At 45.2% G+C, this 56,988-nt stretch carries 58 protein-coding genes (2 of these 58 cut by a window edge); 21 read left to right on the top strand and 37 right to left on the bottom strand.

Annotation, left to right across the window (positions count from 1 at the left end; translation table 11 throughout):
• Positions 1–285, top strand: the end of a protein-coding gene (locus OO016_RS12630; protein WP_266014611.1) for a phosphatase PAP2 family protein. 285 nt of this gene lie to the left of the window's left edge; only the last 285 of its 570 coding nucleotides appear in the window; its start codon lies beyond the left edge, outside the window; its stop codon occupies positions 283–285.
• Complete coding sequence (locus tag OO016_RS12625; protein WP_266014608.1) at positions 282–1,940, top strand: ArnT family glycosyltransferase; 1,659 nt, start codon at positions 282–284, stop codon at positions 1,938–1,940. Before OO016_RS12630 ends, OO016_RS12625 begins: the two co-directional genes overlap by 4 nt.
• A gap of 12 nt (positions 1,941–1,952) precedes the next feature.
• Here OO016_RS12625 and OO016_RS12620 read toward each other — a convergent pair whose 3' ends face one another.
• From OO016_RS12620 to OO016_RS12600, 5 genes are read right to left on the bottom strand one after another with little or no spacing between them, the layout of a single operon-like run.
• On the bottom strand, positions 1,953–2,825 hold the full coding sequence (locus tag OO016_RS12620; protein ID WP_266014605.1) for a lysylphosphatidylglycerol synthase transmembrane domain-containing protein: 873 nt from the start codon (positions 2,823–2,825) through the stop codon (positions 1,953–1,955).
• Positions 2,806–3,765 (bottom strand): glycosyltransferase family 2 protein, encoded by a 960-nt coding sequence (locus OO016_RS12615; RefSeq protein ID WP_266014602.1) that lies wholly within the window; start codon positions 3,763–3,765, stop codon positions 2,806–2,808. The genes OO016_RS12620 and OO016_RS12615 overlap by 20 nt, the downstream gene beginning before the upstream one ends.
• A 40-nt stretch (positions 3,766–3,805) precedes the next feature.
• Entirely contained in the window at positions 3,806–4,846 is a 1,041-nt protein-coding gene (gene meaB, locus OO016_RS12610) for a methylmalonyl Co-A mutase-associated GTPase MeaB (protein ID WP_439649334.1), read from the bottom strand.
• Positions 4,843–5,409, bottom strand: a complete 567-nt coding sequence (locus OO016_RS12605) for a DUF2911 domain-containing protein (RefSeq protein WP_266014599.1) — start codon at positions 5,407–5,409, stop codon at positions 4,843–4,845. Before OO016_RS12605 ends, meaB begins: the two co-directional genes overlap by 4 nt.
• Before the next feature lie 27 nt (positions 5,410–5,436).
• Entirely contained in the window at positions 5,437–6,339 is a 903-nt protein-coding gene (locus OO016_RS12600) for an aldose epimerase family protein (RefSeq protein ID WP_266014597.1), read from the bottom strand.
• 107 nt (positions 6,340–6,446) lie between these two features.
• Here OO016_RS12600 and OO016_RS12595 point away from each other — a divergent pair, with 107 nt between their 5' ends.
• Genes OO016_RS12595 through OO016_RS12585 form a run of 3 tightly spaced genes read left to right on the top strand, consistent with a single transcriptional unit; the run spans position 6,447 to position 8,986 of the window.
• Complete coding sequence (locus tag OO016_RS12595; RefSeq protein ID WP_266015504.1) at positions 6,447–6,989, top strand: RNA polymerase sigma factor; 543 nt, start codon at positions 6,447–6,449, stop codon at positions 6,987–6,989.
• Positions 6,973–7,557, top strand: a complete 585-nt coding sequence (locus OO016_RS12590) for a hypothetical protein (RefSeq protein ID WP_266014594.1) — start codon at positions 6,973–6,975, stop codon at positions 7,555–7,557. Before OO016_RS12595 ends, OO016_RS12590 begins: the two co-directional genes overlap by 17 nt.
• The gene (locus tag OO016_RS12585; protein ID WP_266014591.1) at positions 7,529–8,986 is read left to right on the top strand and encodes a hypothetical protein; all 1,458 of its coding nucleotides are present in this window, start codon (positions 7,529–7,531) and stop codon (positions 8,984–8,986) included. Before OO016_RS12590 ends, OO016_RS12585 begins: the two co-directional genes overlap by 29 nt.
• Before the next feature lie 63 nt (positions 8,987–9,049).
• Here OO016_RS12585 and msrA read toward each other — a convergent pair whose 3' ends face one another.
• The gene (gene msrA, locus OO016_RS12580) at positions 9,050–9,745 is read right to left on the bottom strand and encodes a peptide-methionine (S)-S-oxide reductase MsrA (RefSeq protein ID WP_266014589.1); all 696 of its coding nucleotides are present in this window, start codon (positions 9,743–9,745) and stop codon (positions 9,050–9,052) included.
• A 109-nt stretch (positions 9,746–9,854) separates the two neighbouring features.
• Here msrA and OO016_RS12575 point away from each other — a divergent pair, with 109 nt between their 5' ends.
• Positions 9,855–10,532 (top strand): peptidoglycan DD-metalloendopeptidase family protein, encoded by a 678-nt coding sequence (locus tag OO016_RS12575; RefSeq protein WP_266014585.1) that lies wholly within the window; start codon positions 9,855–9,857, stop codon positions 10,530–10,532.
• A 195-nt stretch (positions 10,533–10,727) separates the two neighbouring features.
• Positions 10,728–10,961: a hypothetical protein gene (locus tag OO016_RS12570; RefSeq protein ID WP_266014582.1), complete on the top strand. Its 234-nt coding sequence runs from the start codon at positions 10,728–10,730 to the stop codon at positions 10,959–10,961.
• 10 nt (positions 10,962–10,971) lie between these two features.
• Here OO016_RS12570 and OO016_RS12565 read toward each other — a convergent pair whose 3' ends face one another.
• The 13 genes from OO016_RS12565 to OO016_RS12505 form a co-directional block, all read right to left on the bottom strand.
• The gene (locus tag OO016_RS12565; protein WP_266014580.1) at positions 10,972–12,957 is read right to left on the bottom strand and encodes a DUF349 domain-containing protein; all 1,986 of its coding nucleotides are present in this window, start codon (positions 12,955–12,957) and stop codon (positions 10,972–10,974) included.
• A gap of 131 nt (positions 12,958–13,088) precedes the next feature.
• A complete protein-coding gene (locus OO016_RS12560; protein ID WP_266014577.1) occupies positions 13,089–13,841 on the bottom strand; it encodes a shikimate dehydrogenase family protein in 753 nt (250 codons plus the stop codon).
• Positions 13,813–14,832: a DUF368 domain-containing protein gene (locus tag OO016_RS12555; RefSeq protein WP_266014574.1), complete on the bottom strand. Its 1,020-nt coding sequence runs from the start codon at positions 14,830–14,832 to the stop codon at positions 13,813–13,815. Before OO016_RS12555 ends, OO016_RS12560 begins: the two co-directional genes overlap by 29 nt.
• A 10-nt stretch (positions 14,833–14,842) precedes the next feature.
• Positions 14,843–15,760 carry a polyprenyl-phosphate transporter gene (locus tag OO016_RS12550; RefSeq protein WP_266014571.1) on the bottom strand — a complete coding sequence of 306 codons (918 nt, stop codon included), beginning with the start codon at positions 15,758–15,760 and terminating at the stop codon, positions 14,843–14,845.
• A gap of 26 nt (positions 15,761–15,786) precedes the next feature.
• A complete protein-coding gene (locus OO016_RS12545) occupies positions 15,787–17,187 on the bottom strand; it encodes a tetratricopeptide repeat protein (protein ID WP_266014568.1) in 1,401 nt (466 codons plus the stop codon).
• 88 nt (positions 17,188–17,275) lie between these two features.
• Entirely contained in the window at positions 17,276–18,469 is a 1,194-nt protein-coding gene (locus OO016_RS12540) for an aspartate aminotransferase family protein (RefSeq protein WP_266015501.1), read from the bottom strand.
• A 5-nt stretch (positions 18,470–18,474) separates the two neighbouring features.
• Positions 18,475–20,163, bottom strand: coding sequence for an OstA-like protein (locus OO016_RS12535; RefSeq protein ID WP_266014565.1), 1,689 nt, complete (start codon positions 20,161–20,163; stop codon positions 18,475–18,477).
• Positions 20,164–20,261: 98 nt separating this feature from the next.
• Positions 20,262–21,533, bottom strand: a complete 1,272-nt coding sequence (locus OO016_RS12530; RefSeq protein WP_266014562.1) for an adenylosuccinate synthase — start codon at positions 21,531–21,533, stop codon at positions 20,262–20,264.
• A gap of 6 nt (positions 21,534–21,539) precedes the next feature.
• Positions 21,540–22,001 (bottom strand): Fur family transcriptional regulator, encoded by a 462-nt coding sequence (locus OO016_RS12525; RefSeq protein ID WP_266014560.1) that lies wholly within the window; start codon positions 21,999–22,001, stop codon positions 21,540–21,542.
• 90 nt (positions 22,002–22,091) lie between these two features.
• A complete protein-coding gene (locus OO016_RS12520; protein WP_266014557.1) occupies positions 22,092–24,299 on the bottom strand; it encodes a RelA/SpoT family protein in 2,208 nt (735 codons plus the stop codon).
• A gap of 41 nt (positions 24,300–24,340) precedes the next feature.
• A complete protein-coding gene (locus OO016_RS12515; protein ID WP_266014554.1) occupies positions 24,341–25,573 on the bottom strand; it encodes a M48 family metallopeptidase in 1,233 nt (410 codons plus the stop codon).
• 25 nt (positions 25,574–25,598) lie between these two features.
• Positions 25,599–26,411 carry a TrmH family RNA methyltransferase gene (locus tag OO016_RS12510; protein ID WP_266014551.1) on the bottom strand — a complete coding sequence of 271 codons (813 nt, stop codon included), beginning with the start codon at positions 26,409–26,411 and terminating at the stop codon, positions 25,599–25,601.
• Positions 26,412–26,448: 37 nt separating this feature from the next.
• Complete coding sequence (locus OO016_RS12505; RefSeq protein ID WP_266014548.1) at positions 26,449–27,525, bottom strand: DUF3810 domain-containing protein; 1,077 nt, start codon at positions 27,523–27,525, stop codon at positions 26,449–26,451.
• Between the two features lie 71 nt (positions 27,526–27,596).
• On the opposite strand from OO016_RS12505, the gene OO016_RS12500 reads away from it, so the two are divergent.
• The gene (locus OO016_RS12500) at positions 27,597–29,060 is read left to right on the top strand and encodes an aminoacyl-histidine dipeptidase (RefSeq protein WP_266014545.1); all 1,464 of its coding nucleotides are present in this window, start codon (positions 27,597–27,599) and stop codon (positions 29,058–29,060) included.
• Positions 29,061–29,093: 33 nt separating this feature from the next.
• Here OO016_RS12500 and OO016_RS12495 read toward each other — a convergent pair whose 3' ends face one another.
• Genes OO016_RS12495 through OO016_RS12485 form a run of 3 tightly spaced genes read right to left on the bottom strand, consistent with a single transcriptional unit; the run spans position 29,094 to position 31,778 of the window.
• Positions 29,094–30,212: a peptidylprolyl isomerase gene (locus OO016_RS12495; protein ID WP_266014542.1), complete on the bottom strand. Its 1,119-nt coding sequence runs from the start codon at positions 30,210–30,212 to the stop codon at positions 29,094–29,096.
• 4 nt (positions 30,213–30,216) lie between these two features.
• A complete protein-coding gene (gene gldI / locus OO016_RS12490) occupies positions 30,217–30,765 on the bottom strand; it encodes a gliding motility-associated peptidyl-prolyl isomerase GldI (RefSeq protein ID WP_266014538.1) in 549 nt (182 codons plus the stop codon).
• The gene (locus OO016_RS12485; protein ID WP_266014535.1) at positions 30,762–31,778 is read right to left on the bottom strand and encodes a DHH family phosphoesterase; all 1,017 of its coding nucleotides are present in this window, start codon (positions 31,776–31,778) and stop codon (positions 30,762–30,764) included. The genes gldI and OO016_RS12485 overlap by 4 nt, the downstream gene beginning before the upstream one ends.
• Before the next feature lie 76 nt (positions 31,779–31,854).
• Between OO016_RS12485 and OO016_RS12480 the strand changes: the two genes are divergently transcribed.
• Both OO016_RS12480 and OO016_RS12475 read left to right on the top strand, forming a co-directional pair.
• Positions 31,855–32,883 carry an alkaline phosphatase D family protein gene (locus tag OO016_RS12480; protein WP_266014532.1) on the top strand — a complete coding sequence of 343 codons (1,029 nt, stop codon included), beginning with the start codon at positions 31,855–31,857 and terminating at the stop codon, positions 32,881–32,883.
• 48 nt (positions 32,884–32,931) lie between these two features.
• Positions 32,932–33,351: a nucleoside-diphosphate kinase gene (locus OO016_RS12475; protein ID WP_266014529.1), complete on the top strand. Its 420-nt coding sequence runs from the start codon at positions 32,932–32,934 to the stop codon at positions 33,349–33,351.
• 33 nt (positions 33,352–33,384) lie between these two features.
• Here the strand turns inward: OO016_RS12475 and OO016_RS12470 are convergent, their stop codons facing one another.
• From OO016_RS12470 to recF, 3 genes are read right to left on the bottom strand one after another with little or no spacing between them, the layout of a single operon-like run.
• Positions 33,385–33,678 carry a DciA family protein gene (locus tag OO016_RS12470; protein WP_266014527.1) on the bottom strand — a complete coding sequence of 98 codons (294 nt, stop codon included), beginning with the start codon at positions 33,676–33,678 and terminating at the stop codon, positions 33,385–33,387.
• A 2-nt stretch (positions 33,679–33,680) separates the two neighbouring features.
• Complete coding sequence (locus OO016_RS12465; protein WP_266014526.1) at positions 33,681–34,097, bottom strand: lipocalin family protein; 417 nt, start codon at positions 34,095–34,097, stop codon at positions 33,681–33,683.
• A 1-nt stretch (position 34,098) separates the two neighbouring features.
• Positions 34,099–35,178, bottom strand: coding sequence for a DNA replication/repair protein RecF (gene recF / locus OO016_RS12460; protein ID WP_266014524.1), 1,080 nt, complete (start codon positions 35,176–35,178; stop codon positions 34,099–34,101).
• A gap of 115 nt (positions 35,179–35,293) precedes the next feature.
• On the opposite strand from recF, the gene OO016_RS12455 reads away from it, so the two are divergent.
• The 7 genes from OO016_RS12455 to OO016_RS12425 all read left to right on the top strand — a co-directional run bounded on the left by OO016_RS12455 (position 35,294) and on the right by OO016_RS12425 (position 41,444).
• Positions 35,294–36,061 (top strand): tetratricopeptide repeat protein, encoded by a 768-nt coding sequence (locus OO016_RS12455; RefSeq protein ID WP_266014522.1) that lies wholly within the window; start codon positions 35,294–35,296, stop codon positions 36,059–36,061.
• Positions 36,061–36,540 (top strand): 6,7-dimethyl-8-ribityllumazine synthase, encoded by a 480-nt coding sequence (gene ribH, locus OO016_RS12450; protein WP_266014520.1) that lies wholly within the window; start codon positions 36,061–36,063, stop codon positions 36,538–36,540. Before OO016_RS12455 ends, ribH begins: the two co-directional genes overlap by 1 nt.
• A gap of 110 nt (positions 36,541–36,650) precedes the next feature.
• Complete coding sequence (locus tag OO016_RS12445) at positions 36,651–36,932, top strand: riboflavin synthase subunit beta (RefSeq protein WP_266014518.1); 282 nt, start codon at positions 36,651–36,653, stop codon at positions 36,930–36,932.
• 6 nt (positions 36,933–36,938) lie between these two features.
• Positions 36,939–38,789 carry a DNA mismatch repair endonuclease MutL gene (mutL, locus tag OO016_RS12440; RefSeq protein ID WP_266014517.1) on the top strand — a complete coding sequence of 617 codons (1,851 nt, stop codon included), beginning with the start codon at positions 36,939–36,941 and terminating at the stop codon, positions 38,787–38,789.
• The gene (locus OO016_RS12435; protein ID WP_266014515.1) at positions 38,790–39,533 is read left to right on the top strand and encodes a rhomboid family intramembrane serine protease; all 744 of its coding nucleotides are present in this window, start codon (positions 38,790–38,792) and stop codon (positions 39,531–39,533) included. It begins immediately after the preceding gene.
• The gene (locus tag OO016_RS12430; protein WP_266014513.1) at positions 39,534–40,409 is read left to right on the top strand and encodes a rhomboid family protein; all 876 of its coding nucleotides are present in this window, start codon (positions 39,534–39,536) and stop codon (positions 40,407–40,409) included.
• A gap of 3 nt (positions 40,410–40,412) precedes the next feature.
• Positions 40,413–41,444, top strand: a complete 1,032-nt coding sequence (locus OO016_RS12425; protein ID WP_266014511.1) for an endonuclease/exonuclease/phosphatase family protein — start codon at positions 40,413–40,415, stop codon at positions 41,442–41,444.
• Here the strand turns inward: OO016_RS12425 and OO016_RS12420 are convergent.
• From OO016_RS12420 to udk, 11 genes are all read right to left on the bottom strand, one after another.
• Positions 41,436–41,744 (bottom strand): DUF6122 family protein, encoded by a 309-nt coding sequence (locus OO016_RS12420; protein WP_266014509.1) that lies wholly within the window; start codon positions 41,742–41,744, stop codon positions 41,436–41,438. The two genes, OO016_RS12425 and OO016_RS12420, sit on opposite strands and share 9 nt — an antisense overlap.
• A complete protein-coding gene (locus OO016_RS12415) occupies positions 41,737–42,366 on the bottom strand; it encodes a WbqC family protein (RefSeq protein ID WP_266014507.1) in 630 nt (209 codons plus the stop codon). The genes OO016_RS12420 and OO016_RS12415 overlap by 8 nt, the downstream gene beginning before the upstream one ends.
• A 5-nt stretch (positions 42,367–42,371) precedes the next feature.
• Positions 42,372–44,081, bottom strand: coding sequence for a signal peptidase I (gene lepB / locus OO016_RS12410; RefSeq protein ID WP_266014505.1), 1,710 nt, complete (start codon positions 44,079–44,081; stop codon positions 42,372–42,374).
• Positions 44,082–44,169: 88 nt separating this feature from the next.
• On the bottom strand, positions 44,170–44,874 hold the full coding sequence (gene dapB, locus OO016_RS12405) for a 4-hydroxy-tetrahydrodipicolinate reductase (RefSeq protein WP_266014503.1): 705 nt from the start codon (positions 44,872–44,874) through the stop codon (positions 44,170–44,172).
• A gap of 2 nt (positions 44,875–44,876) precedes the next feature.
• The gene (locus OO016_RS12400) at positions 44,877–45,518 is read right to left on the bottom strand and encodes a DUF5683 domain-containing protein (RefSeq protein ID WP_266014501.1); all 642 of its coding nucleotides are present in this window, start codon (positions 45,516–45,518) and stop codon (positions 44,877–44,879) included.
• The gene (locus OO016_RS12395; protein WP_266014498.1) at positions 45,511–46,413 is read right to left on the bottom strand and encodes a ParB/RepB/Spo0J family partition protein; all 903 of its coding nucleotides are present in this window, start codon (positions 46,411–46,413) and stop codon (positions 45,511–45,513) included. Before OO016_RS12395 ends, OO016_RS12400 begins: the two co-directional genes overlap by 8 nt.
• Positions 46,413–47,186 carry a ParA family protein gene (locus OO016_RS12390; RefSeq protein WP_266014496.1) on the bottom strand — a complete coding sequence of 258 codons (774 nt, stop codon included), beginning with the start codon at positions 47,184–47,186 and terminating at the stop codon, positions 46,413–46,415. The genes OO016_RS12395 and OO016_RS12390 overlap by 1 nt, the downstream gene beginning before the upstream one ends.
• A 185-nt stretch (positions 47,187–47,371) precedes the next feature.
• Positions 47,372–49,525: a methylmalonyl-CoA mutase gene (scpA, locus tag OO016_RS12385; protein ID WP_266014492.1), complete on the bottom strand. Its 2,154-nt coding sequence runs from the start codon at positions 49,523–49,525 to the stop codon at positions 47,372–47,374.
• Positions 49,518–50,906 (bottom strand): methylmalonyl-CoA mutase subunit beta, encoded by a 1,389-nt coding sequence (locus OO016_RS12380; protein WP_266014489.1) that lies wholly within the window; start codon positions 50,904–50,906, stop codon positions 49,518–49,520. Before OO016_RS12380 ends, scpA begins: the two co-directional genes overlap by 8 nt.
• Positions 50,899–51,231: an FtsB family cell division protein gene (locus OO016_RS12375; RefSeq protein WP_266014487.1), complete on the bottom strand. Its 333-nt coding sequence runs from the start codon at positions 51,229–51,231 to the stop codon at positions 50,899–50,901. The genes OO016_RS12380 and OO016_RS12375 overlap by 8 nt, the downstream gene beginning before the upstream one ends.
• Positions 51,232–51,236: 5 nt before the next feature.
• Entirely contained in the window at positions 51,237–51,845 is a 609-nt protein-coding gene (gene udk / locus OO016_RS12370; protein ID WP_266014485.1) for a uridine kinase, read from the bottom strand.
• A 308-nt stretch (positions 51,846–52,153) separates the two neighbouring features.
• On the opposite strand from udk, the gene OO016_RS12365 reads away from it, so the two are divergent.
• From OO016_RS12365 to OO016_RS12350, 4 genes are all read left to right on the top strand, one after another.
• The gene (locus OO016_RS12365) at positions 52,154–52,639 is read left to right on the top strand and encodes an acyl-CoA carboxylase biotin carboxyl carrier protein subunit (RefSeq protein ID WP_266014483.1); all 486 of its coding nucleotides are present in this window, start codon (positions 52,154–52,156) and stop codon (positions 52,637–52,639) included.
• Between the two features lie 12 nt (positions 52,640–52,651).
• Positions 52,652–54,094, top strand: a complete 1,443-nt coding sequence (locus OO016_RS12360) for an acetyl-CoA carboxylase biotin carboxylase subunit (protein ID WP_266014482.1) — start codon at positions 52,652–52,654, stop codon at positions 54,092–54,094.
• 3 nt (positions 54,095–54,097) lie between these two features.
• Positions 54,098–55,639: an acyl-CoA carboxylase subunit beta gene (locus tag OO016_RS12355; RefSeq protein ID WP_266014479.1), complete on the top strand. Its 1,542-nt coding sequence runs from the start codon at positions 54,098–54,100 to the stop codon at positions 55,637–55,639.
• Between the two features lie 130 nt (positions 55,640–55,769).
• Entirely contained in the window at positions 55,770–56,270 is a 501-nt protein-coding gene (locus OO016_RS12350) for a hypothetical protein (protein WP_266014476.1), read from the top strand.
• Between the two features lie 6 nt (positions 56,271–56,276).
• Here OO016_RS12350 and OO016_RS12345 read toward each other — a convergent pair whose 3' ends face one another.
• Positions 56,277–56,988, bottom strand: the 3' portion of a protein-coding gene (locus OO016_RS12345) for a hypothetical protein (protein ID WP_266014473.1). The gene runs 542 nt beyond the window's last position; only the last 712 of its 1,254 coding nucleotides appear in the window; its start codon lies off the right edge, out of view — the gene reads right to left on this strand; it ends in the stop codon at positions 56,277–56,279.

Below are 56,988 nucleotides of genomic sequence, written 5' to 3'. Positions count from 1 at the left end.
CAGGTTAGACTGGTGAAGGCAAGTTGTGGAGGCAAATACGGCTACTTTTCGGCCCATGCGGCAAACTCCTTTGCAATTGCCCTGTATTTCAGTTATCTGCTAAGTACCAGATTCCCGTTTCTGAAATATCTCCTGGTTATCTGGGCACTGGTTGTGGCTTACAGTCGCATCTATATCGGGGTTCATTTTCCATTGGATGTCCTGACCGGCCTATTGATCGGTGGTTTCTTTGGCTGGACGTTTTACAGGTTAACTATCTTTGCCATATACAAACTTAGGTTATGATTTCCCGGACCCGATTCTGGATATTCATTGGTCTTATTTTGCTGGTTTACCTGGCCGGCATGTTTGTTACCCTTATTGAGTACGATTCCGCCCAGTTCGCAGTAATGGCCATGCGCATGGTTCAGGAGAATGATTTCATAAACCTTTTCAAAGGCCCTGAGGAATATCTGGACAAGCCCCACCTGCATTACTGGCTGGCTGCTTTGTCTTTTAAAATTTTTGGAATTCACGACTGGGCTTACCGTATTCCTGCCATACTGGTTACCCTGTTGGGTGGTTGGAGCTGTTATGGTCTTGGAAATGCACTTTACAACAGGGATGCAGGAAAAATAGCGGCCCTTATTTTTCTTTCTGCCCAGACCATAGTGTTATCGGTTATAGATGTGAGAACAGATGCCGTATTGACCGGTTTTACCGTATTTGCCCTATGGCAATTGCTTTTATACCTACAGCAGAAAACACTTGGCAATATTGTGCTGGGGGCCCTGGGTGCCGGTCTTGCATTTTCAACTAAGGGACAAATAGCGCTGGTTGTCATTGCACTGCCCCTTTTATGCTATCTGGCTTATACAAGGAAATGGAAGATGCTATTAGACTGGCGTGTTCTGGTTGCTTTGGGAGTATTTGCTCTCACCATAACCCCAATGTTGTATGCTTACTACCAGCAATTTGACCTGCATCCCGAAAAGGTTATTCGGGGAAAGGCCAATCGCAGCGGGTTCCGTTTTATCTTCTGGGAGCAAAGTTTTGAGCGCCTTAGCGGGGAAGGGGTAGGCAGAAACAGCAGTGATTATTTCTTCTTTTTCCATACCTTCCTCTGGGTATTCCTGCCCTGGACAGTGATCGGTATCTCAGCCTTTGGTTCAAGGATAAAACGTGTTTTTAAGAGCCGTTTTAAGATGGGGCAGGGGGTTGAAGTCCTCACGATAGGAGGGATATCGCTCATTTTCCTTTTAATCAGTTTTGCCCAGTTTAAACTCCCACATTACCTGAATATTACTATCCCCCTTTTCGCAGTGCTTAGCGGGGCCTACCTGGTATACCTCAAGAAGAGCCGCAGGGAAAACCTGTTAAAAGTTTTTCGGAATGTGCAATATGGAATATTTGCTTTGTGCTTTGTGGTTGCTGCCTTGCTCACACAATGGGTTTTTGAATCGGAAAATATCCTGGTCGGCAATTTTTACCTGGCTTTCATTTTAGTTGCCGTTTATTTCGCAGTTGTTAGAAAACCGGTACTTTCCAGGATTATCAGTGTTGGAGTATTGAGTTCTGTACTCCTGAACCTGGTAATGAATATCTCATTTTATCCTTCTTTGCTGAAATATGAGGCTGGTGCCACAATAGCCGATGTGGTAAGCGAAAAAAGTATCCCGGCTGATCGTATTTACAAGATAGCTCCCCATCCGAGCTGGGCCCTTGATTTCTACAACCGCAAGCCTGTGAAGATCACGAATCTGGATAAGGTGGAACAAATGAACGATGTCTGGGTTTATGCAACGGACGAGGACCTTGACGCTTTAAAAGAAAAAGGCCTGCTGTGGGAAGAACAGTATACGGCAGATCAATTCAGGATAACCCGCTTACAGGCCCGTTTCCTTAATCCGGATACGCGCAGGGAGGTGCTTCGAAAACGGCATCTGATTCATTTGAAATAATACAGCCTAGGGTCAATACACTTCCAATACCGGTTTCCTAAAATGGTATATCATCCCGAAGAGGGAGACCAGGGCGGTTATCAGGAAGAATACCACGCTGATGCTGATGGCCGATCCTTCATCCAGGCCCAGCCAGAGGGATCCGTATAGAAATACTACCTCCCTGCTGCCAATGCCACCAATGGTCACCGGTAGTACGGCTACTATAGAGGAAACGAGGAAAACGAACAGATAAGGCACCAGGGCCATATGCAATCCCAGGGATTTCCAGATAAGAAAAACACTAACTAATTGCAATAGTTGCACCCCCGCAGAATATCCCACTGACTTCCAGAAAACCGGGAAGACATAGTCAAAAAACCGTTTGTTGAGGAGCCAGAAAACGGCAAGGGAAAGGAAGAGGGCACTAATAATTGCAATTCGAATCCCGGTCTGGGAAGAAGTCTCCAACATAATGCCAAGGAAGCATGCATAAATGAAAAGGAGTAGCAATCCGCTAAGTCGGTCAAGAACCATAATAGCCACAACCCTTTTGGTTTTGATGCCGTATTCTTTCTTAAGCACATAGCCCTTGTAAGCATCGCCCCCTATTCCGCCTGGCAGGAAAAGATTGTAAAACATCCCCAGCAGGTAGAGCTTCAGGTTGCTCATGTGGGTAAGTAATACGTTTAACTGGTGCAGGTAGGCATTGAGCCGGAAAGCAGCGAGCAGCTTCGAGGCCATAAATGCAAGTAAGGCCAGAAAAAGGTAGTAGGGGTCCGTTGTTCCTAGGGTCTGCAGAACATCCTGTAATTGGATCTTATTGAATACAAAATAGAGGAGTACGGCACTGGCAAGCAGTTTCACGGCCGTGGTAAGGGCTTTTTTATTGAATTTTCCCGCCAATGCTTGTTCGCTTTATTCGATAGGGACGCTTGCTCTGCGATTCGTAATAGGTTCTGATCAGCAGTTCCATTACAATACCTATGGTGAATAATTGAATCCCTGCCAGAATAAACATCATTCCGAAGATCAGTAAAGGGCGGTTCCCAATGTCTTCTCCAAATCCCCATTTCAACAGGAAGAGGTAGACGTTGATCAGAATGCCCAGTACAGTTAGCAGCACCCCGAAAATCCCAAACAGGTGTATAGGGCGCTGGAAATATTTACGGATAAAGAGCAGGAGCATCATATCGGCTACCACTTTAAAAACACGCTCCAGGCCATATTTAGATACTCCGGCATTCCGGGCGTGGTGCCTTACAGGAACCTGTTTGATCTGGGCTCCTTCCAGGTGAGCGAGCAGGGTGATGAACCGGTGCATTTCCCCATAAAGGTTGAGATCTTTCGCAATGTCCCGGGTAAAGACCTTTAGTGCACAACCGTTGTCTTTGATATCCAGTTTGGTAACCCTCCGCACCAAAAAATTAGCAATTTTGGAAGGAATTTTCTTGATCAGCGAGTCCTTGCGCTTTTGCCTGATGCCGGTTACCACATCAAATTCCTCATTTATGGCAAAGTGAAGCATTTGGGGGATATCCCCTGGGTCATTTTGCAAATCCCCGTCCATGGTAATGATATATTCACCACTGGCGTAGTCAATACCGGCCGCAAGGGCCAGGCTTTGGCCGTAATTCTTTTTGAGTTCAATCAGGTGGATACGCTCATTAGCCATTCCCTTGATGACCTTACGCGTACCATCTGTTGAAAAATCATCCACAAAGACAATCTCATAATTATACCCGGGCAATGCCTCATGGATCTTTGATGCAAGCAGGGTAACGTTTTCTGCTTCATTGAAAACCGGGATCACCAGGGATAACTTGGCGTCAGTGATGGGATTCATTGTGACACTTTAGAATTGCGACAAAATTAGGTTTTTTATTTCAGTTCTGTTTAAATGAAGAAAGCAGAAGGTCAGCGGCCTTGAATGGTGAAATTTGATTATTGCCTACTTTTTTAATCAGTTTGGTTAATTCTTTTTTTACATCGGGATGCTGGTAAAAGCTGGATTTTAATCTTTCGTCTACCGTTTGCAGGAACCAGTTGGTATTCTGTTCCCTACGCAGTGTTTCAAAAAATCCTGAGTCTCTGTTGTTTGCTATAAACTCCTCAATCATTCCCCAGAGTTCTGTTATCCCTTCATTATTGAGTGCGGAACAGGTGGACACTTTCGGGAGCCAACCACTTGCTTTCGGGGGGTATAATTGCAGGGCACGCTCAAATTCTGCGCGTGCCCGCTGAGCCCTTTTGAGGTTGTCACCATCTGCTTTGTTGATCAATATGCCATCTGCCATTTCCATGATCCCCCGTTTGATGCCCTGCAACTCGTCGCCAGCGCCGGCAAGTTTGAGCAGCAGGAAGAAATCGACCATGCTGTGGACGGCGGTTTCGCTTTGTCCCACACCAACAGTTTCTATAAGGATTACTTCATAGCCTGCGGCCTCACACAGGATTACGGACTCTCTGGTTTTCCGGGCCACCCCACCCAGGGACTCACCTGTGGGAGAAGGCCGGATGAAAGCATCGGGGTCCTTCGAGAGTTCCAGCATCCTGGTTTTATCTCCAAGAATACTGCCCCTGGTCACCGAGCTGCTGGGGTCTACTGCGAGTACAGCAACTTTTTTGCCCATGCCTGTAATCAGTTTTCCGAGGCGTTCGATAAAAGTGCTTTTTCCCACACCGGGAACACCTGTAATGCCAATTCTGATGCTTTTGTTTATTTTGGGCAGGCAACGCTCAATTAGTTCCTGAGCAAGAGTATGGTCTGCTGTTCTTCTGCTCTCGATTAACGTAATTCCCCTTGCCAGCAAGGTTTTATTTCCGGCAAAAATGGCCTCTGCCAGTTCATTTACAGAGGGGATTTTCTTTCTTTTGAACTGCATTCGTGATACCCCGTCAGGTCCGGTATGTGAAGATTTGTTCAAGCCTGTTTTTTGATTGGAATACGAATACGGGTTTTATCCCAGCTCAGGGTAAGGAAAAGTCCTTCCGATTCCTGGAAATCGATTGTAAAACGTTCAATTGACTGTTCCAGTGTTTCAACGGGAACTTGTATCTGGAAGACATCGGTATCCGGGTTGTAGGTTGTTTTCTTGCCGCCGCTTATGAGTGTGACACCCCAGTCAGGCACTTCCGAATTCAACATCACCGTCCAGCTTTCCCTTCCGGGTATGGTCCATAGCGAATAGGTGCCCGGGGCCACCTGATTACCAAGGATACTAATGTTTGTTTTTGTAGTAAAGGTTGTGGGTTCATTTGCCCCTGTCCTCCAGACCGCATCAAAGGGTACGAGTTCGCCGAATATTATACGCCCTTTTTTGTACGGACCGCTATATTTTACCTGCATGTCCAGCCCATCCTGTACGTAGGTTGCCACTCTTTCCGGGCTGATTTTTTTGGTTTGTTTTTTAAGATAGGGCATGCCTACGAAGGCAAACAACAAAATTATAGCGATAAGGATAATCACTACCCATTTTAATATTTTCATCGGATCGGGTTTTAAATAAATTCTATCCTAAGGTAGTAAATCGAAGGTAAAAACGGATTGATTGAGATAGCTTTCACCGGCTTTTAACAGGCTTGATGGAAAGGTTGATATATTGGGGGCGTCAGGATAATTCTGGGTTTCAAAACAAATCCCGGCAAAAGAAGGCGGGGTATAGACCACTACTGCCGGCTGATTGGTAGTAACCCGCATACGAATCCCGGAGACGGGGGAGTAGACACTGCCGGCAAAGTCCGTATGAAGCACCAGAGGGGTGTCAAAACGAGTTTCCCCTATGGCTCTGCTTTGCTGGAAATCAAAGGCTGTCCCGTAGACATCCAGTAATTTCTCTGTAGGTAACAGGTTGCTATGTGTCTCCAGGTATTGCCTGCACCCTAGTTGCAACAGATAATGGGATATGTTCGGTTCTTCATCCATTTTAAAATAGGAATGGTTGGTAAGGTTCACAACGGTATTCCGGTCCGTAATAGCCTCATGGGAGATTCTCAGGTTTCCCTTTATGAGCTGATAGGTTACCAGAACCTGAAGCCTGCCAGGATACCCTTCTTCCAGGTGTGGACTGGTATAAGCCAGTTTAACAAAGGGGTCTTCCCCTTCATGTACTTCTCTTATTTCCCAGAATTTACGGGCAAATCCTTCCTTTCCGCCATGGAGATGCACGCCTTTTTCATTATACAAGGGATAAAAAACGTCGTCTAATGTAAAACCCCCGGATGAGATCCTTCCGGCAAATCGGCCCACACAGGCTCCCAGGGATATGGCATCATGCAAATATTCCTCAGGATCTTCAAATCCTACTACTGTATTTTGCCAGTTTCCACTTTTGTCGCGAAAGAGCAGTTCCTGTATGCGAGCCCCGTAATTCAGGACTTTCAGGGAAAGGTAATCGTTTTTTATACTAACTTGTTCCAAAGGCTGTTGCATCTTTTTTTTAAAAATACAGGAAATTTTGCAACACCTGAATTTTCAACTCGTCCTTAAGGATAGCAACAACAAAGTAATCTTTGGCCACCAACCTGATGTTTCAAATAGACCTGGTAGAACGCTGCAGGAAAAACGACCGAAAAGCGCAGCTAAAGCTATATAAACAATACTGTGATGGTATGTATTGTGTGGCTATGCGATTTCTCAATAACGCAGATGATGCGGAGGACGTTTTGCAGGAGGCTTTTATCAAGGCATTTCAGAAAATACATCAGTACGGCGGTGAAGTTACATTTGGAGCCTGGTTAAAGCGGATAGTGATCAATAAGTGTATCGATTTCCTGAAAGCAAAGAGGCTGGACCACGTGGAGCTAAAAGATTATCAGATGCAGGTTGTGGAAGATGAGAGCTGGTCAGTTGCACCTTCTATCTCAGTTGAAGAGGTGAGGCAAACCATGGAGCAACTTCCGGATAAGTACAGGTATGTACTGCAACTCTACCTGGTGGAAGGGTACGATCATGAGGAGATTGCCCAGATCCTGGGATTAACGCCTACGGCAAGCAGGACCAGGCTATTGAGGGGCAAGGGTCATTTAAGAAAACTATTAAAAAACAAAAGTCATGGAACAGGATCTTAGGAAATTGTTTGAGACCGAACGGGATAAGAAATTCCAGCTGAAAGAGGGGCATGAAGACCGATTTATGGAAAGGCTGGATCGCGAGATGCCACCCTCTCAGCGCACTTCCAGAGTGTGGGTTCTGAGTATAGCCGCCACCGTGCTGGTATTAATATCTGTGGGTGCATTTTTGTTTACTTCTCAGGACAATCCAATTCCTGCAGAGGAGGTAGTAGTAGATGCCGAAAAGGAAGATGACAAGGGTACCATTTCCCTTGGGGATTTGTCTCCTGATCTGGAAAAAGTGGAAAACTATTACCTGGCCAGCATTAACCTGGAATTATCTAAACTGGAGGTTTCTCCCGATAATAAGGAGCTGGTGGATAGCTACATGGAGCAACTGGCAGAATTGAACCGGGAATACCAGCAATTAAATAAAGAACTAAACACTTTCGGGCCAAATGACCAGACCATATCGGCCCTGATAAAAAATCTGCAGCTCAGGCTGGAGTTATTACAGAAGTTAAAAGAGAAGTTAAATCAAATTAAATCATCAAAAAATGAACAACTATCAACAATTCAGGCGTAAATCATTTTTGCTTGCCTTCGTTCTCCTTGCCATGGGAGCTTATGGGCAAACACAACGCAAAGAATACAAGGAAACTTTCAAGGTTGAGGACAATTCCGTCCTGGCCATAAACACCTCCCATGCAGATATCGAATTCGATACCTGGAACAGGAATGAGGTTGTGATTGAAGCCAGTATTGAGCTGGAAGGGGCCAGTGAGGAAGAAGCTGCGGCTTACTTTGAAGAAAACGGAATCAAGATCCTCGGAAACAGTGAGCGCATTGAAATATCTACTTCAGGAAGCAGAGCGTGGCAGTTCAGGACCCTGAACGGGCATCTGGCCGATTTGGAAAATATAGTGATTGATATCCCTGAAATTCCGGACCTGGAGCCTTTCTTCATGGAACTGGAAATTCCTGAACTCCCTGAAATAGCCGAAATGCCACCTATGCCTCCAATGCCTCCCATGAAGTTCAAAGACTTCGATTATGAGAAGTACAAGGAAGAAGGAGAGAAGTACATTGAGAAATGGGCTATGGAATTTAGCAAGAATTTCGATGAGAAGTACGAAAAGAAATGGGAAGAGTGGGGCGAGACATTTGCAAAACGCATGGAGGAAAAGGCTGCTCAGATGGAAGAACGTACCGCAGAAAGGGAAGAGAGGATGAAAGAGCGCGAAGAGATCATGAAGGAGAGGGAAGAAGTCCGGAGGAAAGCCCAGGAAGAACGGAGAAAGGTTATGGAGGAAAAAAGAAAGCTAATGGAGGAACAAAGTGAAGCGAGGAAAAACGTCATTATTTCCGGAGATGCTCCCACAATCTTCTTTCGTTCTTCTGAGGGAGAAAACAAAAGCTTTAAGGTAAAGAAGTCAATAAAAATCAAAATGCCTAAGTCTACCAAGCTGGATATGAATGTTCGGCATGGGGAAGTGAAACTGGCTGATAACACTAAAAACATGCAAGCAACCTTGTCCTACTCAAGGTTGCTTGCTTCAACCATAGACGGTGATGAAACCAATATTTTGGCTTCCTATTCGCCTGTTGAGGTTGATCGCTGGAATTACGGCAAACTCAAAACACAGTTTTCAGAAGGCGTCGCCTTAAGGGATGTGCAACACCTTAACCTGGTGTCTACTTCATCTGAGGTTACCATAGACCGTTTGCTTGAGACTGGAATGTTGAAAAACAACCTCGGGGTACTGAAAATCAATGCCGTGAACCAGAATTTTAAGGAGCTGGATATTTCAGTTGAGAATGGTGAATTGGTATGTGTGTTGCCTCAGGGCCCTTTCAAATTTCGGCTTGAAGGTGTAGCAACTGATATGTCCGTGGCTGAATCACTCGCGCTCGATAAGCAGTCGGAAGGTAAAAAGGTCATATACACCGGGGGGAATTCAGGAAATGCTATCAAGGTAGATTCACGCTACAGTGATGTGGTTTTAAGGCAATAAAACTGCAATTCCCAATCGTTCCAGTTGTCTTAACCTCATTCTTTCCCAACTTGGCTAATCTGCCTAATGGGTATTTTCTTTCAGATACTCCGCAAAATTTTTCTTGAATCGATTGTACCTGGGAATTGAAATATTCCTGATGTAAGGATTGTCCGGGTTTCTCCTTTCGTAATCCTGGTGGTACTCTTCTGCCTTATAAAAGATTGTGAAGGGCATAACCTCTGTAACAATAGGCCTGTCGTATACCCTATTGTCGGTCAGAGCCTTAATATAAGCCTCTATAACCTTCTTCTCCGAGTCGTTTTTATAAAATGCTATAGAACGGTATTGCGGACCCCTGTCCGGCCCCTGCCGGTTAAGCGTGGTAGGGTCATGGCTTCCAAAAAAGACCTGCACCAATTCTGTAAAACTTATAACTTTTGGATCGTAGTAGACTTCCACGGCCTCTGCATGCGAAGTTTTTCCGTAGCTTACCTGTTCATAGGTTGGATTTTCTTCGGTACCTCCGGCATATCCGGATATTACCTCGGCCACCCCTTTGACGTTTTCAAAGATTACCTCCACACACCAGAAACAACCACTTGCAAAATAGGCCGTTTCATACTTTTCCAGGTCCTGGGGTGAAAGTTTGGTATCAGGTTCCACCTTTTCGGTCTTTTTTTGTGTTTCCTGGGATTTTTTGCTCTTGTTCTTAGACTGGCAACTGGCTGTGATAAACAAGGCCAGAACCGGGATAATCCATTTTCCTAACCGTTTCATATACTCTTTTTTTCAAAATTCTGTATTACCTTTTACAGTTCAGGTTAAAGCATTGTTAATTTGAGCGGCTAACGGGGTTAATTAGTAGTCTTTCCTATCTTGCAGGTTTATGAAGCAGCTTGTGTCCAAAACACTGCCCAATCCCGGGAAACCGGTTAGTATACTGGATCCGGCAATCCCGATATCCGACTATTGCAGGATAGACCTTTCAACGGCTAATTGGGCCTTAAAGAGGGTAGATCTTACAGATCCTGTAGCCTGTGAGGCTTATATGGATCAACTTTTAGCGGATAACGGCGCTACTGTGGCATATGGAGGTTATTTGGAGAAGCGTAACCTCTATGCAGACAAACCTGCCTTTACCCATGGGGGTAACCCCCGGAATATCCACCTGGGGGTGGACTTCTGGGCAAAAGCAGGTACAAAAGTTGTTGCGCCACTCGCCGGTAAAGTGCATAGTTTGCGAAATAATAACACTCGTGGAGATTATGGACCTACAGTAATCCTGCAACATGAAGAGGAGGACGCCATCTTGTATAGCCTGTACGGACATTTATCTCTTGAAACCCTGGAAAACTTAAATCCCGGACAGGCTCTAAAGGCCGGTGAAGTAATCGGCTCCCTGGGAACAGCTGACATCAATGTGAATTATGCCCCTCATCTTCATTTTCAGCTTATTTGGGATATAGGTTCTTATCAGGGCGATTACCCTGGCGTTTGCTCGGTTGATGAACTGGACTACTACCAAAACAATTGTCCGGACCCTTGTTTTTTACTTGGAATCTGATTTTCTACCTCATAAAAAGCCGATTATCGACCACTATTTCCGATTAGTGGTTTTGGGGTGTTGTTACGTTCATCGAGGTTTTTCTGCACTTAATCCGGCTTTTTGTCAAATACCGAAAAATAAGGGCTCTTCGACGAATTGCATGGGGTCAGGATAGCGTTTGCCGCGTTTTTTTAATAGAAAAAAACGCAAGTCATGAAAACGCTTATAACTTTAATTTTTGTTCTTACCATCGGAGTTGCCGCCCAGGCTCAGGATAAAGCTGCTGAGGTTAAGGTAGAAACAATCGAGATGGCTATCGTTACTTTTACTGAGCAGACTACTGTTAATAAAGAAGAGAAAGTAGCTCGTTTGTACAGAAGGGCTAATTCTAAAGTAAAGAAGGCTTTGTCTTTTTCTACCAGACGTAACCGATCTAAGCTGGCTTAATCCATTAAATTTATTCCTCTTCCGAACTTGTTTCCTCCTTATGCAGAGAATGTTCCATTATGTTTAGCTTTTTCAGCTTAGCCTTCCAGGTGTTAAGTGAATCCTTATGCCGATCAATATTTTGAATAACATCCTTTACTACGGGGTTGTCTTCGGGAACATGGGCAAAAAACTGCAGGTTATTTTCCAGTTGGCGTATTTCACTCTTGCTTTCGTCTATTTTTTTCTTTATAAATGCCCTTTCTTTCAAAATTGCGCGTTCGTCCTCTCCTGCGGCCAATTCCTGAATTTTATTGCCGTATTTAAGAAGTTCGGCCTCCTGCTTATCTACTCCTGCCTTTTTCAATAAAGCATCCAGGATCTTGTTGAATTTGGTGTTGATGTGTTTGCGATTATGCGGAACATTGCCTATAGCTTTCCAGGCCGAAATATAGCCCTTAAGCTTTTTCAGGTCCTTGTCCTGCTTCCCGCTTAATTGGTATTCCTTGATTTCATCCAGGATTGCGGCCTTTTTTTCGAGGTTTTCCACCTCTTTGGCCTGTGCCTTATCTTGCAAAGCGTGAAGCCTGTTAAAATAATGGTTGCAGGCACCTTTAAATTCTTTCCAGATTTTATCGGAAAACTTCCTGGGAACATGCCCAATGGTCTTCCATTCCTTCTGTATGCGCTTCATCTCAGAAGTCGCTGTATCCCAATCTTCACTGTCTTTCAGTGAATTGGCAAGTTCCAGAAGCGCACGTTTCTTTTCCAGGTTATCCTGCTGTTCCTTTTTCAGCCCTTTGTAGAAGGTGTTTTTCTTGCGGTTGAATTCCCTGACTGCAGTTTTAAATTCGGTCCAGGTTTGCTCATTAACCTTTTGGGGGACTTTCCCGGCCTTGAAAAAAGCCTCTCTTAACTGTTCAATTTCCCGTATCTGTTTCTGTATTTCCTTGTGACTGGCTGCTGCATTTTCTAAAACTCCGCGGATTTTGGCTATGATTTCCTTCTTGGCTTTCAGGTTTTCCTCCAGGTATTTTTCCTGGTCCTTCAGAAACTCCTGCCTTTTAAGGTGAAGGGCTTTTGTTGCATTGCTAAAGCGCTCCCAGATTTCCTCCCGTTGTTCCTTGGCTACCGGGCCTATATCTTCTTTCCAGATTTTATGCAAGATCTGGAGCTCTCGAAACGCCTTGCCGATATCCCTTGATTCTGCCAGCGCTTCTGCCTTTTCAATGATCTTAAGTTTTTCTTCGAGGTTGTGTTTGAAGTCAAGGTCCCTTAATTCCCTGTTAAGGTGCAGGAAATCATAGAAGATCTCCATATGGTGGTGGTAAGTGCGCCAAACATCATTGTAGTTTGCCCTGGGAACCGGACCTGCATTTCGCCATTGCTCCTGTATCTGCTTGAAATTCTTATAGGTAGTATTGATGTCTTCCTCAACATTAACAAGACCTTTCAGTTCTTCAATCAGGGCCAGTCTCTTTTCCAGGTTGGCTTTCAGGCTTTCTTCCAGGTTTCGGTAGTACTGGCTGCGCTTATCCCGATATTCGTTGTAAACTTCGTTGAACTGTCGTTTGGTAACCGAATTGTATTTAAAATCAATTTCGTTACCCCCTTTACTGACAAATTCCTCTTTTTTCTGTTCCAGGAACTCCTTGAATTTCTCATCAAATTCCTGCTTGATTGCATCAGCATGGCGCTTGATGGCCTGTATCTTCTCATTTCTGATCAGTCGCTGGAGCTCACCCACCAGGTTTTCCATAGACATGCTGTGGTAGTCCAGCATGGGTATATGGTGCCTCCTTTGGTGTCCCTCATCTTCGGCATCTTCAGCATTGGATTCCTCAATTTCGTCTACCGCCTCCTTTTCGGAACTCTCATCCAGATCTGCTGAATCATCCTTGATTGAGGCAGCCGTTGCCACGGTCTCTTCCTCAACCTTGGTCACTTTTTCTTCAACGGGAGATGCAGCTTTTTCTTCTGCTTTTTCCTGCTGTTCCTGTTTCTTTTCTTCCGACATACGATGGGGTCAATAGTTCACTCGCCTATCTAAGATAAGAACAACACATTGAAACGCAAAAGTTATTCCCGGTTCTTTTATCAGAGGGTAGTACGATTCAGCATAGGAAAGGACCATCAATAAACAGAGCTTTAACTATTCCAGATCTCCCAGGCCCTGTCTGCCTGTAATTCCAGCATTTTAAGTCCATTCGAGATCGTTGCACCCCTTTTTTCCCCTTCTTCCAGAAAAGCGGTTTTTTCCGGGTTGTAAATAAGGTCGAATAGCAAGTAATGCGGATTAAGCACAGCATAAGGGATCATGGGCTTTGCCTCTACATCCGGCCATGTACCCAAAGGGGTACAATTGATGATCATATGGTAAGTGGCCATTGTTTCCTGGTCCATGTCGCTATAGGCAAGCTGGTTAGCTCCCGCTCTCCTGGAAACAAACAAGTAGTCTATTCGAAGTTTATCAAGCACATAAGCTACTGCCTTGGAAGCTCCCCCCGTTCCCAGAATAAGGGCCTTTTTATGGTTTGCTTTTAAAAACGGCAACAAGGCCTGTTCAAAACCGAATGCATCTGTATTGTAACCTATCAGACCTTCGGGGGTTTTTTTCACGGTATTTACGGCCCCAATATCCCTTGCAACCGGGTCCAGCGAATCCAGGTAAGGGATAATTGTTTCCTTGTAGGGAATGGTAACATTAAGACCAGCGAGGTGGGGGTTTTTTTCAAGCACTTCGGTGAACTGGCTAATATCATCCAGTTCATAGTTATCATAGCGGTAATTTTCCAGGCCTAGTTTCAGGAACTTTTCCCTGAAATATCCGCGGGAAAACGAATAGTCAATATTCTTGCCTATAAGACCGAATTTACGCTTTGGACCTTCTGTTTTTTCCATACCATTCCAGTGCGATCAGGATTATCACCCCAAGCAACACAAAAGCCATAGCCCACCAGGTTTCCGAGTCTGAGATGCTGGGCCAATAGCGTTCGTAATTTATTATAATCTTGTCCCCGTTGGAGTCCAGGACCGCATTTCCGGTGTTATCGAGGAGGAAAATGGTGCTTTTCCAGGGCCATACCACACCAAGGGAACCGGTGATGAACCCAATGATTACTGCTGTGGTGATATGTTTGAAGTGTTTAAGTACGTATCCCAGGATATGGGAAAGGGTTACAAGTCCGATTGCCGACCCCGCGGTAAAAACGGCTAAAATCAACAGCGTATCTAAACGGGCCGTATTGTCTATAAAACTGAAATCACCCTGCACAACTTCAGCTATGGTATCGTATAATGCGTTAACGGAATCGACCAGTAAAAGCACATAATTGCCCAGAAGTATCAGGATAAAGGAACCGGACAATCCCGGCAGGGTCATTCCTGAAACGCTGATAACACCACAAATAAATATAAAAACGAGGTTGTCGTTCTCCCGGGCCGGATTGAGGAAACTAATGGAAATTCCCAGTATCAGGCCGAGGATACCCATGGTTAGCGTCCTTTTATTCCAGTGTTCGAAGTCTTTGGCAATGTAGTATATAGAACCTATAATCATCCCAAAGAAAGAAGACCAGACGTATAATTCCTTTGTTTCCAGAAAATAATCCAGGAGTTTGGAGATGCTGAAGTAGCTCACCAGCATCCCGAAAATTAGCAGGGAGAGGAATGAGCCATTTACATAGCGGTAGAAACTCCGGAATCTTCCGTTGAAAAGCAGTTTAAGGGCCTTCCAGTTGATTTTTTGCAGGGAGTAGATAAACTCCTCGTAAAATCCGGCAACAAAGGCTACAATCCCCCCGGAAACACCAGGAACTTTATTGGCTGCACCCATGCCAAGGCCTTTGATGACCAAAAAGATTTTGTCCAGAAGTGTCCTTGAGTCGTACATGGGGTTTAGCTTATTGCTTTGATGCCAATCTTTCGAGCACAAAAATAAGGCAAAAACCAAGGATGCTAAGTAAAACAGCCCATTCTAATTGGTTATTTCCTTCAAAAGCCCATGGCCAAACATTTTTTTCGATCACGGGGATTACTTTATCTCCGTATTCACGAGTGGAAATGACTTCCTTCCACGGCCATATTTTATTTAGGGAACCGAGGATAAAACCGGTTAATAAAGCGAGGGTGATATTTTTATAATGCCCAAACATCCATTTGAGGAGCCTGGCAAAGCTAAGCAAACCAAAGACTGCCCCCGTACCAACTGTGGCAATAATAATGAGGTCCCTTTCGTGCACTGCATCCAGAATGGTTTTGTAACTCCCCAGCAATACCAGAATAAAAGCTCCGGATATGCCAGGAAGTATCATGGCGCAAACGGCCAATGCACCTGAAAGAAACAGGTAAGGCAAGCTTCCTGTATTTTCCGAAGGCGGGAGGCCGGTAATGAAATAAGCAAGGACTGCGCCCAGCACAAATATCATTATAACGGCAATATTCCATCGTTTGATTTCCCTGGCAACGAAAAATACGCTCGCAAATACCAGCCCGAAAAAAAACGACCAGAGTAAAACAGGCTGGTTCACCAGAAGCCAGCTGATCAGTTTTGCCAGGGAAACAACACTAATGGCGATTCCCAGGAATACAGCCAGGAGGAAATTCCCATTGAGTGCCTTCCACGTGACTTTGATACCTTCCTTTCTGAGTACCGTGAAAAGCTGTGGCCCAATGTTACTGATAGACGAGATTAACTCCTCGTAAATACCTGAAATAAAAGCTATTGTACCTCCAGATACCCCAGGAACAACATCGGCAGCTCCCATGGCCATCCCTTTTAGGGTGAGTACTAAATACTGGAAAAGGTTGCGGTCTCTCATCTAATCAGGATACAAAAGTACCTTTTTTATTGAGATGCCTTTTTAATATTCAGTATGATATTCTGTGCCCAGTCGGAATTGTAGAAAGAAGGGAATTCCACTTCAAAATAATGCAGTTTGTCAATATCCATCTTCAGGGCCTTAACAAATCGGTATTGGGCCTTTACAGGATCCTGGGCCATAAGGTAGAGGCCGGTCATTTTGTATAGCATTTCCGCCTTTTCCGGATAGAATTCCAGTCCCTGTATCAGTATCTGTATAGCGCTTTCAATATCGTTGTTTTGCGCCACCACTTCTGACCAGTTCAACCAGGTATCAAGTTCGTAATTCCCCAGTTCTACAGCCTGACGATAGGAAAAATCGGCCTCGTCATACTTTTTAAGGGCCGCATGTATGCGAGCGCATTTTTTCCAGTACTGGGGATTCTGCCCGTCAATATTGATGGCCTTGTTCATGTAAAAGAGCGCTTTTTCATAGTCTCCCTTACGGAAATAATAGTCCGTAATAGCCAGCCATCCTTTGTCCAGAAGCGGATCCTCATGGACCGTCTGATAGTAATAATATTTGGCCATATCGTCATTTTTAAGGCGCTCATGGCACTTTCCCATTCTCAGATATGCGTGTGAAGTAGGATCCTCAATGGAAATTGTGGTCTCGTAGTTTTCAATAGCTTTTTCATACTCACCCATTTTTTCGAGCACTTTCCCCTTTTCAAAATAGGCCCCTACGAAGTTGTCGTCGGCAATAATAGCAAAGTCAAAAGCGGCCAGGGCCTCTTTGTACATGCCCTTTTCAAAATACTGTTTTCCGAGCTGGTGCCAGGCCACCTGACAATATGGGCTTCGCTCCAGGTAATCATTGAGATAATTGATTGCCCCATCGTGTTCTTCCATGAATTCGAAACAGTAGACCACATTATACAAAGAGGCATAATCCTCCGGGTCGTGTTCCACGCAGATCATGAAATTTTCCCGGGCTTTTTCATAATCGTCCATAAACAGGTATTCCATACCCAGCAGAGAATAGACATCCAGGCTTCCGTGGGAAAGGGTAAGCGCCTTCTTCAACAATTCAACCGCTGCCTCATGGTTGTCCTTTTTGGAATATATATTGGCGCGTTGTATGTAGATTTCCTCGTTTGCGCTATCCAGTCGCTGCAGTTCGTCCAGTATTATTTCAGCTTTCTGGAAGCGATTTTCAAATACCAGTACTTCCACATCAAGGAGTTTCAGGTGTATTGCTGCAGGGTGTTGTTGCAGGCCGATCTTGATGGCCTTCTTGGCAAGTGTTATTTTGCCGTTGTTAAGATAGTGGTGGATGATTTCCTCAAAGTCCTCTGCGTCAAAGAAATAGACGTCATTGGTCTTGAGCATGGATTCGAATTTCAGTATGGATGAGCTTGGTCTTTCGTCAGGGACTAACGCCATAGAGAACGGACTTGGTTATACTATGGATTTAAATATATGCCTTTTGCAAACATGCTTTTTTTTAATTCTCACCTTTATTATCAACAATTTAGTTAACAACCCGGTCAGCTATTTCGTTCAGCGCTTGCAGTATAATATCGCAGCCCTCATCAATTTCTTGAGCGGAAATGGTGAGGGGCGGACTGATTCTGACAGCCCTTGGTTCGAATAGCAACCAAAACAAGATAAGGCCATTGGCTGCGGCACGGAGCACTAGTTCATTGGCGGTATCGGCATTATCAAAGAGCAGGGCAAGCATTAGGCCTTTACCCCTTATTTCGTTGATCAAAGGGTGTTTCAGGCGCTTGCGAAACTGTTTTTCCTTGGTCAGCGTTGCTCCTATGAGGTTTCCGGAGGTAATTTCTTTCAACGTTGCCAGTGCCGCGGCGGCAATAACCGGATTTCCCCCAAAAGTGGTGATATGGCCCAATTTCGGTTGTTCACTCAGGGAACTCATCATTTTGCTGGAAGCACTAAATGCCCCAATAGGCAATCCCGAGGCCATGCCTTTTCCCATGACCAGAATATCCGGAACGCAATGGTATTGTTCAAAGGCAAATAAAGAGCCTGTTCTGCCAAACCCTGGTTGTATTTCATCCAAAATAAGGAGTGCTCCAACCTCATTGCACTTTTTCCGTACCTTTTGCAGGTAGTCTCCTTTAGGAAGAATAAACCCCGCTCCGCCCTGGATGGTTTCCAGTACAACGGCCGCAGTTTTTACGGTGATTTTCTCCAGCTCTTCCAACTTATTGAACGTAATATGCCTCACATCAGGAATTAAGGGTCTGAAAGGTCCTTTGCGTTCTTCGTAATCCATAAGGCTGAGGCTCCCCATGGTATTGCCGTGATAGGCATTGTGGGCGGCGATGATTTCAGATCTACCTGTGAACCTTCTTGCCAGTTTAAGGGCCCCTTCCATGGCTTCAGTACCGGAATTTACCAGATAGGTGGTTTCCAGTTGGGGAGGCAGATGATCCGCCAGTGCTTTACAGAGGTCCACTGCCGGTGCAAGCACATACTCCCCGTAAACCATTACGTGCAGGTAAGTCTCTGCCTGTTCCTGTATGGCCTGTACTACTTTCGGATGGCAATGCCCCAGGCTGTTTGCCGATACGCCGGCAACAAAATCAAGATGAGCACCTCCATTAGTGTCGTAGATATAGCTGCCTTTTGCATGGGCTATTTGCAAACCAAGGGGATGGGACGTGGTTTGGGCCTGATAAGCAAGGAAATCGTCTTTCATGTCCTTCATTGCTCCCTTTCATTCTTTGGGTCTGATGTGGGGATTGCCTTAACCGGACCTTCTGAGGTTCGGGAAGGGTCCTCCGGCAGTTCTTCCTCACTTTCCGTATCTATAGGATTATTAACTCCCTGGATAACGGGAAGTACCAGGTTCCGGTCGTCTTCATCAAAAATGTCGTCCTTGGTCCGGATCCTTTCGTCGCCCCGCCAGATAAAGCCCCTTAACTTCCTGCTGTTTTCCGGTAATTCGCTTTCGGGGAAGATGTCTCCGTCCGGGTTTGTGAAAAAGGTTATTTCCTCAATGTCGTTGTTCGCCAGGGTCATCCTGATGGCGCTGCAGATGGTCTTGTTGATACCGATGAGTTCCTGCGCATCGTTGTACATATAATAAATAACCTCCGTGTTTTTAACCAGGTCTACCGTTCGCAGGGCATTTTCTTCAAATTTTCCAAACAGGTCCTTTCCTTTGGCCTGGTTATAGCCTTTCTTGCTGATACTGTCCAGTGAAATGACAAAGGCATTATTCATCACCTTGAGGGAATCCAATTTGTTGGTCTCCTTGTTGGAGATGAGGTGTATGCTGTCTCCGGTCATCTGGTTTTCCAGATTCCATAGAATGGGGTTCTTTATGAGCTGGGTGACCCCGTCTGCCTGGGTGTAATGTATGGAATCGCACTTTCCGCTCAGGTCTGTTTTGAAGAACTTGGCATTGCGAAAAGCCCGTAAAATGCGTTCTTCTGGTTTGCCGGTTACCATCAGGGTGTCCCCGTGGATATAAACTGAATCCTGCTCTACCAGGTTTATCGCAACAGGGCGCTTGGTTGCAAAAACGGAATCTCTGGCCTTAAAAACTTCAGCGTAATGGGCACGTATCACCCCTTTGTTTAGTGTGTCCGTAACCACAATGTTATTGGTGGCCGAGGCAAATTCTGTTCCCTTGTCAAAATATACACTGTCTCCTTCGATAATGCGGTTGTTGTAATCAATACGTGTATTTTTTACCCCATATCCCCTTTCAATTGTGGTGTTGTAAAAACCACGCTCGCTGTACATTTTATAGGTCTCACCGGTTATGGTAGACGGACCGTACATGTAGACATTCCTGGAATTGGTGTAGTAATCAAGCCGCTCTGATTCTACTGTATATTCGGGATTCCTGATAAAGACGCTATCCTGGAACTGGTATTTCTTTATATCCATAAAATACCGGCCTATCCTGCTGGTCAGGGTATTTGCGGAATCAACCACTTTCCCGCCCGTATTGTAATAGGCCTGCTGGGCTTCACGATTAAAGTAAAGTGTATCGGTAGTTAGTCTCATCTGGGCATTCCTTAGCACCACATTTTCACGGGCCTTTGCCAGCTTGGTGTTGCCGTCATAATCCAGCTTTTTGGCTACCATTTGCACCGAATCTCCCTGTTTCATGCGGATGTTTCCAATGGCCCGCAAGCGGTTTTCCTTTTGGTAAAATATAGCTACATCGCACCAGAGGTCGGCCCCTTCGTGTTCAAACTGAACCTGCCTTGTATCCTTGCTGAAGATTGAGGCTCCGGGATACCTGGCTTCATCCTTGGTGAAGTTGGCCCCGTAGACAATATTGATTTCCCTGCCCTTTTCAGGAACATCCTGCCCGTAAGACAAAGCAAGTGGTATCAGGAAAACTATAATGATAAAACAGTGCTTCAAACCGCTCATAATTTGTCCAAAAATAGGATTTTTTACAGGAGGGTTCTGTTCGTTAAGATAGATTTAATACCGTATATGCTATTGCTATCCCGGACGGGGACCGGTATTTACCGGTAAATGGTCTGCAATCGGTCTGGTCCAACCGATACTATTTTGATTGGCACCTCCAGCTTCTCTTCGAGAAAGGCAATGTATTCATTCAGTGTCTCCGGAAGTTCACCGGATGAGGTCAGGCCCGTGAGGTCTTTCTTCCATCCTGGCAGAGTAGTATATACAGGCCGTACATTTTCTTCTTCGATATTGAAAGGAAGATGTTCTATTTCCTTACCCTGGTATTTGTATGCGGTACACACTTTTATTTGTTTGAACCCGCTTAGAACATCGGCTTTCATCATCATCAATTCGGTCACCCCATTGATCTGCACAGCATATTTTAAAGCTACCAGGTCCAGCCAGCCACATCTGCGGGGCCTTCCCGTGGTAGCCCCAAATTCATTGCCTACTCGTCCCATGGTTGCTCCGTCTTCATCGAATAACTCCGTTGGGAACGGGCCGCTACCCACTCTGGTAGCATAGGCTTTAAAGATGCCGATGACATTTCCAATCCGTCCCGGAGCTACACCAAGTCCGGTACAGGCTCCCGCAGCAGTTGTATTGGAGGAGGTAACATAGGGGTAGGTGCCAAAATCAATATCGAGCATGGAACCCTGTGCTCCCTCCGCGAGGATCTTCTTTCCATCCTGCATAGCGTTGTGAAGGTATTCTTCACTGTCTATAAAATGAAGGGATTTAAGTGTTTTGATCGCATCAAAGAACTCCTCTTCCAGTTCTTCCAGGTTGTACTGGATATCCACATTGTAAAACCCGATCATAGCCTCATGCTTATCTGCCAGTGCCCTGTATTTAGATTTCCAGGTATCCAGCTCAAGATCGCCAACACGAAGGCCATTCCTGCCTGTCTTGTCCATATAGGTGGGTCCAATTCCTTTGAGGGTGGAGCCTATCTTGGCCTTTCCCTTGGAGGCTTCCGAAGCAGCATCCAGGAGCCTGTGAGTAGGCAATATAAGGTGCGCTTTCCTCGATATAAGGAGCTTTGCCTGTATGTCTATGTTGAACTGGGCAAGGTTATCCAGTTCTTTTTTGAATATCACCGGATCTATTACTACGCCGTTTCCCACTACATTTATGGCATTCTCATGGAAAATTCCGGAAGGTATGGTGTGAAGCACGTGTTTGATACCGTCAAATTCAAGGGTATGCCCTGCATTTGGCCCTCCCTGAAACCGGGCTATGATATCGTAGTTATTGGTTAATACGTCAACAATTTTTCCTTTGCCTTCGTCCCCCCACTGGAGGCCCAACAGTAAATCTACTGCCATGTGGTTTTATTGGTTTGTTGGTTCTTGATTAGCTTTTTTTCGGGTACCGTAAAAATAGAGCGAGTGATTATTGATTTCAATATCGAACACTTCTTCTATGGTTTTTTTGATAGACTCGATCCGGGGATCGCAGAACTCCACAACTTCTCCGGTATCGGTAAGGATAACGTGATCGTGTTGCCTGTCGAAATAGGATTTCTCGTACTGTGCCTGATTCTTCCCAAACTGATGTTTTCGAACCAGTTTGCATTCCAGAAGAAGTTCAATGGTATTGTAGAGGGTGGCTCTGCTTACACGATAGTTCTTATTCTTCATTTTGATGTAGAGGGACTCAATATCAAAATGGTCATCACTGTCGTAGATCTCCTGTAAAATGGCGTAACGCTCTGGTGTTTTGCGTTGCCCATTCTCCTCGAGGTAAGCCGTAAACACCTGTTTTACTATTTCCTGATCGTTTTTAGTGTCCATAGCCCTATGTTGCTGTCCAAACCGCAAAGGTACGGTTAAAAATAAAATTCTCTTGCCTCTGCCTGGTTACTTATAAACAGAGTTAACCCATCAAATGCGAACCACTTTGTCAATACCGTTTATCTGCTTGAGATTATTGATGAGTTTTTTCAGTATAGCGTTGTTCTTGACCACCAGAGTAATCTTGCCCGTAAAGGTTCCCCCATCTGCATTAAAATTGAGGTTTTTCATATTCACATGCATGTTATCTGAAATGATCTCGGTGATCTGATTCACTAATCCCATGTTGTCTATTCCTGTAAGTTTTATTTCCGAAGTGAACTCCTCCTGTGAGGAATCTATCCATTTGGCCGAAATGATTCTGTATGCGTAATTGGATTGCAGAGCAATGGCATTGGGGCAGTCTTTCTTATGAACTTTAATGCCTTCGTTTACGCTAATAAAGCCAAAAACAGTGTCTCCGGGGATTGGATTGCAGCATTTGGAAAGCTTGTATTCGAGCTTTTCCTCATCCCTCCCAAATACAAGCATGTCGTATTTGGCCGTAATTTCTTCACGATTGATGTCTTCCGGAAGCGGTTTCTTCCTGATCTTGTTTTTGAAGAAACTGATAAAGGCGTTGTTGTAGGAAGAAGCAAAATCCTTTATTTTCTGGTTGTCAATGGAGCCCACACCCACACGGTAAAACAGGTCCAGGCTTGTCTTTAATTTAAAATAAGACACCATCTTATTTACCACGTCCTCATTGAGGCTGACCTTTTGTGATTTCAGTTTCCTGCGCAGTATTTCCTTGCCTTCTTCTGCAATTAGCTTTTGCTCTTCCTTAAGTGAGGAGCGGATCTTTGAAATAGCCCTTGCGGTAGTGGCGTAATCCAGCCAGTTCTGATTGGGTTTGGCTGTTTCGGAGGTGATGATTTCAACCTGATCTCCGCTTTTAAGTTCGGTATTCAGCGGTACCAGTTTGCCGTTAACCTTGGCACCGCGCGTCCTCATACCTACTTCCGTATGGATGTGGAATGAAAAATCAAGAGGTGTGGCCCCTTTGGGAAGTGATTTCAGTTCTCCTTTGGGCGTAAATACGAATATCTCTTTTGCATATAAGTTTAATTTGAACTCCTCCACAAAATCAACAGCACTTCCATTGGAGTTCTCCAGGGCCTCCTGCAGGCGGTTCAGCCATTCCTCTATTCCCAGTTCTTTTTGTTCGCCGTGTTTGTACTTAAAGTGTGCGGCGTAGCCTTTTTCGGCTATTTCATGCATGCGCTCACTTCTGATCTGCACTTCCACCCACTTGCCTTCCGGTCCCATTACGGTGATATGGAGCGCTTCATAACCCGTAGATTTTGGAGAAGAAATCCAGTCGCGTAACCTCACAGGGTTAGGGGTGAAGTGGTCCGTTACTATGGAGTAGATTTTCCAGGCCAGGAACTTCTCGTTTTCGGGATCCGACTGATAGATGATCCGAATGGCAAATTTGTCGTAGATCTCATCGTAGCTCACATTCTGGGTAATCATCTTCTTTCGGATGGAATAGATGGATTTCATGCGACCTTTGATGGTGTAATCCAGCTTTTCCTTGTCCAGAGACTTTTTGATCACCTTGGAGAAATCCTCAATGTATTTTTGTTGTTCTTCCTTGGTTTGCTCAATACGCTCCGCAATGTCGTTGTATACATCGGGCTCGGTATATTTCAAGCTAAGGTCTTCCAGTTCTGTCTTGATATTATACAGGCCTATCCTATGAGCCAGGGGGGCGTAGATGTAAAGCGTTTCAGATGCCATCTTAACCTGCTTGTGCTCCGGCATAGCATCCATGGTAAGCATGTTGTGATACCGATCTGCTATTTTGATGATAATTACCCTTACGTCGTCATGCAGGGTTAACAGCATCTTCCTGAAGTTTTCGGCCTGCTGGGAAATATTCCGGTCTTTTTTTAAGTGGGCAATCTTGGTTAGTCCATCAACGATACGCGCCACTGTTTCCCCGAACATACGTTCTATATCGTCCAGGGTGTACTCGGTATCTTCCACAACATCATGAAGCAGGGCGGAGGCAATTGAAATGGCATCCAGGCCAATTTCCGAGGCCACTATCTTGGCTACGGCAATGGGGTGGAAAATATAGGCTTCTCCCGAACGCCTTCGCTGGTCTTTGTGCGCATCTACGGCGACATCGAAAGCAGAGCGTATAAGTCGCTTATCTGCTGCGCTAAGTGTCTGGTAGCTAATGCGCAGCAGTTCCTTGTATTGTTTGGCAATTTCCCTGTTTTCCTTCTCTATCAGTGTCTCCGTCCGCATAAATTAAAATTACCACAAACTTTTGTAGTAACCAACAAAAATCATGCCCTTAGATTACGTATGCGGTCTTGCAGGGTTGGGTGGGAGTAGTGCATGAAGACATAGGCCGGATGGGGCGTGAGGTTGCTAAGGCTTTTTCCCGATAGCTTTTTCAGGGAGGAGATCAGGGGTTGGGGAGCAAAGGTGCTTTTGGCAAAATCATCGGCCTGGTATTCGAATTTACGGGAAAGGAGGTTCATCAGAAGACCGGTAATCTGGGAAATGGGGCTATACAGCAAGCCAAAACCAATCAGGGCCGCATGAAAACTCGGGGTCTCTACTCCAATGGCAGCAGATACCTCGGGATTGTTGATAAACAGGGAAAGAATAAACAGGGTTAGCCCGGTTATCAGTATGGAGGCCAGCAGGTTGTAAATAATATGCTGCTTTTTGTAATGGCCTACCTCGTGAGCAAGCACAGACACAATCTCATCCTCTTCCAGGTCCTCTATCAATGTATCGTACAAGGTAATGCGCTTGGTCTTTCCAAAACCTGAGAAATAAGCGTTGGCTTTTGTAGAGCGCTTGGAACCGTCTATTACAAAAATGTGCTGCAATTCAAAGCCTACTTTTCTCGCATATGACTGGATCTTGTCTCGCAGGGAACCATCTTCAAGAGGGGTTTGTTTATTGAAGAGGGGTACGATCAACCTGGTGTAGAAAAGGTTGATAAATACGGTAAATACGGTTATCACAACCCATGCGTAGATCCAGAAATCGGATCCCACTTTGGTAAAGAACCAGATAACAATGGCCAGCATGCCCCCGCCCAGTAATGCCCCCATGAGCCATCCTTTGAGCTTATCGGTAATGAATAGCTTTCTGGTGGTCTTGTTGAAACCAAATTTTTCTTCAATCACAAAGGTCTGGTAGTAGGCAAATGGCGTGCTTATAATATCACTTCCGATAAAGATCATGCCAAAAAACAACAGGGCAAGCCCTATAGGATGCTCTGTAATACCCCTGGCCAGGGTGTCGATCCAATCAAAACCTCCGAAAATCAAAAATGCAATGGTAACCCCCAGGGAAACGATACCGGAAATCAAACCAAACTTGAAATTGGCCTGCTTGTATTCCTGTGATCTGCGATACTCATCCTGCTCAAACACATCCCTGAGCTCTTCCGGAACCGGGTCTTTGAATTTCCGGGCATTCAACAGGTCGAGTACAGTTTCAATGGCAAATTGCAACAGCAAAATGCCGATGATTACATAGAAGAGTACAGATGTATTCATATGGGTTACTGGTCTTATTTGGCAGCTAATCGAAATTTCGCTGCCTGAGGGCCTCAAAGATAAGTATTGCTGCGGATACCGACAGGTTCATGGAGTCTATCTGTCCCTTCATGGGTATGATGACGCTGGCATCAGACTCACTGATCCATCGATCGGTCAGGCCTGTGGCTTCCGTGCCTACCGCAATGGCTACTGGTCCGGTATAATCCAGCTCGCTGTACAGTTGACTGGCCGTTAGGGCGGCCGAGTACAATGAAATTTCCTTCTCTTTTAAAAACTGAAGTACTTCATCACTACTATCCACCGCAATATTTACGGTAAAGAGGCAGCCTACACTGGAACGTATGATATTCGGATTGTAGAGGTCACTTTTGGGATCGGCCAGAATTACCGCATCCAGGTCAGCTGCATCTGCAGTGCGTAAGAGGGCCCCGAGATTCCCAGGTTTTTCCGGTGACTGCGCAATAAGTATAAGGGGATTCCTGCGATGGAATTCCAAGTCCTGCAATTTATGCGATTTGGCTTTGGCAAGAGCCAGCATACCTTCGGTCTTTTCCCGGTAAGCTACGCGCCTATAGACCTCGCGGGATAATTCTATGGCTTCTATATCGGCGGCTACCGAAGGGAACAGGTTAGCCAATTCCTCAAGCGAAATAATATCAGCACAGAAAAAGACTTTTGTGATTTCATACCCTCCTCTCAGGGCCAGTTGCAGTTCCCTTTGCCCTTCCAGAATAAAAAGACCGGTTTTATCCCTGCCCCTTTTTTTCTCCTTGAGCTGCAGTATCTGGCGGACTAACGGGTTTTGAAGACTGGAGATATGTTTTCCCTGGCGCATAGAAGCAAAAATAGGAAATACTTACCCATTTGGCCTTTTAGTTGGCCATGACAGGATTATCCAAATGATAGTTGACAATAAGGGAAACTACCTGATTGTAGCTTTTAATCCCCTTTTTTTGTTTGTTGGCTTTTAAGAAGGTGTTGAATGCCGATTTAAAAATGGGTTCTAAAGGGTTTTCGTACTGCTTCCAGAAATCGGTTACCTCCTGGTAATTCGCTTTCACCCCTGGGTTGATTTGCAACCTTAGCTCTTCCCATGCCTCTTTATCCCTGAGTCTCAGATCGCGGAGGCAATAACCAAGGGCGTAGGCATAGGCAGAATACTGGAAATAAATATTCTTGTTCCTAAGCGTTGCGAGGTAACCAATAAAACTTACTTCATTTTCTGCCGAATAACCCAGCTGGTGACCAATTTCATGTCCCGCAACCACGGGGTACCTGAATTTAGGCAGCTTGCCATTTACCTGGGCCTCATGTGTAAAGGGGTTAAGGTATCCCCCATAACCCATATAAGAAAGGCCAATGCTCAACAGGGATCGCTTCACGCTTGGACGGGAATATCCAAGAGCCGGGTATTCTTGCTGAAGTGCATCATATCCCGCCAGGGTCATATCAAATACTTCGGATTTTGAAAATGGGAAGGAAACAGGGATACTGTCTGAATCTGTGATCTGTTCCTGTAGACTATTAGTGGCACCTACCAATTGCAGGGATATCGCATAAAGGTCCTTAACCTCATAAGTTTTTTCCAGTTTGAGGTATTGATGGAGGGGCTGTCGGAAATAATTCAATCCCCAGGAAAAGTAGAACGTAAAATGAACTACCGCAAGAACCATTGCAATGTCTCTTAATAAAATTACAGGCCTGCCTTTGTAGATAGTCCATGAGCTGTATAGGTAGCGGATTGCAAGTACAAAGAACAGGGTGTAGAGGATGTCGCCTACAGAAAAGGGTATCCATCCCAGCAAGGTTCTGAAAAACCCGGAGATCACCGGGAATATCCCCAGACTGTAATACTGCTCTATCCATTCCGGGAAAAGGGCCAGGACCCTCACTAAAATAACCTGAGGTATAAGCGAAAGGGCAATGCCATTTATCCATCGGTTCTTCATAGACTTCAAAATTAGGGAAATCTCTCGCTTGGTTATCTTCCATGCCTTATTTTTGGACTAAAATTTACAGTATGAACACAGTCGTTAGAAAGCTTGCTCCACAAGCTGTCTGGAATAACTTTTCCGACCTCAATGCAGTACCCAGGCCATCCAAGAAAGAAGAACGGGTAATTGCCTTTATGATGGATTTTGGCCAGGGCCTTGGTTTGGAAACTTTCAGGGATGAAGTTGGAAATGTGATTATCAGGAAACCCGCTACCAGCGGAATGGAGAATCGTAAAGTGGTAACCCTGCAATCTCATTTGGACATGGTTCATCAGAAAAACACGGACACTAAGTTCGATTTTGACAGTGAGGGGATTGTAATGGAAGTTGATGGCGACTGGGTCAGGGCTAAGGGCACCACCCTGGGTGCGGATAACGGTATGGGTGTTGCCGCTATTATGAGTTTATTGCAGGCTGACAGTATTCCACACCCTCCGCTTGAGGCACTTTTTACGATTGATGAAGAAACCGGAATGACCGGTGCAAAAGGATTACAGCCGGGAGTGCTGAAAGGTGAAATCCTGCTCAACTTGGATACCGAGGAAGATGATGAAATTGATATAGGATGTGCCGGAGGTATAGACATTACTGCCCGGGCTGCTTACTCCGAAAATCCTGTAGCAGAGGGAGGCGTTGCCTATAGCATAAAGGTCAGGGGTTTGAATGGTGGTCATAGTGGTATGGATATCCACAAGGGATTGGGCAATGCCAATAAAATTATGAACAGGTTGTTGTCCAACGCTTTGTATAATTTTAATGTACAATTGGCTGAAATCAATGGAGGCGGATTGCGCAATGCAATCCCCCGGGAGAGCACAGCTATTGTAGTTATTGATAAAACAGAGGAAGGGGAATTCAGGAACCATTTTAAGGAATGGACAGCTGCTATCAAAAGTGAGCTGATGCTCCCCGAACCCGACCTCGTGATTGCGCTAGAACAAACCAGTTTGCCCGAAAAAGTTATGGAGCAAGAGGCCTTTGGGCTTCTGGTAAAAGCCGTTTATGCAGCGCATAACGGGGTGTATCGCATGAGTCCGGCCATTGCCGACCTGGTTGAAACTTCCAACAATATTGCCAATGTCACTGTACAGGACGGGAAATTGAAAATAGGTTGCCTGACACGTTCAGCTGTGGAATCATCCAAAATGGACCTGGCCATGGCGCTAAAGAGTTCATTTGCACTTGCGGGTTATGAGGTTTCCTTCAGCGGCAGTTACCCCGGTTGGAGTCCAAACCCCGATTCTGAAATACTGGAAGTGCTTAAACAGCGCTATGAAGTCCTTTTTAAATCCAAACCCAAAGTAGTGGCATGCCATGCAGGACTGGAATGCGGGATTTTAGGCCAACACTATCCGGAAATGGATATGATTAGTTTTGGCCCTACTATATTAGGGGCTCATTCCCCGGATGAAAGGGTAAGCATCCCGTCAGTACAGAAATTCTGGAAGTTTTTACAGGAGATATTGCTACATATTCCTGAAAAGGGATAAAAAAGAAGGCCGGGTTAAAGGCCGGCCTTCTCTTTATTCTGCCATATCAATGATCTCAAGATCAAAAATGAGATCTGCATTGGGAGGTATTGGTCCGCCCCCCTGAGGACCATATCCCAGGTAGGAGGGGATGAATAATCGTACTTTATCACCCACTTTCATGGTTAACAACCCTTCTTTGAAGCCCGCGATCAGGCGGGAATCAGGGCTGTAATCCATTGGAGAGGGAGAAAAGTCTCCCCGGTGCATACGGTTGATCTGATCAAATTTTCCAAACTGCTCGGCAACCTCAGCAACACTTGTGTCGAAAAGTGTACCATCGCTAAGCCATCCCGCATAATTCACCAGTACTTGTTGCCCAACATTTGGCTTTTCTCCAGATCCTTTTTTCAGTACGTGAATCTTCAAACCTGAGGGCAACGCCTCGGCAGCTTCCTTCTGGGCCGTTGTTTCGGATACAAAATCCGCTATCCTTTTTTTCATGGCTGCCTCTCTGGCTTCTTCCTCTGCAAAATAGTCCGTCATGACCTGAACAGCATCGAACTTGCGAGCCTCTTTACCATTGCGGACAATTACAACAGCATTCATGGTTACATCAGACACAGGCCTGTTTCCATCCCCAACTTCCACATTGGCAATGGAATCTACTACATCCAGCCCCTGTACTACCTCTCCAAATACGGTGTGCTTACCATCCAGCCATGGGGTTTCTTTATGTGTAATGAAAAACTGGCTGCCATTAGTCTTCTCCCCTCCGGAATTGGCCATTGATAGAATACCCTTGCGGCTGTGACGTAGGGAGTCCACGATTTCATTCCTGAAGCGGTAGCCCGGGTTGCCACTCCCGGTGGCGGTAGGGTCGCCACCCTGTATCATGAAGTCTTTGATAACGCGATGAAAGATAACCCCGTCGAAAAATTTCTTGTCTTTGTAGTTTTCACTGACAAAAGGATTGTTGCCCTCTGCCAGGGAAACAAAATTAGCCACCGTTACTGGTGTTTTTTCATGTTCAAGTTTCAGGATGATATTGCCCTTGTTGGTCTGGATGTCCGCAAAAAGGCCGTCTCCAAGTTCGGGGTACTGGCTGCTTTTACATCCGATTGCGATTAGTATCAGGGCAAACAGCCCCATTACGTTGCTTAACTTTTTCATAGGTTTACTCTTCGTTATTTTCTGATTGTTTTTCTACTTTGAGAATTTGAATGGTAGATTTTATGGGGACATTAGTCCCAATGCGTTCCTTGTCGCCAGGGTAACCAAAAGCCATGGGTGAGGTGAACAGAAAGGTTGCCCTTTCATTTTCCCTCAGCAACTTTACACTGTTTCTCAGGCCAGGGAAAAGCTCCTGCTTATCTACTTTATATTGAATAATTCCGATCTCCTGTTGGGAGTATATTGTGTCATTTTCAAGGCTGACAATATCGTAGGTAAGGGTAACCAGGTCGTCCGGTTCGGCGAGCAGTCCCGACTCATTTTGGTCCAGGTAAAAATACCAGGAACCCTCCCCTGAGGTGTTGTACACATGGGTAGTGTCTGCCGCGATTATGGTTCGGATCAGCCCTTCTTCCCTTTCCAGTAATTTTTTGCTTCGGGCAGCAGATTCTTTTAAAAAACTATTCCCCGAAGCTTTGATGGGTTTCCGTGGTTCCGGTTGTCCACAGGCAACCATACCCAGCAGGGGAACTAATAAAAGCAGCTTTTTCATTTTGCTAATTCAGATTTATACTGGTCCAATAACGCAACAAAACGACTTGTAGTCTCTTCCATGCTCAATTCACTCTTACCTCCTGCAGCATTGGTATGCCCTCCACCCTGAAAATGAGCCCGCGCGAACTCATTTACCGAAAATTCACCTTCCGATCGGAAAGAAATCTTGATAATGCCTTCATCCCGGTTTTCAATAAAGATTACAGCAAAGCGAATGTTTTCAAGCGTTAGACCGTAGTTCACAAAGCCCTCGGTATCACCCTTGCGAAAATGGTTAGCATCCAGTTCATCCTGGCTCAGGGTTATATATGCCGTGTTATATTCGGGAAGAATGACCATATTATTGAGTGCACAACCCAGCAGATGCAGTCTGTCCGGGGTGTTGGTGTCGAATATCCGGTTGTGGATTTCACTGTTGCTGGCACCTTTATCGATAAGGTCGGCTACCACGCGATGGGTCCTGCTGGTGGTTGATGCGAATTTAAATGATCCGGTATCCGTAAGAATGCCCGCGTACAGGCAGTTAGCGATGTCTGCATTTATTATTTCCCTATCCCCGAGAGCCTCAATAAAATTGTAAACCATTTCGGCAGTGGAGCTCATGCTGACATCGGAATAGGTAATGCTGGCATAGTCATGAGGTGCCTGGTGATGATCTATCATCACTATTGGAGCAGATACCTTTTGAAGTGATTTTTCCACCGCACCACTCCTGCTTAGGTCATTGAAATCCAGGGTGAAGACAACTGTAGCTTCCAGGATTACTTTTTCAGCATTAGACTGATCCCATTCGTAAATCAGGATTTCCTGGGTTCCTGGAATCCATTTGAGGAATTTAGGGAAGTCATTGGGAACTATTACCCTTGCCTCATGGCCCTTTAACTGCAAATAATGGCATAGCCCAAGGGAAGAGCCGATGGCGTCTCCATCTGGATTTTTATGGGGAACAATAGCTATTTTTTGTGGTCTGGAAAGAAGCTGCTGAACGGATTGAGCCTGCGTCAAATTCATGCGCTCAAAGATACAATTTAATAATATAGGGGTAGTGATATAAGCTGTATTTTTGTGGTAACCACTAACTGTAATTATGAGATACTATCTTATTATCCTATTGCTTTCGGTTTTTGTAATCAGTTGCAAAACCACTGTTGGCCCCTCAGGTGCGATTGAGCCGAAGAAAGAATTAAACATAGCCTTTGGTTCCTGCAACAAGCACGACCTTGATAATCTTTTATGGGACGATATCCTGGATCTCGAACCTGATTTATGGATCTGGGGCGGAGACAACATTTATGCAGATACTGATAATATGCAGCTACTGAGGGAAATGTATGAGGCCCAAAATAAAGTGCCTGTATATAACAGGTTGCGAAAGAAGGTTAAGATGCTGGGTACCTGGGACGATCATGATTACGGTCTGAATGACGGGGGGGTGGAGTTTGAGGCTAAAGCAGAAAGCCAACAGGTATTCCTGGATTTCCTCAACGTTTCCAGGGATGATCCAAGGAGAACACGGGAAGGGGTGTATCACAGTTTTGATTACAAAGGCCGGGGCGGAAGTGTGAGAATCCTCGTCCTGGATACACGTTATTTCAGATCACCTCTGATCAAGGATACAATCACCCAGAAGAGATACACCCCTGACCTTTCCGGTCGGGGAACCATTCTTGGCGAACAGCAATGGAAATGGTTGGAAGAGCAGTTGCAAACTTCAAAGGCCGATTTTAATCTGATCGTTAGCAGTATACAATTCCTTTCCGGGGAACACGGTTTTGAATGCTGGGCTAATTTCCCGAATGAGGTCTCCCGTATGGAACAATTGATTTCCGGTTCCGGTGCTAAAGGTGTGATTTTCTTATCAGGAGACCGCCATATTTCTGAATTCTCCAGAAAGGATGTACCCGGGCTTTCCTATCCCCTGGTGGATTTTACAAGCAGTGGCCTCACGCATGCCTATCGTGGGTTTACGGGAGAACCCAACGCTTACAGGGTAGGAGAAGTTGTTTCAACCGAGAGCTTTGGATGGTTGCGCCTTAACCTGGAAACAGGTGAAGTGCATATGCAAATGCGGGGAGACGGGGGTCAAATTCTTCAGGATTTAAAGCAGCAGTATTAATGTTGTGGGTTGGGCCAATAAAGTGTACTTTTGCCGAAAATTTTTAAAATGGCAGGAAACAGAACGTTTACGATGATCAAACCTGATGCCGTGGAGAACGGATATATTGGTGCTATTCTTGAGAAGATCACTTCAGCAGGGTTTAAAATCGTAGCAATGAAGTATACACAGCTTAGCAAGAGAGATGCGCAGGAGTTCTATGCAATTCACAAGGAACGCCCTTTCTTTAACGAGCTGGTTGCTTTTATGACCAGGGGTCCGATTGTGTCGGCTATTCTGGAAAAAGAAAATGCAGTTGAGGATTTCAGGGCGCTGATCGGGGCTACCAATCCACAGGAAGCTGCAGAAGGTACCATAAGGAAACTATACGCCAAGGACATAGGTGAAAATGCTGTTCATGGTTCGGACAGCGATGAAAACGCAGCTATTGAAGGCGCTTTTCATTTTTCCGGCAGGGAAATCTACTAAAATATAAAATCGGCCCATCCGGGCCGATTTTTTTTAACGCAATATCAATTTCTGGATAACTTCTCTTCCCAGGTCCTCATTCAGCATGGCTATAATTCTGGAGGTACCAAGGCTTAATTCTTCACGAAGCACGGAAGAAGACAGGTTAACATAAAGAATATCGTTTCTCAGGGTTACTGACTTGGTGTAGTGATTTACGCCATTACCCAAAACCCTTTCCCAGGCTTCCTTTACGTTTACCTGGTCTATTCCACTTTGCAGTTTGTTTGAGGAGATGAATTCCTGTAATGCCTCCCCCAGGGATTGCTGGTTTTTGTGTTTGGCCATATTTAGTTCATTTCTAGAGGTTCATAGCGTTTATAGTGGTAGGTAACCCCATCTTCACTCAGTACCTGAAAATGGTCTGTAGTAATCTCCACCAACGTCTCTTCCCAGTGGTTATCTGCGTTGGAATATCTCATGATCAGCCTGTTTTTTACTGATATTACGGTAAACTGTTCCGCATCATCCGAAGTATTGAAAGTGCCATCAAATTGAGGTTGCATTTTCTTTCGAAAGCCCTGCTGGCCCTTGATCTCAATGAAATCAATAGAGGTGTTAACCTCATAAGTTTTATTACTTCCGTCGGGAAAGACTACCTTCTCAATTTCCCAGTACCCATTCAATTGGGGAAGTGCGCCGGGATCTACCCTGGAACCACATCCGAGTAGCAAGCAAACTGTGAATACGCAGTACCAGACTTTCATATTACAATTTAAATATTTTGTAGGATTGATGAATAGCCCGGACAACATTTTCAGTACGCTCGGGATGGGTGTCGCTTATGAAGATCTGTCCAAAATTCTCATCTTTTACCAGCGTTATGATGTGTTCAACCCTGTTTTCATCAAGTTTGTCAAAGATATCGTCCAGTAATAATATCGGGGTGGTCTTTTCCTGCTTTTTAATCAGGTGGAACTGGGCAAATTTCAGGGAGATGAGGTAGGATTTCTGTTGTCCCTGACTGCCAAATTTTTTAATTGGATGGTTTGAAATTTCAAAAAGCAAATCATCCTTGTGTATACCTACACTGGTGTATTGCAGGGCACGATCGCGATTAATATTTTGACGCAACTCATCAATTAGCTCACCCTCGTGGAGGGTGCTATTGTATCTAAGGTTAACCGGTTCATTCCCGGCTGATATAGCCTGATATTGTTCTCTGAAAAGGGGTACAAAGGCCTCCAGAAATGCTAGTCGCTCTTTGTATATGGTAGTACCCAAAAGGTCCAGTTGCTGATCGTACACGCCCAGTGTCTCACCGTCAAAAGTATTGTTCAGGGCAAAGAATTTAAGAAGGGAATTGCGTTGTGCCAGTACCTTATTGTAACGTATCAGGGCCCTTAGATATTCCGGGTTCGATTGAGAAATTACCCCATCCATGAATTTCCTTCTTGTTTCGCTTCCCTCCAGTATCAGGTCGCGGTCTGCCGGAGATATCATAACCAGGGGTAAAAGCCCGATATGGTCGGACAGGCGATCGTACATCTTCCCATTGCGTTTGATCATCTTTTTGCCCCCTCTTTTGAGGCTGCAAACAATTTTTTCTTCACGCCCGTTCTTTTCAAATGTTCCTTCGAGCAGGAAAAAATCCTTCCCGTGGGTTATGTTTTGTGAAGCAATAGGATTGAAATAGCTTTTACCCAAAGTGAGGTGGTAAATCGAATCGAGTATGTTGGTCTTTCCAATGCCGTTATTGCCAACAAAACAATTGATTTTATTGTCGAACTCGAATTCCCGGGAATCAAAATTCTTGTAGTTAACTAGTGATAATTGCTTTAAATGCACCTTGGGTATTCAATTTTAGGGTCTGCCAGAGACGTAAAATATTCAAAATTAAGGAATAATTACCCTTTAGATTTTGGATAAAAACTTTATTTTTGCGCGACCAAATACGAATAAGATGGCAACATACAAGAAAAGGGGATACAAACCTAAAAATAAGGCCGAGGAGAGGGAAATGGATGTTAAAGGCAGCGCTACGGCGGAGGTTTTCAGTACCCTTGACGAGAGTGCTTCCAGATCGGAACAATGGGTTTCCAAAAACCAGAACTATATTTTGGGAACAATTGCTGCCATTGCCGTTGTGGTACTGGGTTACCTGGCGTACAACCAGTTTATTCTGGAACCGAAGTCGGTTGAGGCGAACAATGAATTGTATTATCCTCAGCAATATTTTGAGCAGGCCCAGCAAAACCCGGAAATCAGGGATTCACTGTTCCTGCTGGCACTGAACGGTGGTGAAGGAAAATACGGTCTGCTGGATATCATCGATGAATACAAAGGCACAAAGGCTGCAAATATTGCTACCTATGCCGCAGGGATGTCTTATCTTAATCTTCAGCAATACGATAAGGCAATTGATTACCTGGAGCAGTATTCACCAGATGAGGAGATAACCGGTGCTTTAGCCATTGGAGGGATTGGGGACGCTTTTATGCAACTGGGACAACCTTCTGATGCCCTGGGTTATTATGAAAAAGCGCTTGACTTTGACGATAATGAATTTACTACCCCTAGATATCTGTATAAGTCAGGTATAACAGCTATGGAGTTAGAGGACTTCAGCAAGGCGCTCAAGTATTTCCAGAGAATCAAGGACGATTATCCCACTTCAAGTGAGGCGGCTACCATCGACGCTCTTATCGGTATGGCAAAAAGGGGCAGCTGATGGCCACCAAAGGAAAGAACCTTTCGGAATACGATAAGTCAGGACTTCCCCCGGCGAACCATTTGAGGATTGGCCTCGTTGTGTCTGAATGGAACCCGGAGATCACAGAAAATCTTTACAAAGGCGCCTACCAGACCCTTGTTGATTGTGGTGTTCATGAAGATCGGATAATCCGGTGGGATGTACCTGGTAGTTTTGAGCTCACTTTCGGGTGCAAGAAAATGATAGAATCCCTGGATCTTGATGCGGTTATAGCCATAGGCAGTGTTATAAGGGGTGAAACCAAACATTTTGATTTTGTCGCCGGAGCAACAGCTCAGGGTATCAAGGACCTTAATGTAAAGTATAATACACCTACCATTTTCTGTGTCCTGACAGACGACACCTTGCAGCAGGCAATTGATCGCAGTGGAGGTGTACACGGAAATAAGGGAGCGGAAGCTGCTATTGTAGCCATTAAGATGGCCTCTTTGTCCTAGAAACAGACTGTTTTTTAACCTTCACAAGGATGCAATTGCCCATTAACAAATTTTGGGAAGTAGGCTTCTTCACTTCCTGCGAATTTAAGTACCTTTGATTTGCTCAGGTTATGGGAAGGTTTTCAAGGTTGCGAAAGAATAAGAAGTTTGATTATAACCCCCGTTATTACGATAAAGGGGAGGGTAATCCTTTTAAGATTGAACGCAAACTGGACAAGTTCCGCACCACGTACAATACCTCAGGGGGAATAAAGGGCAAATTCCGCAGGGCTATGGAAGACCGCAGGCGTAGAGGAGATCCCAACCTCAGATTGAGGATGCTTATCATAATAGCAATATTGGTACTGATATTCCTTTTCATAATCGATTTTGATCTATCAATATTTTTCTAATCGTTAATGGCAGATATCATTCAGTTATTGCCCGATCACGTGGCAAATCAAATTGCTGCCGGAGAGGTAGTACAGCGTCCGGCATCTGTAGTCAAGGAACTGCTTGAAAATGCCATAGACGCCAGAGCCACCATCATAAAACTAGTGGTTAAGGACGGCGGCAGGACCCTTATTCAGGTTATTGACAATGGTACCGGAATGAGCCATACTGATGCCAGGTTTTGTTTTGAACGGCATGCTACATCCAAGATTACATCTGCAGATGATTTATTTCAGATTAACACCAAGGGGTTTCGCGGAGAGGCCCTTGCGTCAATAGCAGCTATTGCACATGTAGAGCTGAATACCCGGGAAGGTCAGGCAGAATTGGGTACCGCTATAAAGATTGAAGGAGGAACGGTAGCCTCACAGGAATTTACGGCGGTCCCTGAGGGCACCTCCATTTCAGTAAAACACCTTTTCTTTAATATTCCTGCACGAAGGAATTTCCTGAAATCCCAGCAGGTAGAATTACGCCATATAACAGACGAATTCCACAGGGTGGCTTTGGCACACCCCGATATAGAGTTTCATTTTTTTCACAATGGGAGTGAGCTTTTCCACCTTCCACCTGCATCACTTAAAAAACGGATTGTGGGGATTTTCGGGGGTAAGACCAAGGAGAAGCTAGTGCCGGTTGAGGAGGAAACGGAAGTTGTTAAGTTACACGGTTTTATTTGCAAGCCAGAATATGCCAAAAAGAGCAGGGGAGAGCAATATTTCTTTGTCAATAACCGCTATATCAAAAGCCCTTACCTGCATCACGCCGTGGTGAGTGCATTTGAGGGCTTGCTTAGAGCAGACACACACCCAGGCTACTTTCTATACCTGGAAGTTGACCCTTCTTCTATTGATGTCAATATTCATCCTACCAAGACGGAGATCAAATTCGATGATGAGCATACCATCTATGCCATCCTGAGATCTGCTATCAAACACAGCCTCGGGCAGTTCAACATTGCCCCGGTTTTGGATTTTGACCAGGACCGGAACCTGGATACGCCCTATGCCTACCGTGATAAATCTGCCATACAGCCCAGGATTCAGGTAGACACGGGATACAACCCCTTTAAAGAAGATTCTGCCCAAACCTTTCGCCATTCAAGTCGGGAAAGAAGACCTGCGGCCGAATGGGAAGGGCTTTATGTGGGACTGGAATCTAAAATGAGTGAGGAGACCTCATTCAGCAGCGTACATCTCGAGTCTGAGGCTAACGCGCCATTATCCTTCGATCCTCTTTACGAAGACACGGAAACCCAATTAACCAGTTTTCAGCTTCGGAGGAAGTATGTAGTGACTACTATCAAATCCGGAATGCTGATTATTCATCAAAACAGGGCCCACCAGCGAATTCTTTACGAAAAGTTTTTAAAGATGGCGACCTTTAAGGAAGCGGTGAGCCAGCAATTGCTTTTTCCTTTGGTTTTGTCTTTTTCCAGATCTGAGATGAGCATTATTTCCGATATAAAGGAACAATTGGAAATGTTTGGATTTGTTTTTGAAGAAATGGGCGAAGAGCAATTGAAGATAGCAGGGATACCGGCCCTGGTAGCCGAAAATGAAGTAGGTATAGTGATGGACGAATTGATAGCAGAAGCCCAGGCACATGGGGACCAATTAGACACTTCGCCTGCCGATCTGCTTTCGCGTACACTGAGCAAGGCCCTGGCGGTAAAAACAGGAACTCCATTGAATGAGGCCTCGCGCCAGTCACTGGTAAATGACCTGTTTGCCTGCAGGGAACCTAAGTTGTGCCCTTTTCAAAAACCGGCCTATATCACCATGGCCGAAAGTGAAATCGATAAAAATTTTAATTAAATGGGTAGAGTTACCGATGCCATAAAGCATCTGTTGATTATCAACATCCTGTTTTTTGTAGCCACCAGTCTTTATGGTGATCAGATGTATCAGTGGTTTTCACTCTGGTTTCCTGAAAATTCAAATTTTGGTTTCTGGCAGGTGCTGTCGCACATGTTTATGCACGGCGGGTTTATGCATATTCTGTTTAATATGTATGCCCTGTGGGCCTTTGGGTCCCCACTGGAGCGCATGTGGGGAAGGAATAAATTCCTGTTTTTCTATTTTTCGGCCGGTCTGGGTGCTGCTGTTATCCATACGGCAGTAAATTATTATAATTTCAATGCAGGGATGGATGCCTTGCTGGCCGCAGGCTGGCAGGAAGACCAGGTCATGCAGATCATTATGGAGGGCAAATACAGTCCGGAATGGTACAATGCAGCATCGGAACGTACCATCACAAATTTTTTAGCAGCATTCAATACTCCTGCGGTAGGGGCTTCCGGAGCCATTTATGGAATATTGGTTGCTTTTGGGATGTCTTTTCCCAACAGCGAACTCTTCCTTATCTTCCTGCCGGTCCCTATAAAGGCCAAGTATTTTATCCCCGTCCTGGTGGCTCTGGATTTGTTCTCAGGGGTTACCGGAGTGTCTATATTTGGAAGTGGAATCGCACACTTTGCCCACGTTGGCGGGGCCTTGTTTGGGTTTATAATGATGTGGTACTGGAAGAAAAACCAGTTTAATCAAAATCGATGGGATTAAATGAGTACTGGAAATCTCAATTATCAATTTGCACGACTGAACACTGCTGAAAAGCTTATTGTCATCAACGTTGCCGTTTATATCATTCATGCGCTGGTTGTTTACCTGTTTGCATTAAACGGGAATGCTATAGTTCGCTGGTTTGAATTGCCGGCCGACTTTTTCGATATGCTGAGTCAGCCCTGGTCCCTGGTCACCTATTCCTTTTTTCATGGAGGTTTGTTGCACCTGTTCTTCAACATGCTGGTTTTGTATTATGTGGGGCGTATATTCCTTAATCTTTTCGGAAATAGAACCTTTACTAATGTCTATTTCCTTGGAGTTATTCTCGGGGGGCTGCTATTCCTGTTGAGTTACAATGTTTTTCCCGCCTTTATGGGAGGAAGGACCAGTCTTATTGGAGCTTCTGCAGGAGTAACGGCAGTTTTGATTTTCGTGTGCGCCTATATGCCCAATCAGGAGGTACGCCTGTTATTTTTTAATGTGAAATTATGGCATATAGGAGCCTTTATTGTTCTTATGGATCTGGTCATGATTACCGCCGATCAGAACCCAGGCGGACGCATAGCACATCTCGGTGGAGCAGTGCTTGGCTATTATTATGCCCGAAGACTATTGAATGGGCAGGACATTGGTAAGGGTTTTTCCGCGTTGCTGGACAGTCTGGCTTCCCTATTCAAAAAGCAAGAGAAAAAAGCCCCGATGAAAACCGTTTATCGCAAAAATGGAAAAACTGGTAAAAAGTCACCGGATTATCAAAAAGAAAGCAGGCAGCGCAAAATAGACGCTATTTTGGACAAGATTAGTAAATCCGGCTACGAAAGCCTTTCCAAAGAAGAGAAAGATTTCCTGTTTAAGGCAGGAAAGGAGGACTGAGCTATGAGACTGGCTTCAGGTATTCGCAAGTTTTTTGTACTTCTCAATGTTGCAGCGGCTTTTACGCTTTTACTGGCTTGTTATAATGCTTATAAACCTATCCCTTCACTCCCGCTAGTAGATGTAATTGGAATACTGGTTCCACCATTGATGATTATCAACTTACTGTTCCTGGTATTTTGGATATGGATAAAAAAACAATTTGCCTTAATCTCCGCGATTTCCTTATTAGTGGGATTCTGGTGTTTTGGGAGTATATATGAAATCCAATTTCTTAAACCGGATTTATCGGAAAAAGATCTTTCCATTTTTAGTTATAATGTACAGGGATTCAAATATTGGGCAGGGAAGGAAGCTTCAGGGATAGTTAGTATAGATATTCTAGAATTTATTTCTGAGCAGGATCCGGATGTTGTTTGTTTTCAGGAATACAAACCGGTAAGGCCGGAATTAATAGCCAGTTATCCATTCCGATACTATACCCCACACGGAACTGGAAGAACCAGTCAGGCTATTCTCTCTAAATACCCTATTGCAAATGGCGGGTCTCTTAATTTTCCTAATAGCGGCAACAATGCTATTTATGCAGATGTGGCCTATGGAAAAGATACAATCAGGATATATAATGTGCACCTTCAATCTTACTGGATTTATTCCTTCAGATCCCTGATTAAAAGGAATGCAGGCAAGGATTTTATGAAGCGTTTGCAACATACCGCTGCTAAACACCGTGAACAGGCCGTTATCCTGGAGAATCACCGAAAGTCTTCGAATCATCCGGTGGTTTATGCTGGTGATTTTAATCAGCCACCATATTCACCCAGTTTTAGACGTCTGTCTGAAGATATGAAGGATTCATTCCGGGAAGAAGGCGGGGGTTGGGGGACTACCTTCAAACGCAACTATATTTCTGCAAGAATCGATTTTATCCTGGCTGATGACCAGGCTTTTGAAGTAATTGATCATCAGAATTTTAATATCAGGAAATCAGATCACCTCCCGGTAATGGCCCGCCTGAAATATCGATCAAATTAACAGGCAATCTGCGGTATCTGCGAGCATATGTATTAGAAAAGCCAGACCCCAAATGCGGGTTTTGGCGGGAAATAGAAGTGCTATGTAGACGCCAATAGCCCAAAAGGTATGCAAGGGATGAAATCCCATACTGCAGCGGTCAGGATCAAAAACCGGATTGGCCAGCAAGTGATCCACATCCAGCAGTATACCCCCTAGCAAGATCAATACAGCCCGCAAACGATACTGCGGAAAGGCAAGGACTCCTATGGCTATGGGCAACAGGAAATGTATTCCGTAATGTATAAATTCCCTATACATCAAGGCTGAGTGTTTGATTCCTCAGATAATCGACGGCCCTGCTACCTTCGTTAAAAAGCAGGTCCAGAATGCTGAGATTGCTGATAAACCCGTGTCTATCTCCAAATACCTGAATATAGGGCACCTGCTGTGGTGGTTTTTCTCCTTTGGAATGTACCAGATCGCGGGCATCCAGCATATCAACTGCAGGTTGGAGGTAGCTTTTTGTCCTTTTATCCTGAAAGGGTAATTGCAGGCATTCGCAAATTGCAGCAATAGTCTTGAGGTTAAAATCCATCAGGTACCTTTCCTTTCTTTCAAAAAGGGGGGCCAGGTCGTCCTCATAGAACTCAAAAAAAGGTGAGGTGCGGTAGGCCGTTTGCAGGGTTCTCCAATGTTGACGTGGCCAGTTTTCCGAATAATCTATCTGTACATCACGGTATAGTTGCCTGCCTTCTTTACCTCCAACATGTTTAATGGGAATGTTTAGCATCAACCTGCCCTGATCCGTACAGATATAACAGCGGTTGCGATAGGTTTGTTTCTGGTAATTATCCCATGTTTCCCAAACGATCTCGTGCCGAGCCAGTATTGAAAAAGTATGGATGTTGGGGAAATAGACCGGATGCAATAAAACAGGCATGGGTCTTATACCTTTTGTTTGGCTTTTTTCCTGCGTTTGCGGAAAAAGTCAAATACCAGCCATGCCCCGAGTACCACAAGGAAATGGCGGAAATAGGAGCGGGGCTCCCCATCTCCTCCAACGGTGGTGAAGATACGATCCCACCTGGGTTTCCAATTGCTGATACCGTCATTGAAATTGTCAAAGCTCAACCAGATGAATACGGGCTTACCAACAATATGGTCAGCAGGTACATATCCCCAGGTGCGGGAATCTTCAGAGTGGTCCCGGTTGTCTCCCATCATCCAGTAGTAATCCTTTTTGAAGGTGTAGGAATCAGCCACTTCCCCATTGATCAGGATCTGGTTTCCGGAAACATCCACAGTATTCCCCTCATAGTCCCGTATGATTTTCTTGTATAACGGAAGAGTACCCAGGTCCAGTTTAACCTCATCTCCTTTGCCCGGGATATAGATGGGACCGAAATTGTCGTTATTCCAGGCATAATCCCGGTGATTGGGGAAAATATTGTACCCCTTGACCCCAGCAGGTTCAATTATCTTAACAACAGAGTCAATGCTTTTACTCTGCTCCAATTGAATCAGCATTTCATCCGTTAAGGTGACCGATCTTTGCCTCGCCGTAACTTCCTTTAGTGAAATACCGGCCGACCGGATTACCTTGATTGGTATGCCATTGGCATTGGTGTATAATTCTATGTCCCCCCGGGCATTTTGTCCCCCGCCCAATAGGTAGGGATTCAGGGCATTGAGCTGTGCCTGACTCAGTGGAGGTGATACATATGTTCTTGTAAATTCAGATACTCCCAATTCCAGGAGCAGGCGGGAAGAAACCCCTTTCTGGGCGTAGACATTATAATCGTACTGCGGTTTTGCCCGGTCGGACAACTGTAGTTTCTCCCCATTGATATATATGTAACTGTCTATAATCTGAAGGGAATCCCCGGGTGTTCCAACACAGCGCTTTACGTAGTTCGACTTTTTATCGATTGGCTTCTTAACCCCTTTTTCCCTTTTGAAAAAGATGCGTACCGTATCTGCAGGCCAGCTGAAGACCACAATATCGTTTTTCTTCACTTTTTGGAAACCGGGCAGCCTGAAGTAGGGGAGTTGAGGTTTATTGAGATAAGACCTTATCCCCAATCCGGGAATGGTATCGTGAACCATAGGGGCGGCTATAGTCGTCATGGGTGCGCGTGCTCCGTAATGAAATTTACTTACAAACAGCAGGTCACCTATTCGCAAGGTCCGCTCTAGGGAACCTGTTGGGATTACATAGGGCTGTATAAAATAGGTGTGAACGAGGGTAGCGGCCACAACGGCAAAAACAATAGAACTTACCCATTCTCCCAGGCTGCTTTTGGGGTGCAGACTCCTGTCTTCGATATATTCGACTTCAAGGGCGTAATTGACGTAGTAAATATAGAACCCCAGCGTCAGGATTACCAGCCAGGTTTCGGGTAAATTATTACGACCAAAGCTGCGGATTGTTTCAACCCAGACTACCGGGAACATCAGCAGGTTAATAATGGGTATAAATAAGAGGATCACCCACCATTTTGGCCTGCGAATAATTTGCATTAATACCAGGGCATTATAAACAGGAACCAGCGCTTCCCACGGCTTACGACCTGCTTTTTTATACAACTTCCAGGTGCCTCCGAAATGGATTACCTGCACGATCAAAATAAATATTATCCAAGCTGTTCCGTTCATCGCTCTATTGCCTTTCGATTCACTTTCCAGGAAATGAATCCCTTATTTTTTGTAACAATACATTAAATGCACGAGAATAATCCCCTGCTTAACCCAGGTTTAACACATCCTGCATGGAAAAAACACCCTTTTTTCCCAATAGCCATTCAGCTGCTATTACGGCTCCTTCGGCGAACCCTTGTCGGGAATGCGCCGTATGTTGAATCCTGATCTGATCAATGCTGCTGTCATAATCAACCGTATGGGTGCCAGCATAGTCCCCAATGCGTTTTGAAGTAATGGGTATTTCTCCTTCTCGGGCATTGCCCAGTTTCCAGTGGGTATAATCTGAATTTTCCAGTATGCCTTCAGCTATTGTGATGGCTGTGCCGCTGGGGGCATCCTGCTTTTCAGTGTGATGTATCTCTTCGATGGATACCTCATACTGTTTCAGGGGCGCCATTTTTTGAGCAAGGAATTCGTTCAGTGCAAAAAAGATATTTACACCAAGGCTGAAATTGGAAGCATAAAGGAATGCGCCTTCCAATTCGTTGCAGCGCTTTACAATATGGGAGTACTGGTCTAACCAGCCTGTAGTTCCGGAAACCACGGGAACATCATTTTCAAGAGCTTTTTCAATATTGGTAACGGCTGCTTCAGGGACACTGAAATCTATCGCTATGTCTATCTCCCTGAAGTCTATATCCTCAAGATTCCCCATATCAATTCTCGCCTTTATCTCATGCCCCCTTTTCATGGCAATACCTTCAATCATTTTGCCCATTTTACCATATCCGAACAATGCAATCCTCATAGCTAAAATTTAAGGGTTAGTGATACTCCATAATTGGGGTCGGATGTTATGGGGTGGTACTCCAGGTAGGGTTGCAGGTCGAACGTAAGGTTTTCATCTACATTGAACTGTCTTAAATGGGCATCCACGTTGGCATCTATAATATTCAGGGCGTATAGCGCAATGGTGATCAATAAGGCCAGGTCACGGTCTCTTTGATAGCGTTCCTGTGCATCCTGCAGGGCCTGATCCGAAAGATCCGGGCTTCCAGGCACTAGCCCACTATTATTCACATCATAAAATTCGTCATCTGTAAATCCTGCCCTCCTCCTTTTAAACGCATCGCGGAACCGGTTGTAAAGATCATCGTTGTAGATATACGCGTATACCCCTGTACCAATGGCGCCGTAGACAATTGGTAATTTCCAGTAGCGCCGGTTGTATATCTGGCCGAGGCCGGGAAAGACAGCCGAATAAAACGCTGCCTTACTGGGAGCCAGTGGATTTACCCGCCTTTTGTCCAGCTTCCCGTTAACCACTACACCTCTTTTCCTCATTTCTGTCTTCAGGGAATCCGACGAACGTTCCGCAGAAGATTTTTCCTGGGAAAAGCAGGGGAGAATAACCATGAAAAGGAAAACGACTAGGAAGAGGTTTTTAGTCACCTGTAATAAGTTTGGACAAACGTAAGAATTCCGCTTCAGACTCAAAAGGAATGGTGATTTTTCCTTTCCCAGATTTTGAGGTGGAAACACCCACCTTTGCTGAAAGGTAATTCTGCAGGGCCTTAATCTGTTCCGGGGCAATTTGTGAGCCTGGACTTCCAGAACCAGATGTATTATCAGTTGATTCCGGTTTGTGGTAATCCTGCACTGCTTTTTCGGTATCCCTTACCGACCAGTTTTGTCCCACAATTTTTTCATACAGATCGATCTGATCTGAGGTATCCTGAATATTAACCAGGGCCCGTCCATGGCCCATGCTGATAAAGCCATCTCGGATACCCGTTTGTATAATGGGATCCAGTCGCAACAACCGCAGATAATTGGTAATCGTAGAACGCTTTTTTCCAACACGTTCACTCAGTTTTTCCTGAGTAAGCTCTATTTCTTCTATAAGCCGCTTATAGGAAAGTGCAATTTCAATGGGGTCAAGGTCCTGCCGCTGAATATTTTCCACCAGGGCCATTTCCAGGGTCTCCTGGTCATTGGCTATGCGAATATAAGCGGGGATGGTTTCCAAACCAATACGTTTGGAGGCCCTGAACCTTCGTTCGCCCGATACCAGCTGGAATTTATTGAAATCGATTTTACGAACAGTTATGGGCTGTATCAACCCAAGTTCCCGAATGGAAGAAGCCAGTTCTTCCAGGTTTTCCTCATTGAAGTTAGACCTGGGCTGGAAAGGGTTGACCTCAATAGTATCCAGATCCAGTTCCACGATATTGCCCACAAGCTTTTCCGCATTTTTGTCGGTTGCTGTGCGGATATCGTTTTCCGGATCCTTAAGCAGTGCAGAAAGGCCCCTGCCCAATGCTTGTTTTTTAGTTGCCCTGGCCATTATACCGTCTCCCTGTTCTTTTTGAGTAATTCATCTGCCATGTTCAGGTAATTAGTTGCCCCCTTGCTGCTTGCATCGTATTTGATAATGCTTTCGCCGTAGCTTGGTGCTTCTCCCAGCCGCACATTGCGCTGGATGATGGTGTCGAAAACCATATCCCCGAAATGTTTTTTCACTTCGCTGACCACCTGATTAGACAGCCGAAGCCTGGAGTCGTACATGGTTAATAACATGCCTTCAATATCCAGGTCTGGATTATGTATGCGCTGAACACTTTTGATGGTATTCAGCAATTTGCCCAGTCCTTCAAGGGCAAAGTATTCACACTGAATGGGTATGATAACGGAGTCTGCCGATGTGAGTGCATTCAGGGTCAGTAATCCCAGTGAAGGGGCACAGTCTATCAGGATATAATCGTACTGTTCTTTCAAATCCACTATGGCCTGTTTCAGCATGGATTCCCGGGAATCCTTGTCTACCAGTTCTATTTCAATGGCCACAAGGTCTATATGAGAAGGGATCAGGTCTACATTGGGGGAAGAGGTCTTGATTATGGTATCCCTGGCATCTGCCGTATGCTCCAGCATCTGATAGGTCCCCACTTCTACCTCGTCCACCTCAATTCCAAGGCCGGAAGTGGCATTGGCCTGAGGGTCGGCATCGATTACAAGAACGCTTTTTTCCAGTACCCCCAGCGAGGCGGCCAGGTTAACTGTTGTAGTGGTTTTTCCAACCCCACCTTTCTGGTTGGCTATAGCAATAATTTTGCCCATCGTCTTAAGTAAGTTAGGGTTTAAAAATACGATTATTTGGCTAGCGATAAAATGTAACTTGTTAACAGCAGGTGAATAACTTTAGGTTCCCGTGTTAAAGTTTTAATTACATCCAGGGGCAATGCAAAAAGTTCAGGGGCAAACATTGTGTCCCTGAACTTTGATATTGATTGGAATTCAACTCCCTATTCGGAAGAAGCCATCAGGATGTTCAGTATTTCAATGGCGGCATCGCTTATTTTGGTTCCTGGTCCAAAAACAGCAGTAGCGCCGGCTTCAAACAGGAAGTTGTAGTCCTGCTTGGGGATAACCCCGCCCACAATGACCATGATGTCTTCTCTTTCGTTCTTTTTGAGTTCCTCCAGAACCTGCGGCACCAGGGTTTTATGTCCGGCGGCCAGGGAAGATACCCCCAGAATATGTACATCGTTTTCCACGGCCTGTTTCGCAGCCTCGGCCGGGGTCTGGAATAGCGGCCCTATGTCTACATCAAAACCGAGGTCGGCATATCCAGTAGCTACTACTTTGGCTCCCCTGTCGTGGCCGTCCTGTCCCATTTTGGCGATCATAATACGAGGCCTGCGGCCCTCCAGTTCTGCAAACTGGTCGGCCAGTTCCCGCGCTTTTTTAAAGCTTTCGTCGTCTTTGATTTCTTTTGCGTACACTCCGGTAAAGGATTGGATTTTGGCTTTGTAACGATTAAAGGCTACCTCCAGGGCATCGCTGATTTCCCCAAGGGTGGCTTTTGCACGCGCTGCCTCCAAAGCTAAAGCTAATAAATTTTCCTGTTTGCCGTTGCCCGATTTAGCTTTGGCGGCCAGGGTTAGCCTTTGTAAGGCTTTTTGTACCGCGTCATTGTCTCGCTCTGCCCTCAATTGCTCAATACGGGCAATTTGTTGCCTCCTCACTTCAGCGTTGTCTACTTCGAGGATCTGCAGGGTCTCTTCCTCTTCCAGCTGATATTGGTTTACCCCTACAATGATGTCCTGACCGCTGTCTATTCTTGCTTGTTTTTTGGCTGCAGCCTGTTCTATCCGCATTTTGGGGATTCCTGCTTCTATGGCCTTAGTCATTCCACCGTGTTCCTCCACTTCCTCGAGAAGTTCCCACGCCTTGCGGGCTAACTGGTCCGTCAGGTATTCCACGTAATAACTTCCTGCCCAGGGATCCACCGTCCGGTTAATCTGGGTTTCCTCCTGAAGGAACAACTGCGTATTGCGGGCAATCCTTGCGGAAAAGTCAGTTGGAAGGGCTATGGCCTCATCCAGTGCATTGGTGTGCAGGCTCTGAGTACCCCCAAAAGCGGCGGCCGCCGCTTCAATGGTAGTCCTAGCCACATTGTTGAAAGGATCCTGTTCGGTAAGGCTCCATCCACTGGTCTGGCAGTGAGTTCTTAAAGCGAGCGACTTTGGGTTTTTTGGGTTGAACTGTTTCACGAGTTTTGCCCAGAGCATCCTTCCCGCCCTCATTTTGGCAATTTCCATAAAATGGTTCATCCCAATAGCCCAGAAAAAAGAAAGGCGCGGGGCAAACTGATCAATATCCAGCCCTGCCTTGAGCCCTGTACGGATGTATTCCAGCCCGTCTGCCAGGGTATAGGCAAGTTCAATATCGGCTGTGGCCCCTGCTTCCTGCATATGATATCCGGAGATGCTGATGCTGTTGAAGCGAGGCATGTTCTTACTTGTGTATTCAAAAATATCAGCAATGATCTGCATGGAAGGCGCAGGAGGATATATGTACGTATTCCGGACCATGAACTCCTTCAGGATATCGTTCTGTATGGTGCCCGCCAATTGTTCGGGTTTTACACCCTGGGCTTCCGCTGCTACGATATAAAAGGCCATTATGGGCAGTACCGCCCCATTCATGGTCATGGAAACCGACATTTTATCCAGGGGGATCCCGTCAAAGAGAATCTTCATATCTTCCACAGAATCGATCGCTACCCCGGCCTTGCCTACGTCGCTTACAACCCGTTCGTGGTCGCTGTCGTACCCGCGGTGGGTAGGCAGGTCAAAGGCCACAGAAAGGCCTTTTTGTCCGGCTGCAAGGTTCCTCCGGTAAAAAGCGTTGCTTTCCTCGGCCGTAGAAAAGCCGGCGTATTGCCTTATCGTCCATGGGCGCCTGACATACATAGTGCTATAGGGTCCCCTGAGGTAGGGTGGTATTCCCGCGGCAAAATCAAGGTGATTCAGATGTGCAGTATCCTCTTTAGTGTAAAACGATTTCACGCTTATGTCTTCTGCGGTATTGAATACGGACCGCTCTCCTGTTTGCTTCGATACCCCGTGAGAAACGGTTTCCAACTTCAAATGATCGAGCCTGGGTCTATTCATCTTGTAGTCTTTTTTGTTCTTCTTTTTCAGCCAGTCTTTTCGCCAGGATGGGCTCAACTGCCGTTTTTCGGGATCCCTTTTGGAGGAAAGGTGATTTTTCAAGGTTGTCCTTCATCCGGTCTGCAGGATTGGGGTATTTATTACTGCCTATGAGCACCAGTTCACCCGAGTCATATGCTTGCTGTTCTTTAGCTGCGCTTTCCCTGATCTTGCGTTGCAGGGTCTGATTTTTCATTTGTGCCAGCCATCCGCCTCCTTTTTCAATACTCTTGAAAAGAGCGAGGGCTTCTTCGGCCAGTTGTAAAGTAAGACTTTCAATATAATAGGCTCCATCGGCTGCATTGCTCACCTTATCGAAATAACTCTCCTTTTTAAGTATAAGCAATTGATTACGGGAAATCCGGTCACCGAAGTCATTAGACTCATGATAAAGTGCGTCATAAGGCAGATTTATGACCGTATTGGCCCCCCCAAGTACAGCGGACATACATTCCGTGGTGGTCCGCAGCATATTCACGTTGTAGTCGTACAGGGTTTTATTCCGTTTGGAAGGTTGGGCCACTATATGGCAGTGCCCGGGCAGTTGATATTCCGGGGCCAGGGAATTCCAGAGCAACCTTAGCGCTCTGAGTTTGGCGATTTCACTGAAATAATTCGCTCCCATCCCTGCCCTGAAGCAGATGATTGGGGCTTTCTGGGAAGCTGGTTCCAGGGTCTCCCTGTAACGGATGAGGTACTCGTTTGCATGGGCCAGGGCATAGGCCAGCTGTTGTACTGCATTAGCTCCCGCGTTCTGGTATATATCCGTTTCTATAAGGATTACTGGCTGTTCCGGGAAATCCAGCAATAGTTCTCCGAGCATTTCAAAATCCCCGGCTTCGTTGGCTTCCCAGTTCCCTGTCCTGGCAAGGTTTCCCAATGGATCTACCCCCGGGAACAATTGCCCTCCTGATCCTTTTGCATATTCGAGAAAGGGCTTTGCGCGTTCCAATGACGAAGAATCAAACTCAAGGTAAACGGGAAGATCCCTCAGGTCTATCCCCTCAAAAAGTGTTTTAGGATTTATAGCTGCATCCGGAATTTGAAAAACCAGGCTTTCTATCCCCTTGGCGAGCAGATCATGAGCCTCTTTGTTGGCTTGTTTAGCATCTTTAACCCGGAGTCGCTGACCAATAGACCATTGTTCCGGAGGAGCGGGAATGTTGGTATCATCTCCCGTGTAATCATCCCTGTTATAGAACGGTTTAATCTTCAGGCCTTCAGGACTATTCCAGACCAGTGTTTCATTGTAATCCGCCCCTTTTAAATCTACCTGGATTTTTTGTTTCCAGGCTTTGGTTGGCACCGAATCAAAATCGGCAAATAGGGTTTTATTATTCATCCTTTTTGGATTTTAGGCTGTCTTCATACTCAATAAGGTAGATCTCCTCGTTTTTCTTTTTAAGATAGTATTGTTCCCTGGCAAATTTTTCCAGTTCCTCAGGGTCCGAGAGTTTATCCAGTACCTGCTTATCCCTGTTGATTTCTGAACGAAGAAATTCTTTTTGTTTTTCCAGTTTTTGAATTTCCTTCTTGAGTTCCATATGGATCAAAAGGGAGTTGGTATCGAAAAAGACCATCCAGATGACAAAGACCGTAAGAACTAATATGTACAGGTTCGTCAGTATGCTAAACCATTTTCTTTTTTTTAAGTCTTTCCAACCCATGGGAGCTATTGGATTTTCTCGTTGATAATGGTTCTTACTATATCGATGGCCACAGTGTTGTATTTATTGTTGGGGATGATAATATCTGCATACTCCTTTGTGGGCTCAATAAACTGATCGTGCATTGGTTTCAGGGTTGTCTGGTAGCGGTAAAGCACTTCTTCTATGTCACGTCCCCTTTCATTGATATCCCTTTTCAAACGGCGAATTAGTCGCTCATCAGAATCGGCGTGCACGTAGATTTTAATATCGAACATTTCTCTGATCATTGGATTGGTCATAATGAGGATGCCTTCCACGATCATCACTTTCCTGGGTTCGGTCATCAGGGTTTCCCCCGTCCTGTTGTGCTGAGTAAAGGAATAAACGGGTTGTTCAATAGCATGACCTTGTTTCAGCCTGGACAGGTGTTCTCCCAGCAGATCAAAATCTATGGCTTTAGGGTGGTCAAAATTTACCTGTACCCTTTCCTCATAGGACAAATGGGACAGGTCATTGTAATAACTGTCCTGTGTAATGACCCCTACGTGATCCAGGGTTAACTCCTCAATTAACTGGTTTACAACCGTGGTCTTTCCACATCCCGTACCACCGGCAATCCCAATGATTAGCATACTGCTTATTTTACTTCAAAAATAAGGAATTGCTACAACAATCCTGCTTCTAAAAGCTTTCCGGATACAGATCCATAATTACGGTGGAGATTTACAATAAAACATGACAAAATTCATGTTTACTACTGTTCTCAGCCCCTACATTTGTTGGTAATTTGCAAGATATGCCCTTTTCGAATTCCGCTCAGAATTACGAAAATCCCAGACTCGAAAATGACGATTGATTTTGGTGTCGTTCGTAACTTTAGGGTTATATTAGGGACTTCAAACCAGACGATTTTATATAAGATCATCAACATAAAAAATCTATGGAAGACCAATTTAAGGTAAAGGTTAACGAAGAACTGGAGTACCAGCTAAATTTGGAAGACCTTTCTTCATTGGATGCCCTGGCCACCTCGCCCACATCCTATCATGTGCTGGTAGACAGCAAGCCTTTCACAGCTCAAATACTGCAGTCTGATTTCCATAAAAAGAGCTATGAAATAAAGATCAACAGCAATACCTATTCCATTACCATTGAAGACAAGCTGGATCTTCTGATCGATCAGATGGGATTTGCACTTTCTTCTGCCCGAAATATCAGTTCTATTGAAGCACCAATGCCGGGATTAATCCTGGAGATTAGTGTGGAAGTTGGACAGGAGGTACAAGAAGACGACCCGCTTCTTATCCTTGAGGCCATGAAAATGGAAAATGTGATTACGTCGCCAAGGGCGGGGATAATCAAATCCATACAGGTGTCCCAGGGGGATGCTGTAGACAAGGACAATCTGCTTATTGAATTTGAATAACAACCACAATAGATGAAAAAGATTCTAATTGCCAATCGTGGTGAAATAGCCATCAGGGTAATGAGTACCGCCCGGAAGATGGGGATCAAAACAGTGGCCGTATATTCTGCTGCCGACCGGAACGCTCCGCATGTCCGTTATGCAGATGAGGCTGTTTATATTGGAGAAGCTCCTTCAAACCAATCTTACCTCAGGGGGGATAAGATTATTGAGGTTGCCAAATCCCTGAAGGCAGATGCCATTCACCCGGGTTACGGATTTCTTAGTGAGAATGCCGATTTTGCTGAGGAGGTTGAGCGAAATGGACTCATATTTATAGGACCCAAGTCCAAAGCTATCCGTATGATGGGAAGCAAACTGGCGGCCAAGGAAGCTGTAAAGCAATATAATATTCCAATGGTACCCGGCATAGACGAGGCTATTACTGATGTTGCCAAGGCGAAATCCATAGCAAAGGAAATAGGTTTCCCTATACTTATTAAAGCCTCGGCAGGTGGGGGTGGAAAAGGGATGAGGATCGTGGAAAAGGAGAAAGACCTGGAATCCCAGATGAAAAGGGCAATAAGCGAAGCTACTTCGGCCTTTGGAGACGGTTCGGTCTTCATTGAAAAGTATGTGACTTCTCCCCGGCACGTGGAGATTCAGGTAATGGCAGACAGCCATGGGAACATCCTTTATTTCTTTGAACGTGAGTGCAGCGTGCAAAGGAGGCACCAGAAGGTAGTTGAGGAGGCACCTTCTGCTATTCTGAGTCCTGAACTGCGCAAAGAAATGGGCATTGCTGCAACCAAAGTGGCCGAGTCCTGTGATTATCTGGGTGCGGGAACAGTTGAGTTCCTGATGGACGCAGACCTGAATTTTTACTTTCTGGAAATGAATACACGTCTTCAGGTGGAACACCCTGTATCTGAGCTTATAACCGGTGTGGACCTGGTAGAATTGCAGATACGTGTGGCACGGGGTGAGGCCCTCCCAATGAAGCAGGAAGATTTGAAAATAAATGGCCATGCAATAGAACTTCGGGTTTATGCTGAAGATCCGCTGAACGATTTCCTTCCCAGTGTGGGAAAACTGGAAAAGTACAGGCTTCCTGTTGGGGAAGGCATCCGTGTGGATAATGGATTCGAAGAGGGTATGGATGTCCCTATTTACTACGATCCCATGCTATCCAAGTTAATCACCTACGGAAAGAGCAGGGAAGAGGCCATTGAATTGATGATTGAAGCCATAGACGACTATGAAGTTAAGGGCGTAATGACTACACTGCCTTTCGGGCGTTTTGTATGCGAACACGAGGCATTCCGATCCGGGAATTTCGACACCCATTTCGTGAAGAACTACTATTCTCCTGAAATGCTCCAAAAAAACACAGAGGAAGAAGCGCGTATTGCAGCAGTTATTGCCCTGAAACAATACTTCAAAGATCAAAAGGTACTACGTATCCCAAACAATTAAAGTATGGATCCAAAAATCAAAAAACTTCAAGAACGTATTGCCCTGGCCCATCTGGGGGGTGGTGAGAAACGAATTGCGAAGCAACACGCCAAGAAAAAACTTACGGCCAGAGAAAGGATAGATTATCTCCTGGATGAGGGATCCTTTGAAGAGATGGGTATACTGGTGACGCACCGGACTACGGATTTTGGGATGGAAAAGGAAGTGTATTTCGGAGATGGGGTAGTTACTGGGTATGGAACCATTGAGGGCCGTTTGGTTTACGTCTACGCCCAGGATTTTACCGTATTCGGAGGGGCATTATCTGAGACTCATGCCGAAAAGATCTGCAAGGTTATGGATCTTGCAATGAAGGTAGGCGCTCCGGTTATAGGCCTGAATGATTCCGGAGGGGCAAGGATACAGGAAGGAGTGAGGTCTCTTGGTGGCTATGCCGATATTTTTTACCGGAATGTTCAATCCTCAGGGGTGGTTCCACAAATATCCGCAATCATGGGACCATGTGCAGGTGGTGCGGTTTATTCCCCTGCCATGACAGATTTCACCATAATGGTTGAGGAAACCAGCTATATGTTCGTTACCGGGCCCAATGTTGTAAAAACGGTGACCAATGAAGAGGTGACCGCCGAAGAACTTGGAGGTGCCAGTACACATGCCGTAAAATCAGGTGTTGCACACCGGACGGCTGCCAATGATATAGCTTGTATGGAAGACATTAAAAAACTACTGAGTTATCTTCCTCAGAGCAACCGCGAGAAGCCAGCCAGACTTCCCTATGAATTGCATGATGAGGTTCGTGAGGAACTTACGGATGTTATTCCGGACAATCCCAACAAACCATATGATATGCACAATGTGATCAATGGTATCATTGACAAGGATTCATTTTATGAGATCCACGAGGACTATGCCGAGAATATCATTGTGGGATTTGCCCGACTGGCAGGAAGGAGCATTGGCATTATTGCCAACCAACCCATGTACCTGGCCGGGGTTTTAGGTGTAAACAGCTCTGTGAAGGCTGCTCGTTTTGTCAGGTTCTGTGACAGTTTCAATATTCCCATGCTGGTACTGGAAGATGTGCCCGGATTCCTGCCTGGAACAGACCAGGAATGGAACGGGATCATTGTTCACGGTTCAAAATTGCTGTATGCCTTCTGCGAAGCCACGGTGCCACGGGTAACTGTTATTACGCGAAAAGCATATGGAGGTGCTTATGATGTGATGAACTCCAAACATATTGGGGCCGATTTCAATTTCGCCTGGCCAACGGCCGAGATTGCTGTTATGGGGGCCAAGGGGGCCAGTGAGATCATTTTCCGGAAGGAGATTGCCAGTGCTGAGGATCCTGCTAAAAAACTGGCGGAAAAAGAAGCTGAGTATGCAGAAAAATTTGCAGATCCCTACAGTGCCGCACGAAGAGGTTTTATAGATGAGGTAATCCTCCCGAAGAATACCAGAAGGAAGTTGATCAAAGCCTTTAGCATGCTTGAAAATAAGGAAGTTGCTGCTCCCAAAAGAAAGCATGGAAATATCCCGCTGTAGCCGGTTTTGAAAAAAATGCAATTCGCTTAAGGATCACCAGATTCCTTTAACTGCATGTAATTCCATACGGTTAGCACAGACCTGAGATTTATCATGGCGTATTTCAATTCAAACGCCTTATTTGCAGTCTATGCAGGTAAAAACCAGATATCGCTACTGGCGCATGCGCCGGATCAAAGATCCCAGGCAACGCCTCTATGCCTCTCTGCTCATAACAGCAACAGGCATTCTCCTAATCCGTACCTGGCATATGGTAATGGAGGAGCAGAACTTTGAAATCCTTGTGGGTTGGGTATACGGCTTGCTTATATTGGAATTCATGCTTTCCATAGGCTGTTTGCTGGCGGCTTTGCGGTGGTTTGTCTTAAGCAAGTGGCAGTATGCAAGTACGGCTATGAAGTTAGGTGTATGGGCTGTTATGCTTCACGCGATTCGCGTAATTATCCTTGTTTCCGCACGTAATGACCTTTGGAAGAACTTTGATTTACTTCCTGAATACAGGCCTTCTTATACCATAGACCAGTTCTGGTTGTATTTTTCCATTGGTTTTGCTGTAGTGGCTTTAACTGGTGTCTACATCGTATGGAGGCTCTGGCTAAGGGTGAAAGGCAAGTACGATCATTTTTTCTAAAGGCTCCTAGAGGTATATCATTGCCTGCAGTATCAGATAGTTCGATTTGGTATCACCAAACACATCACTTTTGTACTCCAGTGTAAACTTGGAATGGTGGCCGCTTCTGTAGGCATTGATACCAATACCAATGGAATTTCTATTGTCGTCAACTGCATCGTAAGATTGCCATTCATAGCTTATATAGGGCTGGTACCTCCTCTTGGTCATATCTCCTTTGAAAACGTAACCGGCATGGGAGCAAAAAAAGTTGCCTGTGCCGTAGGGCCCAAAAAGGTAATTTTTTCCATAATCTGCTACCTGGTACAGGGCGTAGGCGGTAAGGGCGTTTCCCTTATCGCTTAATGGGGCATCATAAAAGGCATCCACCGCATATATAAATACATCTTCCCCGGCAAGTTCGGGCTGTAGAGTGGAACCGTTATCTATTACAGCTCCACCCGGATGAAGGAAAAAACCTGCTCCTATATTGAAGACCCTTTTTTCTCCCAGATAAGTACCTACTTTATAAGGCAAAAGATTGGATTCTTCATCAAAAATCTGGTAGTCGAAATATCCTGCAAAAGTTTTCCCAGCTTTTTTGGATCCAAGAAGTGAACGCCCCCTGTAAACCGCTTCGCCTCCCGCTACCGGATCGCGTTCATCCAGGCTTGAAACGGAAGCCTCGTTAATGGATACCCGGTATTGTAGTTTATTGAACCTTCCTTTGGCGAATATA

The sequence above is a fragment of the Lentiprolixibacter aurantiacus genome, assembly GCF_026241225.1.
GTDB classification, from domain to species: domain Bacteria; phylum Bacteroidota; class Bacteroidia; order Flavobacteriales; family Flavobacteriaceae; genus Lentiprolixibacter; species Lentiprolixibacter aurantiacus.
The sequence above is the reverse complement of the archived record's forward strand: the minus strand, read 5'-3'. Positions and strand labels throughout refer to the sequence as shown.

Coding starts and splice junctions, on each gene's coding strand:
- OO016_RS12625 (WP_266014608.1), top strand. CDS start 282: ATGATTTCCCGGACCCGATTCTGGATATTCATTGGTCTTATTTTGCTG.
- OO016_RS12615 (WP_266014602.1), bottom strand. CDS start 3,765: ATGAATCCCATCACTGACGCCAAGTTATCCCTGGTGATCCCGGTTTTC.
- OO016_RS12605 (WP_266014599.1), bottom strand. CDS start 5,409: ATGAAAATATTAAAATGGGTAGTGATTATCCTTATCGCTATAATTTTG.
- OO016_RS12595 (WP_266015504.1), top strand. CDS start 6,447: ATGTTTCAAATAGACCTGGTAGAACGCTGCAGGAAAAACGACCGAAAA.
- OO016_RS12590 (WP_266014594.1), top strand. CDS start 6,973: ATGGAACAGGATCTTAGGAAATTGTTTGAGACCGAACGGGATAAGAAA.
- OO016_RS12585 (WP_266014591.1), top strand. CDS start 7,529: ATGAACAACTATCAACAATTCAGGCGTAAATCATTTTTGCTTGCCTTC.
- msrA (WP_266014589.1), bottom strand. CDS start 9,745: ATGAAACGGTTAGGAAAATGGATTATCCCGGTTCTGGCCTTGTTTATC.
- OO016_RS12575 (WP_266014585.1), top strand. CDS start 9,855: ATGAAGCAGCTTGTGTCCAAAACACTGCCCAATCCCGGGAAACCGGTT.
- OO016_RS12570 (WP_266014582.1), top strand. CDS start 10,728: ATGAAAACGCTTATAACTTTAATTTTTGTTCTTACCATCGGAGTTGCC.
- OO016_RS12565 (WP_266014580.1), bottom strand. CDS start 12,957: ATGTCGGAAGAAAAGAAACAGGAACAGCAGGAAAAAGCAGAAGAAAAA.
- OO016_RS12560 (WP_266014577.1), bottom strand. CDS start 13,841: ATGGAAAAAACAGAAGGTCCAAAGCGTAAATTCGGTCTTATAGGCAAG.
- OO016_RS12555 (WP_266014574.1), bottom strand. CDS start 14,832: ATGTACGACTCAAGGACACTTCTGGACAAAATCTTTTTGGTCATCAAA.
- OO016_RS12550 (WP_266014571.1), bottom strand. CDS start 15,760: ATGAGAGACCGCAACCTTTTCCAGTATTTAGTACTCACCCTAAAAGGG.
- OO016_RS12545 (WP_266014568.1), bottom strand. CDS start 17,187: ATGGCGTTAGTCCCTGACGAAAGACCAAGCTCATCCATACTGAAATTC.
- OO016_RS12540 (WP_266015501.1), bottom strand. CDS start 18,469: ATGAAAGACGATTTCCTTGCTTATCAGGCCCAAACCACGTCCCATCCC.
- OO016_RS12535 (WP_266014565.1), bottom strand. CDS start 20,163: ATGAGCGGTTTGAAGCACTGTTTTATCATTATAGTTTTCCTGATACCA.
- OO016_RS12530 (WP_266014562.1), bottom strand. CDS start 21,533: ATGGCAGTAGATTTACTGTTGGGCCTCCAGTGGGGGGACGAAGGCAAA.
- OO016_RS12525 (WP_266014560.1), bottom strand. CDS start 22,001: ATGGACACTAAAAACGATCAGGAAATAGTAAAACAGGTGTTTACGGCT.
- OO016_RS12520 (WP_266014557.1), bottom strand. CDS start 24,299: ATGCGGACGGAGACACTGATAGAGAAGGAAAACAGGGAAATTGCCAAA.
- OO016_RS12515 (WP_266014554.1), bottom strand. CDS start 25,573: ATGAATACATCTGTACTCTTCTATGTAATCATCGGCATTTTGCTGTTG.
- OO016_RS12510 (WP_266014551.1), bottom strand. CDS start 26,411: ATGCGCCAGGGAAAACATATCTCCAGTCTTCAAAACCCGTTAGTCCGC.
- OO016_RS12505 (WP_266014548.1), bottom strand. CDS start 27,525: ATGAAGAACCGATGGATAAATGGCATTGCCCTTTCGCTTATACCTCAG.
- OO016_RS12500 (WP_266014545.1), top strand. CDS start 27,597: ATGAACACAGTCGTTAGAAAGCTTGCTCCACAAGCTGTCTGGAATAAC.
- OO016_RS12495 (WP_266014542.1), bottom strand. CDS start 30,212: ATGAAAAAGTTAAGCAACGTAATGGGGCTGTTTGCCCTGATACTAATC.
- gldI (WP_266014538.1), bottom strand. CDS start 30,765: ATGAAAAAGCTGCTTTTATTAGTTCCCCTGCTGGGTATGGTTGCCTGT.
- OO016_RS12485 (WP_266014535.1), bottom strand. CDS start 31,778: ATGAATTTGACGCAGGCTCAATCCGTTCAGCAGCTTCTTTCCAGACCA.
- OO016_RS12480 (WP_266014532.1), top strand. CDS start 31,855: ATGAGATACTATCTTATTATCCTATTGCTTTCGGTTTTTGTAATCAGT.
- OO016_RS12475 (WP_266014529.1), top strand. CDS start 32,932: ATGGCAGGAAACAGAACGTTTACGATGATCAAACCTGATGCCGTGGAG.
- OO016_RS12470 (WP_266014527.1), bottom strand. CDS start 33,678: ATGGCCAAACACAAAAACCAGCAATCCCTGGGGGAGGCATTACAGGAA.
- OO016_RS12465 (WP_266014526.1), bottom strand. CDS start 34,097: ATGAAAGTCTGGTACTGCGTATTCACAGTTTGCTTGCTACTCGGATGT.
- OO016_RS12455 (WP_266014522.1), top strand. CDS start 35,294: ATGGCAACATACAAGAAAAGGGGATACAAACCTAAAAATAAGGCCGAG.
- ribH (WP_266014520.1), top strand. CDS start 36,061: ATGGCCACCAAAGGAAAGAACCTTTCGGAATACGATAAGTCAGGACTT.
- OO016_RS12445 (WP_266014518.1), top strand. CDS start 36,651: ATGGGAAGGTTTTCAAGGTTGCGAAAGAATAAGAAGTTTGATTATAAC.
- mutL (WP_266014517.1), top strand. CDS start 36,939: ATGGCAGATATCATTCAGTTATTGCCCGATCACGTGGCAAATCAAATT.
- OO016_RS12435 (WP_266014515.1), top strand. CDS start 38,790: ATGGGTAGAGTTACCGATGCCATAAAGCATCTGTTGATTATCAACATC.
- OO016_RS12430 (WP_266014513.1), top strand. CDS start 39,534: ATGAGTACTGGAAATCTCAATTATCAATTTGCACGACTGAACACTGCT.
- OO016_RS12425 (WP_266014511.1), top strand. CDS start 40,413: ATGAGACTGGCTTCAGGTATTCGCAAGTTTTTTGTACTTCTCAATGTT.
- OO016_RS12420 (WP_266014509.1), bottom strand. CDS start 41,744: ATGTATAGGGAATTTATACATTACGGAATACATTTCCTGTTGCCCATA.
- OO016_RS12415 (WP_266014507.1), bottom strand. CDS start 42,366: ATGCCTGTTTTATTGCATCCGGTCTATTTCCCCAACATCCATACTTTT.
- lepB (WP_266014505.1), bottom strand. CDS start 44,081: ATGAACGGAACAGCTTGGATAATATTTATTTTGATCGTGCAGGTAATC.
- dapB (WP_266014503.1), bottom strand. CDS start 44,874: ATGAGGATTGCATTGTTCGGATATGGTAAAATGGGCAAAATGATTGAA.
- OO016_RS12395 (WP_266014498.1), bottom strand. CDS start 46,413: ATGGCCAGGGCAACTAAAAAACAAGCATTGGGCAGGGGCCTTTCTGCA.
- OO016_RS12390 (WP_266014496.1), bottom strand. CDS start 47,186: ATGGGCAAAATTATTGCTATAGCCAACCAGAAAGGTGGGGTTGGAAAA.
- scpA (WP_266014492.1), bottom strand. CDS start 49,525: ATGAATAGACCCAGGCTCGATCATTTGAAGTTGGAAACCGTTTCTCAC.
- OO016_RS12380 (WP_266014489.1), bottom strand. CDS start 50,906: ATGAATAATAAAACCCTATTTGCCGATTTTGATTCGGTGCCAACCAAA.
- OO016_RS12375 (WP_266014487.1), bottom strand. CDS start 51,231: ATGGGTTGGAAAGACTTAAAAAAAAGAAAATGGTTTAGCATACTGACG.
- udk (WP_266014485.1), bottom strand. CDS start 51,845: ATGCTAATCATTGGGATTGCCGGTGGTACGGGATGTGGAAAGACCACG.
- OO016_RS12365 (WP_266014483.1), top strand. CDS start 52,154: ATGGAAGACCAATTTAAGGTAAAGGTTAACGAAGAACTGGAGTACCAG.
- OO016_RS12360 (WP_266014482.1), top strand. CDS start 52,652: ATGAAAAAGATTCTAATTGCCAATCGTGGTGAAATAGCCATCAGGGTA.
- OO016_RS12355 (WP_266014479.1), top strand. CDS start 54,098: ATGGATCCAAAAATCAAAAAACTTCAAGAACGTATTGCCCTGGCCCAT.
- OO016_RS12350 (WP_266014476.1), top strand. CDS start 55,770: ATGCAGGTAAAAACCAGATATCGCTACTGGCGCATGCGCCGGATCAAA.